The following is a 57,671-nucleotide window of genomic DNA, read 5'->3' as shown; positions in this document are numbered from 1 at the left end:
CGTGGCCACCACGCGGTCGGCCAGGTCGTCCAGGCCGACGAGTTCGGTCTCGCCGCGGATGAAGCGCTGGTAGGCCTCGGCCGGCGTCATCACGGCGGTGGGCGGGGTCGGGCTGGTGAACGCCTCGTTGAGCAGCTGCACGACCTTGCTGTCGGCGAGGCTGTGGTGCATCTCCTCGCACAGCTGCGGCAACGTCAGCCGCCCGTACCGCTCGGGGTGCGCCTTCACCAGGTCCGGCAGCACCTCGCTCAACGGCGCGTGCTCGTCGTGCAGCTGCTTGAAGTCGGTGAGCGCGTCGAGCAACGTGCCCCACTTGCCCTTCGTGATGCCCATGGAGAACAGCACGAGGAACGTGTAGACGTCGGTCTTCTCCACCACGATCCGGCGGGTCTCCAGGTACGCGGTGACCACCCGGGCCGGGATGCCGAACGCCGACACGTCGCCCAGCGCGTCCACGCCGGGGCAGGTGATCGTCACCTTGACCGGGTCGAGCAGGCAGAAGCCGGGTTCGAGGTCGCGGAAGCCGTGCCACGCGGCGTCGGGCTCCAACGTCCAGCAGCCCGGTTCGGTGCGCAGCAGGTCCAGCGGCGCCTGGTGGAACGGCACCCGCTCGCCGGTCGCCGGGTCGGTGACGTCGGTCGGCTGCCAGACGCCGAAGAACCACGGCGGCCGGTCGCCCGCGTCCGCGAGCCGCCTGCCGAGCCGGATCATGGCCTGCCGGAACCGGACCGCCTCGGTGATCGCCTCCGTGGTCAGCCAATTCCCTGCCGGGCCGTCCATCATGCCCGCCGCGACGTCGCACGACGCGATCATCGGGTACAGCGGCGACGTGGTGCCGTGCATCATGTACGTCTCGTTGAACCGCGACCGGTCGAACGGCGCCTTGCCGCCGGACTTCACGTGCACCATCGCCGACTGGGACAGCGCGGCGAGCAGCTTGTGCGAGGAGTGCGTGGCGAACACGGTGGGGCGCTCGGCGTCCGGTGGCCCGCCGTCGCCGACGGCCATCCCGTAACGGCGCGCGTAGAGCGGGTTGAACCGGCCGTAGGCGAACCACGCCTCGTCGAAGTGCAGGGTCCTGGTCGACGCGCCGAGCAGCTCGCTCACCCGGACGGTGTCGTAGCAGAGGCCGTCGTAGGTGGAGTTCGTGATGACCGCGTACGCCGCGTCGGGGCTGACCGCGCCCTCCGCGATCGGCGTGCGTTCGACCTGGGCGCGCACCGCTTCGGCGGTCAGCCGTGCCGGCGGGATGGGTCCGGTGATCCCGTAGCCGTTGCGGGTGGGCACGAGGTAGACCGGACGCGCGCCGGTGAGCGTGATGCCGTGGTTGATCGCCTTGTGGCAGTTGCGGTCCAGCAGGGTGATCTCGTCGTTGGCCACCGCGCTGTGGATGATCATCCGGTTCGACGTGGACGTGCCGTGCAGCACGAAGTAGGTCTCATCGGCGCCGAAGATGCGGGCGGCGTTGCGCTCGGCGTCGCCGACCGGGCCGGTGTGCTCGAACAGCGAGCCGAGTTCGGCGACGGACACCGAGATGTCGGTGCGGAACAGCCGTTCGCCGAAGTAGTCGAAGAACGCCCGCCCGACCGGCGACTTGAGGAACGCGATGCCGCCCGCGTGCGCCGGCGTGTGCCACGAGTACGGGTGCGTGTCGTCGAACCGGCACAGCTCGCGGAAGAACGGCGGCAGGATGTGGTCGAGGTACGTGCGCGCGGCGAAGTCGATCCGGCCCGCGATGAAGTCCGGGGTGTCCTCCAGCAGCCAGATCCAGCCGTTGATCACCTCGGAGACCCACAGCGGCGTCTCGTCGCTGTAGTCGCCGGTGGTCAGCAGGAACACCGGCAGCCGCGAGGAGAACCGGTCCAGCAGCATCCGCAGCACGCCGCCCTCGACGGCCGCTCCGGCGTCGGCGGGCCGGACGGCGCCGCCGGCGAGTTCCCAGCTCACGACGGCGGCGGCGAGGTCGGCCTGCGCGGTGATCGCCGAGGCGGCGTCGGTGGCGGAGTGCACGACCATCACGTCGTGCCCGCACTCGCGCAGGTGCGCGCAGACCTGCTCGACCTTCGCCGCCGGCACGGTGTTGTCGGCCGCCGCCTTCTCCGCGGCGATGAGGATGGTGGACCGGGTCACTCGATCATCAGCTCCCTACTCGCCGGGCTACGTACCGAGGCTAGGAGCGGTGTGGACGTGCGGCGGCTTCATCACCGGAACGTGGTGCAGCCTCACCCGACCGTGGGGGAAGCGCTTCGCTCAGTCGAGCGGGTAGTCCATCTCGACCCCGGCCAACGTCACACCATCGGGGAGCGGAATCCGAGTGCGGTTCACCTCGCGGAACCCGAACGACCGGTACAGCGGCACGCCGGGCAGCGTGGCCATCAGCACCAGCGACCGGAAGCCCGCGGCACGGGCGTCCCGCGCGCACGCGGCGAGCGTGGCCCGGCCCAGGCCCCGGCGGGTCCAGTCGGAGCGGACGAACATGGCCCGCACCCTGGCCGGCTCCGCGGCCGGGTCGAGCAGGCGGCCGTCACCCGGCCGGTCGCCCGACCCGGTGTAGAGCTTGTCCCGCCTGCTCCACCCGCCGCAGGCCACGACCTCCCCGGCCGCCTCGTGGACGTAGTAGGTGCCGTCGTCGATCAGCGCCACGTCGGGTTCGGTGAGGTAGCGCGCCGCACTGGCGGTCTCGTGCTCGTCGTGGAAGTGCGGGAACAGCTCCAGCACCGACCGGCGCATGAGCGCGGCGATCCGCGGCACGTCCGACCGCACCGCCGCACGCTGCACAGGCGGATCCTCCACGCGTCCCTCCCACCGTCGGCGAACGATCATCCCACCCGTCGACGGTCGGAGGTCCAGGGGCGTCAGCCGCCGATCCCGACCAGCGCCACCATGACCGGCAGGCCGAGCAGGATCAGCACGGCGCCGAGCACGTCGAACGAGATCCCGGACCTGATCATCTTGGTGATCGGCACCACGCCCGAGCCGTAGACGACCGCGTTCTGCGGTGTCGACACCGGCAGCATGAACCCGAACGACGCGGCGAACGTCGCGGCCAGCGCGGGGACGAACGGGTCCGCGCCGGCGGCGACCGCGATCGGGATGACGATCGGCACGACCACGGCCGCCGACGCGGTGTTGCTGGTCGTCTCCGACACCACGATCGCGAGCACCACGGCGAAGATCGTGATGGGCACGACGCTGCTCAGGCCGAGCGCGTCGGACGCGGTCTCGCCGAGGGTCTTGGCCAGGCCGGTGCTCGCCAGCAGCGAGCCGAAGACGATCCCGGTGCCGAACAGCAGGATCGTGCCCCAGTCGATCTCGGCGGCGTCGCGCCAGCGGAGCGTGAACTCGCGCTGCCGCCAGTCCGTCGGCAGCAGGTACAGCAGGGACGCGCCGAGCACGGCGACGATGCCCTCGTCGAGCCGGTCGCTGATCGCCGCGTAGACGTCCGAGTCGTTGCCCGCCACCAGCGCGACGACGCCGGGCACGATCCACAGCGTCACCGTGACGCCGAACGCGATCAGGGTGTTCTTCTCCGCGCGCGACAGCGGGCCCATGGCGGCCCGCTCGCCCGCCACGTAGTCGGCGACGCCCTCGATGCGCCGGATCTCGGGCCGGTTGAGCAGCAGCAGGACGACCGCCAGCGCGACGAACATGAGCGCGCAGATCGGCAGCGCGGTGGCCGTCCACTGGGCGAACGAGATCCGCTCGCCGGTGGCCTCCTCGATCAGGCCGCGCCCGATCAGGTTCGGCGGCGTGCCGACCGGGGTGAGCAGGCCGCCCACGCTCGCGCCGTAGGCCAGCATGAGCATGATCGCCGCGCCGACCCGCAGCCGCAGCGGGTCGAAGTCGGCCGCGACCAGGCCCCTGTCCTGCAACAGCTTCGCGATGACGCCGAGGATGCCCAGCGCCGTCGGCAGCAGCATCGCCACGGTGGCCGTGTTGGACACGAACGCCGACAGCACGCACGTGATCCCGCCGAACGCGACGATCACGCCCGTGGTCGACCCGCCGACCCGGGGCAGGGCGAGGATCCGGAACGCGAACCGGCGCGCCAGGCCGTGCTTGAGCATCGCCTGGGCCAGGATGAACGCGCCGATGAACGTGAAGATCGTCGACGAGCCGAACGGGCGCAGCGCGGTGTCGGGCGGCACGACGTTCAGGATCACGATGAACGCGACCCCGATCAGGCCGCCGATCGGGATCGGCACGGCCTCGGTGACCCACAGCACGATCACGCCGAGGAGGACGCCGCCGAGCGTCTGCTGGTTGCCCGGGATGTCCAGCGGCAGGGCCAGGAACACGACCGCTACGAGCGGCGCGAGCCACAGCCCGACCGTGCGGCGACCGCGTTCGAACCTCTCCTCGGCGGGCGAGAGCCGCTGCTCCGCCAGGCCGCGGTAGGTCGAGTGGCCGAGCAGTGCCTTGTCGACGTCGGTCCGGTTCGTGGGCTTCCCGTCAGCCATCGTCAGCCTCCCGTCGTCCGCACCCCAGCGTGGCACCGCCCCACCGCTGCCGGCCAGCCATCAGGGCACATTCGGGCGCGGCGCCACCGGAGTGGACGATCGCACCGCCGACCGACCGTCCTCAGTGGATGGTCAGGCGCGGGCGTCGCGCGGCGACGAGGGTCGTGCCGGAGCCGCCCGCTCGCCGCGGAACAGGCCGTCGACCCACCGGGCCACGGCGCTCGGCGGCGGCACGACGTCCGGGCCGAAGTGCGCCTGGACGAGGACGTCCTCACCGCTGTGCGTCTCCACCGCGGCCACCCACCCGCGCTCCTCGTCCCACAGCAGCGCCACGTCGCGGTCGGGGAACCCGGGCAGCCGGCCGTCCAGCGCCAGGTAGGCGACGGCGGGCCGTTCGGCCTGCACGTACGAGCAGTCGCCGGTGAGCCCCAGTTCCTCGGTGACCCGCCGGACGTAGCCGCGCAGGCCCCACGTCAACGCGTCGTCGAACTCCGGTTCCATCGCGCATCGCCGCCTTCTCCCGACCAGTCCGGGGATGTCGACGCGCCGCCTGCTTGACGCCCTCGCCAAGTACCCCGACCCGGTGACGGGCGAACCCGCGACCACCACTGTTCCGATTCAGGTGACGCGGGCGGGCCCGGTTGACCATGGCGTTCGCGGTCGAGCACAGTGGTGGCGTGCAAAGGGCGTTGGGCATCCTGACCGTGGTCGCGTACGTGACGCTGCCGCTCGGGTCGGAGAGCTTCGAGCAGCTGCTCGTGCCGACGCTGCTCGTCGGGCTGGTCTACGGCGCGCTCGCGATCTTCGGCTTCCCGTTCGCGCAACGGCGGGGCAGGGCGTTCGCCGCGGTGTACGTCCTCGTCCAGCTGCCGTTGGGTTTCGTGCTGTTCGCGCTGTCCGGCGCGGCGGTCGGGTCGGTGCTGCTGCTGGTGGTGCTGGTCGCGCAGAGCGTGTTGCTGCTGCCGCTGCCGGCCGCCGCCGCGGTGGCCGCGGTCATCCCGTTGATCCACGTGGAGATGGAGTGGCCCGACGGGCTGCGCGAAGGGCTGGGCACGTTGGCCGTCACCGCGTTCACGGTCGTGATCACCGAGTTGCTGGTGCGGGAGCAACGCGCCCGCGCGGAACTCGCGGTGGCCAACGACCGGCTGCGCGGGTACGCGGCCCAGGCCGAGCAGCTCGCGACCACGCAGGAGCGCAACCGGGTCGCCCGCGACATCCACGACGGGCTCGGCCACCACCTGACCGTCGTGCAGATGCTGCTCCAGGCCGCCCGCGCGGTGATCGGCACCGCCGAGCCCGAGCGGCTGGACGCGATGCTGGCCAAGGCGCAGGACCAGTCGAAGCAGGCGCTGGCCGAGGTGCGCCGCTCGGTCGCCGCGCTGCGCGAGCCCCGCTCCGGGCCGCTGGTGGACGCGTTGCGCGCGTTGGCGTCCGAGGTCACCGAGGCGGGTGTGCCGACCGGGTTCGAGGTGCGCGGCGCGGCCCGCGCCACCCGCGCGGAGGTCGAGGAGTCGTTGTTCCGGGCCGCCCAGGAAGGGTTGACCAACGTCCGCAAGCACGCCGACGCGACCGGGGCGACCCTCGTGCTGGACTACGAGAGCGTCGATCTGGTCCGGTTGGAAGTGCGTGACGACGGCCGCGGCATGCCCGCCGACCCCGACCCCGACTCGGGAGACGGGTTCGGGCTGGTCGGGCTCAACGAGCGGGTGGCCGGGCTCGGTGGCCGGGTCTCGGTCGACTCGGCCGCCGGACGTGGCGTGACGCTGACCGTCGAGGTGCCGGCATGACCGCGCCGGACTCACCCGTCCGCGTCCTGATCGTGGACGACCAGGCCCTGTTCCGGGAGGCGCTGGCGACGTTGCTGGAGGTCCAGCCGGAGATCGAGGTGGTCGGCGAGGCCGGTGACGGCGAGCAGGCCGTGCGGCGGTGCGCCGAGCTGCGGCCCGACGTGGTCCTGATGGACCTGCGGATGCCGGTGCTCGACGGCATCGCGGCCACGAACCGGCTGCGGGTCGAGCAGCCCGGGGTCCGGGTGCTGGCGCTGACCACGTTCGACGACGACGCGGACGTGTTCGCGGCGTTGCGCGCGGGCGCGGTGGGCTACCTGCTCAAGGACGTCTCGTCGAGCCGGCTGGTGGAGGCGCTGGTCGCGGCACGGCGCGGCGAATCGGTGCTGCAGCCGTCCGTGGCGGCGAAGCTCGTGGCGAGGGTGGCGCGCTTGCCGCACGACGACCCGCCGCCCGGTCGGCTGCCCGTGCCGTTGTCGGAACGGGAGCTGGACGTCGTGCGGCTGCTCGCCGAGGGGCGCAGCAACCGCGAGATCGCCGGCACCCTGTTCCTGGCCGAGGGCACCGTGAAGAACCTCGTCACCAGCGTGCTGTCCAAGCTCCAGGTGCGCGACCGCACGCAGGCCGCGCTGCGGGCCAGGGAACTCGGGCTCTGCTGAGGTCATGTGACCTCACGCATGACCTTCGGCACCTGACCGCGCTCCTCCGGCCACGCAGGATCTCTGTTGCGCACCAACGAATCGCAACGGAGGAGCTGTCATGAGTTCGGAGCAGACGATCACCACCACCGGCCGCAGGCGGTGGTGGCGCTTCGCCCGGCACGCGCTGGAGATGGCCGTCGCCATGGTGGTGGGCATGGTGGTCCTGGAACCGGTCTGGTCGTTCGCGTGGCCCGGTCTGGCCGACAACGTCACCGCGCACGTGCTGGTGATGGCGACGAACATGTCGCTGGGCATGGCGCTGTGGATGCGGATCCGGCGGCACGGGTGGGCGGGCATCGCCGAGATGTCCCTGGCGATGTACGTGCCGTACGTCGTGCTGCTGCCGTTCCACTGGGCCGACGCCCTGTCCGGGTCGGCGCTGATGACCGCCGGGCACGTGCTGATGGTCCCGGCGATGCTGGCCGCGATGCTGCGCCGCCGCCACGAGTACGGGTGCTGACCATGCGCGCCGTCGCCCGGATCGCGGTCGTCCTGCTCGCCGCCCTCGCCCTGCCCGCCGCCTTCGGCGCGCCGACCGTCCGCGCCGCGTTCGACCACCTGAACGCGCCGCGGGCGGACGGCGCCGCCCCATCGCCCGCACGGGTGGCGCACGACCCGGCCAAGCCGACCGCCGTCGTCGTGGTCGGCGACCGCGGCGCGGTCGTGTCCGACACCCTCGCCCCCTACGAGATCCTGGCCACGACCGGCGCGTTCAACGTCTACGCGGTCGCGCCGTCCGGCCGGCCCGCGCCGCTCACCGGCGGCCTCGACCTGGTGCCCGACCTGACGTTCGCCGGGTTGGCCGACCTGCTCGGGACCGCGGCCGCGGACGTGGTGGTCGTGCCCGCCATGCCCGACCTCGGCGAGAGCACGTCGAAGCCGGTCACGGACTGGCTGAACGGGCAGGCCGCCGGGGGTGCGCTCCTGCTCGGCGTGTGCAACGGGTCCGGGGTGCTCGCCTCGGCCGGTCTGCTCGACGGCCGTGACGCGACCGCGCACTGGTTGCGGCTCGACGCGTTCGACGACGACTACCCGGCCGTCGACTGGGTCCGCGGCACGCGGTACGTGGACGACGGCGACGTGATCACCACGGCGGGCATCCTGTCCGGTGTCGACGGCACGCTGCGGGTGGTCGAGCGGCTGGTCGGACCGGACGCCGCGGCCCGGGCGGCGGAGGCGACCGGCTGGCGGCACTACCACCGGGGCGCCGCGGCCTCGATGGCGCAGGCGGAGGTGCGGCCGGCCGACGCCGTCGTGGGGTTCAACACCGCGTTCGGCTGGGACCGCGACCGGACCGGCGTGCTGCTCACCGACGGCGTCGGCGAGATCGAGCTGGCGTCGGCCTTCGACACCTACGGCCAGTCGCTGGCCGTCCGCACGGTGGCCGTCGCGCCCGGCGTGGAGCCGGTGCGGTCGCGGCACGGGCTGACGTTCGCGCCGAGGGCCGAGCCGACCGCCGCCGACCTGGACCGCCTGGTCGTGCCGGGTGCGCAGGCCGCGCGGGACCGCACGGGCGACGCGTACGGCGCGGTCCACCTCCACCAGGACGACGGTTTCCCCTTCGACGGGGTGCTGCTCGACCTCGCGAGAACCACGGACGTGGCCACGGCTACGTGGACGGCGAGAGTGCTGGAGTACCCGACCGACCACCTCGCGCTCAGCGGGCCGGCGTGGCCGTTGACGTGGACGCTGCGGCCGTTCGGGCTGGCCTTCCTCGGCGGCCTCGCGGCGCTCGGCCTGCTCCGGCTCGCACGCCGAGCGGTCAGGTCGACACCAGCCGCACCGCCGCGACCGCCTCGTCCACGGACGCGTGCAGCGGCAGCGCCGCTTCCACCTGGCTGATCTGCAACGGCCGCAGCACGGCGCGGGTGTTCGCCACGACAGCGAACGGGATGCGCAGCCTGCCCGCCCGGTGGTGGCAGTTGACCAGCATCGCGATCCCGACCGAGCCCATGAACTCGACCTCGCTCAGGTCGAGCACCACCCCGGGCGGCCGTGCCTCGAACACCGCGTCGAGCTCCGACACGACCGGCCGGTGCGTGGCGGCGTCGAGGGCGCCGGACACGCTCACCAGCAGGATGCCGCGGTCGAGTTCGGTGGTGGTCAGGTGGTGGGCGGGCTCGGTCATGGCGGGCGCTCCTCGCGATCGGAGACCACCGAGACTGCTACCCCCGGGCGCGGGCCGCAAAAGCTGGCCGGTGCGGGCTCAGCCGGCCAAGGCGAGCAGGGCCTGGTTGCGCTCGGGGTCGCGCAGCATCCGGATGGACTCCTTCTCCAACTGCCGGACGCGCTCCCGGGTGAGGCCGAGCTCCTCGGACAGCTCCTGGAGGCTGCGGGCACGCCCGTCGGCTAGCCCGTAGCGCTCGGTGAGAATCCGGGCCTGACGCTCGGGCAGCGTGCCCACCAGGGCGCGCAGCTCCTCGGAGACCTCCTGCTGCTCGACCGCCTCGTGGGCGTCCACGGCCTCGGCGTCCTCGATCAGGTCGGCCACGGACGCGCCGCCGTCGTCGCCGATCGGGGTCTCCAGGCTGAGGGCGGTGCGGCTGGCGGCCTGCAGCTCGACGACCCTGGCCACCGGCATCTTCGCCGCCTCCGCGATCTCGTCCGCGGTGGGCTCGCGCTCGGTCTCCAGCCTCAGCCGCTGCTCGGCCTTGCGCAGCTTGCCCACCTCCTCGTGGACGTGCATCGGCAGCCGGATCGTCCTGGTCTGCTCGGCCAGGCCGCGTTCGATGGCCTGGCGGACCCACCAGACCGCGTACGTGGAGAACTTGAAGCCCTTGGCGTAGTCCCACTTCTCGACCGCGCGGATCAGACCCAGGTTGCCCTCCTGCACCACGTCGAGCATCGGCAGGCCGCGGAACGAGTGCTTCTTGGCCACCGACACCACCAGGCGCAGGTTCGCCCGGATCATGTGGTCCTTGGCCCGCCTGCCCTGCTCGGCCACGGTGCGCAGCGCACGGTGACGCTCCGCGTCCAGCGGTGGGCCGTCGCCCTCGTCGCACCTGCGCAGCAGTTCCGCCGCGTACACGCCGGCTTCGATGCGCTTGGCCAGCACGACCTCTTCGTCGGCGGTGAGCAGGGGCGTGGACGTGAGCTCGCGCAGGTAGCGGCCGACCAGGTCGGCCTCACGCGCGCCCTCGCGCACGGTCGTGGCCGGGCGGGGCTCGCGGGTGGAGCGGGGCTCGCGGGTCGGGCGGGTCTGGCGGGGCATGTCCACCGTCAACGACATGGTCGTCTCCTTACCGGATCGCACCCGCGCACGCGTGGACGTGCGGGGCTTTCCTGGGGATTTCGGGGGCCGTCCGCCGATCTCACGGCTTCGGACGACTTCGCCCCGCGCACCTCGGGCAGGGCCGACACCCGGTTCAACGGAACTTCTTCGGCTCGTATTCCACGCGGGAAGGCGGTGTGGGCGTGGCCGTGACGGGGCACACCCGGAGTGCCCGTGGTGCGTTCGACCGACGAGGGTTCAGCGGAGGTGGCCAGTGGCCGAGGACACGACCGGCGACGACCTGGCGGCCAGGCTGAACGAGGTCGCCCGCGCGCTGCACCGGCAGGACAGCGCGCAGGACACGCTGGACGAGATCGTGCGCGGCGCCGTGGACACCATCCCCGGCGCCTGGCACGCCGGGATCATGACGATCGTGCGCAAGCGCGACATCCGGACCGTCGCGACGACCGACGACGTGCCGCGCGACGTGGACCAGGCCCAGTACGACACCGGCCAGGGACCGTGCCTGACCGCGCTCTACCAGCAGAAGATCGTCAGCGCGCCCGACCTGGCCGAGGAGACGCGGTGGCCGCTGTTCGCCAAGCGGGCGCTGGCGCTGGACGTGGCCAGCATGCTGTCGTTCCGGCTCTACGTGGAGGGCGACGACCTCGGCGCGCTCAACCTGTACTCACCGGACGCGGGCGCGTTCGACGAGGAGTCCGAGCACGTGGGCCTGCTGTTCGCCGGCCACGCCGCCGTGGCGCTGGCCACCTCCCAGGAGCGCGAGCACATGGCCGACGCCGTGCAGACGCGTGACCTGATCGGGCAGGCCAAGGGCATCCTGATGGAACGCCACCGGCTCACTGCCGACCAGGCGTTCGCCGTGCTCGTGCGCGCCAGCCAGCAGACCAACGTGAAGCTGCGCGCCCTCGCCGAGCGACTCACCCGGACGGGTGAGCTGCCGTCCCGTTGACCCGGCCGGGACCTCGGTTCGGTCTCCGACGGACTCGCGCGATCATGGTGGCTCCCGCGCTACCGATCGGAGTCCCGTGGTCGACCTTCCGGTGCACCCGTCAGCCGACGACCTGCTCGCGGACCCGGGCGGGCCCAAGCACGGGATAGCTGCCGAACTGGTGGCGCGCGTGGGGCTCGCCGACTTCGACGTGGTGGAGCGACAGGTGCTGCTGACCGCGTCGTCGTGGGAGGCCGAACGGCTCGGTGACGTGGTCGTGCGCCCGGAGCACGTGGTGCTGGGCTGGGTGCGTGCGGTCGAGGAGCGTGGCGACCGGCCTCCAGGCGTGCCGGCGCTGGACGTCGTGCGCGAGCGGTTGCAGGCGTTGATGGCGGATCGCGCGCACGCCGAGTACGAGGCGCTGAAGCCGATCCCGCGCCCGGACGCCGTGCGGCGACCCCGGGCGGTCCTGATCGCGGGCGTGCCGGGAACGGGCAAGAGCACGTTGGCCGAAGCCCTGGCGTGGCGGCTCACCGCGCCGGTGTTCTCGATGGACTGGCAACTGGGCGCGCTGCTGCCGTTCGGCGGGCTGCGGACGGACAACACGACGCACCTGGCGGAGCTGAACCTGACCGCGTCGGTGGCACGGCAGCTCCAACTGGGGCTGGACGTGATCGTGGACGCGACCGGGCACCGCCGGGAGACGCGGCGGCGGTGGCGGTCGGTCACCGAACGCCTCGGCGGCGTGTTCGTCGGCGTGGAGTGCGTGTGCTCGGACGAGGCGGTGCAGCGTCGCCGGGTCGAGAGCCGGGCCCGCGGCATCCCCGGCTGGCCGGCGACGGTGACGTGGGACCACGTGCTGCGGACGAAGGGGCTGTGGGAGAGCTGGGACGAACCGCACCTCGTGGTGGACTCGGCGACCGAACCGCCCGAGGCCGGCCTGCGCCGCGTGGTGGATTACTGCGCGTCGGCGGAAGAGAGGCCGCAGTAGAGCACGAACGCGGTAGTTCGGTGTGCGGCCACGTCACTACGTTCGGTGAAGTGACGTCGACCGCGCGGGAGGCCACTCGTGGAGCTGGACATCACCGACCGGCGATGGCAGGACGTGCGTGACGCCCTCACCGGCGCCTCGGAGCGGTTCACCCGGATGCTCCTGGACTGCCGGACGCCGGACCGCCGCACGATCGGCGACTGGTCGGTGGCCGACACCGCAGCGCACGTCTCCGTCGTGGCCCGGCTCAACGCCGGCCTGATCAGCGGCGACCTGTCCCCGCTCGACGCGCCCCACCTGGACCAGGGCTGGCAGGAGGCGGGTTTCGGCGGGTTCGCGCGGCTCAACGACCTGACCCTGGACCACTTCCCCGAGCGTGCGCTGGACGTGGTGTCGAACACCCTGCTCGAAGAGGTCGACCTGCTGCTGACCAGGGCCAAGGACGTCGACCCGCGCGAGCTGCGACCCTGGCTCGGCAGCGCACAGCTCCCCGCGGCCGCGCACGTGGCGCACCAGCTCAACGAGATCCTGATCCACGGCCTGGACATCGCCCGGGTGCTGGGCGTGCCCTGGCACATCTCCGCGCACGAGGCCGCGCTCACGTTCGACTTGTTCCTCATGCCCATGCTCGGCGGCCGGTCGGGGCGGCTGCTGGCGGGCGCGGGCACCCCGGGTCGCGTCACCCTCGAGTTCCGCTCGAAGCACACCGTCCCCGTGGTCTTGACCAGCGAGAACGGCCGATTACAGGTGGAGCCCGCGGACGGCCGGAAGATCGACGCCCGGGTCACGTTCGACCCGGCCGCGATGATGCTCACGGTCTTCCGCCGCATCCGCCTCGCGCGCGCCGTCGCGACCGGGAAGGTCTTCGCCTTCGGCCGTCGGCCCTGGGCCGCCGTCGGCTACCTGCGCGGGATGCGCTCACCGTGAGCGTCCGGGTACTCGGCGTGGACCTCGCCGCCGAACAGGCGCCAGTAGAAGGCGTTCAGCCGCGCGGCGGCGGGCGCGTGCCGTGCCAGGACACCGGCCACGGCGGACGGCACGTCGTCCGGGATCTCGCCGGCGGCGCACCGGCGGACGAAGTCGTTGCGGGCCGTGGGGACGCCACCGGGCGGCACCGTCACCCCGCACACGTCGGTCACCAGCCAGTTGACCAGTCGCATGGCGGCGTAGCCGGCGTCGTGCGTGGCGTTGCGCCGGACGAAGTCCCGTTCGGCGGCCGACAGCTCGAAGGCCGGCGACGTGACCAGCCCGAAGTCGGTCAGGTAGATCCGCTCGCCGTCGGTGCGCATGTTGCCGAGGTGCCCGTCCATGTGCAGCAGGTCCCGGTCGCGCAGGAACGCCACGGTCTCCGCGAACTGCCGCTCGACCGCCTCGGCCTTGCTCGCGGGATCCTCGCCCAGCCAGCCTTCCACCGGGCGCGGCACGTACTCGGAGAACAGCACGAGGCTGTGCGACGCGGCGGCCAGCGCGTCGAGGCGGACCCGCACGGCCGGGCTGCCGCCCATCAGGGCCACGACCTCGTCCACCGCGGCGTGCTCGGCGGCCACGGGCGCGCGGCCGGGCAGCACGCGCCAGTGGTGGAGCAGCGGGAACGCCGCCGTCTCCCCCGCCAGGACCGCGTCGGTGACGATCCGGTTCGCGGCCAGCTCGCGCCACGCGTTGAACGACGGGCCGCCGATGCCGTACTGGCAGCACACCGGCAGGTCGAACAGGTTCGCGGTGGAGTGCGGCCGGGCGAGTTCCCGGTCGGTCAGCGGGACGCGCTTGACGAACACCGGCGTCCCGTCGACGTCGACCACGGCCGATCCGCCGCCGACGCCCACGCTGCCGTTCGCGTCCACGAGGCGTTCGAGTTCACGATCGTCGCGTGAGGAGAGGAGCACCGAGAGCCGCTCGTGACGGGCACGCCGGGAGGTGATCACGTCCCGATCATCCCGCAACGGGCGTTCCGCCATCCCGGCCGGCGGAAATCCCGGTCGATACCGGCCGCCGAGTGGCTACTGTGCACGTGACGTTGAGGGGGGCGACAAATGGGCGTATCCGTCACCGCACGCCGGACCGCCCGGCCGCGCCGGTGGTAGGCGTCGGTCGGCCGGTGGTCGTGCCAGCGCAGTGGCCGCAGGACGCCGTGGTGCGGACGGCGCGGTTGCGCGTGGAGCCCGTGCGGGTCGCGCACGTCGAGGAGATGGCGGTGGTGTTGGGTGATCCCGCGCTCTACGCGATCACCGGCGGCGCGCCGCCCACTGCCGTCGAGCTCGCGTCCCGGTACCGGCGTTGGGAGCGGCCCACGTCCGACGACGGCCTTGAGGGCTGGCTGAACTGGGTCGTGGTGCGGGACGCGGACGGCGCCGCCGTCGGCACCGTGCAGGCGACGACCACGGCCGGGGCGAACGGGCTGACCGCCGAGGTGGGCTGGGTGATCGGGGTGCCGTTCCAGGGTCACGGCTACGCCACCGAGGCCGCCGAGGCCGTGGTGTGGTGGCTGGTCGACCGCGGTGCGGGGGCCGTGCACGCGCACATCGCGCCCGACCACCCGGCCAGCGAGGCGGTCGCGCGGCGCATCGGGATGCGGGCCACCGGCGAGTTCCGCGACGACGGCGAACAGCGGTGGCGGTGGCGACCGGCCCAGGCCCGGACCGCGACGTGACGCCGACCGTCCGGTCTCGATCGCCGCACGACCGTGGTGGTCGAGTTGACCTCGCCCCCGACGCGGGTTATCCACGGTTGTGAGCGATGACCAGACCGGGCCGGCACCCCACGACGACCACGTCACCGCGCCCCGACCCGCCGAGTGGCCGCCGGTCGCGCCACCACCCGCACCACAACCGAGCACGCCGGCACTACCCACGCCACAACCGAGCGCGCCACCACCCGCACAGCAGCCGCCCGCACCACAACCGAGTGCGCCACCACTCGTGCAGCAGCCGACCGCACCACCACCACCCGTGCAGCGGCAGACCGCCCAGCAACCCTTCGCGCAGCAGCCGACCGGGCAGCAGCCGGCCGCGTTCCCGCCTGGCGAGCCACACCCCTCCGCGCCCTTCCCGGCGCGTGAACGGCGGGCGGGGCTGTCGTTGCTGGGGGTGTTCCTCGCCGGCCAGTTGACGATGCTCCTCGTGTCGGTGGTCGTGCTGCTGGCGCACGACTCGGGCGACGTGACGCTGCTGGAGGACGGTCGGCTGCTGGCGTTGCTCGTCCTGCCCACGTCGCTGGGCGCGGTGGTGGCGGTGATCGGCACGGCCTGGCTGGGCGGTGGCCCGAGGCTCGGGCGGGCGGCGCGCGAGCTGGCGGTCCGCTGGAACGTCAAGGAGATCGCCATCGGCTTGGCGCTCGGCCTCGGCGGCCTGGCGCTGACGCTGCCCGCGGCGGCGGTGTGGGCCGCGTGGGTCGGTGAGGAGCAGGCCGGGTCGGCGGTCGGTGACGCGTTCGCCGGGCGCGAGATGGCGCCGGCGGCGGCCGTGCTCGTGTTCCTGGCGGTGTGGCTGGTCGCGCCGCTGGCCGAGGAGGTGCTGTTCCGGGGCGTGCTGTGGCGCGCGTTCGAGCACCTGGGCTGGAACCGCTGGGTCGTGTTCGCGGCGACCAGCCTGGTGTTCTCGATCGCGCACCTGGAACTGCTGCGCACGCCCCTGCTGCTGGTGCTGTCGATCCCGATCGGCCTGGCCCGCGTGCTCACCGGGAACCTGCTCGCCAGTGTCGTCGCCCACCAGGTCAACAACCTCCTGCCGGCCATCGCCCTGCTCCTGGCCACCACGGGCAACCTGCCGTGACCGAGCACTGACCGTTCGCCCGTCCGGGGGACACGCCGACACGACTGCATGATCCTTCGCGATACCTGGAGTACACGCCACCACTCCGGGCGGAGGTCCAGGTGCACACGTCAGGGGGCGACGCCGAGACGCGGCCGGGCGGCCTGCGCAACCGCTGGCTGGCGCCGGTCTACGCGCTGGTGATCGCGTTCCTCGCGGTCCTGCTGCTCGGGGCCGTGGCGCGCGAGCCCGACGTGCCGCCACCGTCGACCGTCGCCGTCCAGTTCGTGCCGAACCCGCCGGTAGGCACCCGGGTCAAGGTGCTCGCCGCGAACGCGTCGGACCACACCGTGAACGGCCAGGGCAGGGTGGACGTCGGCACGTCGGGCAAGCCGTTCACGGTCTGCGTGCAGCTGCCGGCCAAGTGGTCGGCCCCCGCACCCGCGGCCGGGTTCGGCGACTACGCGTGCTGGCCTCCGGTCGACCCGGACGCGGTCGACCCCGGTGGGCGGGTCGAGCTGGTCGTGACCCCGGCAGGCACCGGATGACCACGCGGAACGCGATCGTCCTGGCCCTCACTGCGGTGTGCGCCGCGGTGGGTGGGCTGATCGGCCTCCAGACCTGGGACCTGGACTTCTGGCGGTCGGTGACCGTGGTGGTGGTCGGCGCGCTCCTGGGTGTGCTGCTCGCGTTCGGCGTGCTGACCACCGACCGGCGTCCGGTCACGCGGACCCACCACCCGACGCCCGCCGTGGCGGAACGCGAGCCGGTGTTCGCACAGGCGGCCTCGTCGTCGGAACCCGAGACGAAGCCGGCCAACCGGACGTGGTGGGCCGAGGCGCCCGCGCCACCGGCGACGACCACCGCGACCAAGCCGCAAGAACCGCTGCGGCAAGGCTACGACGTGGACCGCGCGGTGGTGGCGCAGTGCCCGCGCTGCGGTGACTTCCGGCTCGACCTGAAGCAGGACGGCGAGTCCTGCGCCTTCCACTGCCGCAACCCGAACTGCGGCCACCGGTGGGAGTGGCGCGCGGGCACGCCGTGGCCGACCACCGTCGTCCGCCGCAACCTGACCGGATGACGTGACGACCGACGAAGAGGGGGTGCGCTGTGGAGAACTACCGGCAGTCCGTGTCGCGGGCCGACCCGGGGTGCGTGGTCATCCTGCTGGACCGCTCGGACTCGATGAAGCTCGCCTGGGGCCGCACCGGCGCGTCCCTGGCGGACGGCGCGGCGTTGGCGGTGAACAACATCCTGCTGGACATGTGCATCAAGGCGACCACCGAGGTCAACGCGCCGGTGCGGCACTACTTCGACGTGGGGATCTTCAGCTACGGGGCACGCGTCGGCGAAGCCGGTGAGGGCGTCGAGTCGGCGTTCGGCGGCGCGCTGGCCGGCCGCGGTCTCGTGCCGCTGCCGGAGTTGGCCGAGCACCCCATGGCGGTGCGGGAGGAGCCGTCCATCGACCTGATGCCGGTGAGCGCGCGGATGCCGGTCTGGGTCGACCCGGTGCACGGCCACCGCACGCCGATGTGCCAGGCGATCGCGGTCGCCGGCGCGCACGTGTTCGACTGGGCCGCCGCGCACCCCGACTCGTTCCCGCCCATCGTCGTCAACATCACCGACGGCATGGTGACCGACAGCCCGTACGACGGCGCGACCCTCCAGGACTGGGCGCGGCGGCTGACGTCGATCGAGACCAACGACGGCGCGACGTTGTTCTTCAACGTGTTCCTCTCCCCCTTCGAGGTCACCGAGATCGTGTTCCCGTCCGACCCGGGCGGCCTGCCACCGCCCGGCCCGGACCTGTTCGCGCTGAGCAGTCCCCTGCCGCGGCCGATGGTCGACAACGCCAGGGTCGACGGCTACGACGTCCGGCCGGGCGCGCGCGGGCTGGCGTTCAACGTGGGCCGCTCGACCCTGCTCCGGGTGCTGCAGATCGGCACCAGAGTCCCGGATCGCGTGAGGTAGGGGGCACGCCGTGAGCCACACCCGGCAGGTCCTCTTCTACGCGCCGAAGCACGGCAACACCGAGGCCGAGTGGGAGGACGGCGCGGCGGCGGCGCCCGCGGACGGCGCGGGGCGCGGCCCCCGGTTCGCCGTCGCGGACGGCGCCACGCAGGGCTTCGGCTCGGCCCGCTGGGCGCAGCAACTCGTCGCCGGCTTCGTCGGTGACCAGGGCACGGCGCCGGAGCTGACGGCGGACGCCCTGCACCGCTGGGCGGCGGACATGCAGGACCGGTGGCGCGACGACCCACGTCTGGCCGGCGCGACGGACCTGCAACGGCTCAAGCAGGCGACGGTCGGCTCGTTCGCCACGTTCCTCGGCTGCGAGCTGCGCGACCTCACCGGTCCGCGACCCCGCTGGACGGCGGTCGCGCTGGGCGACGCGGTGCTGTTCCACGTCCGCGGGCACCGGGTGGTGGCGCAGTTCCCGCCGATCCCGGCGGACGAGTTCGGGTCCAACCCGGACGGTCTGCCGACCGGCGCCGCCGGGCTGGCCGAGATGATCGGCCGGGCGTCGTTCGCCGAGGGCGACCTCGCGGACGGCGACCTGCTGTACCTGGCCACGGACGCGTTCGCGCAGTGGGTGGCCGCGGCCGACCTGCGCGACCGGCGGGCGTTGTGGACGACGTTGGCGGGGCTGGACCACCCCGAGGCGTTCCGCGCGCTCGTGGCCGACCGGCGCGCGGCGCGCGAGATGGTCAACGACGACGTCACCCTCCTGCGGGTGCGGCTCGATCGGAGGCCGGCCGAGCACCTGGTGGTGTGCCTGTGATCCGGTACCCGACGCCCGAGGAGTACATGAAGGCGGTGCAGCGCGCGGACTGCTTCGTCGCCGACGAGCTGCGCGGGCTGGAACTCGTCGTGCACCCGGTGTACGGGATACCGATGCCGGCGGCGGGCACGAGCGCCGTCGTGTTCAAGGCGATGGCGCGCGGCGAGGCACAGGCGTTGCGGTTCTTCACCAGGGACGACGTGTCCAGCAGCGAGCGTTACGGCGCCCTGCACGCGCACTTCACGTCGAGCGGGCTGGAGAGCGTGGTCGCACTCCCCCGGTGGGTGGACAACGGGATCCTGGTCAACGGCCGCACGTGGCCCGCGGTGCGGATGCAGTGGGCGGAGGGCCACACGCTCAACCGCCACGTGGACGAGCTGGTGGAGCGGGCGGACACCGGGTCGTTGGCCGCGTTGGCGGGCACGTGGCGCGACCTGGTGACGCGGATCCAGCGGGCCGGGTTCGCGCACGGCGACCTGCAGCACGGCAACGTCCTCGTCGGCCGCGACGGCGGCCTGCGGCTGGTGGACTTCGACTGCTCGTGGATCGCCCGGTTCTCCGGCACGCTCGCGCCGAGCGAGACCGGGCACCGCAACTACCAGCCCGAGCACCGGCCGTGGGGTCGGTGGATGGACACGTTCTCCGGGCTGGTGATCTACCTGTCGCTGCTGGCGTTGGCGAAGGACCCGAGCGGCTGGCGCACGTGCTACACCGGCGAGAACCTGCTGCTGCGGCGCGAGGACTTCCAGCCGCCGTTCACCACGGCCGCGTGGGCGCACCTGGCCGCGATCGGCGACCCTCAGGTGGACGAGGCGGCGCAGCGGCTCAAGGAGTGCTGCACGCCCGGGTGGGTCGCGGCCTCCGGCTTGGCCGACCTGCTCGCGCCCCGGGCCAAGCCGTGGTGGGAACGCACGCCCACGGCGGTGGCGGCGCAGCCCGTGCAGGTCGCCGTGCAGGCTCCGCGTCCGGCGCCGTACTTCACGCCGGTGCCCCCGCCGCAGCCGCGTGGTGGCGAGTGGTGGACCCCGGCCCACCAGACGATGCGCAACGTGCCCCCGCCGCCGGACAAGCGGCCGACGTTGGCGAGCGTGTTCGTGGTCGCCGCGACGGTCGGCATCATCCTCGGGCTGGTCGCCGGGTACGACGCGGGCGCGGGACCGGGTGCGTTCTTCGGTGTGGTGGGGACCTTGTTCGCGATCACGATCGGGCTGATCCGGCGGAACCGGTCGGGCTAGGCCGAGGTCGGGTCGGCTCAGCCGGCCAACAGGCAGAGGACCACGCCGAGCAGGCCCGCGGACGCGATGACCACGGACGCGCGGGCACGTGGCTCGTGCTTCCTCAGTGCCACCACGCTCAGGACCAGACCGATGAGGACCACCACCCCGACCAGGAAGTCGACCGGGGTGCCGCCGCTCAACGCCACCAGCGCGAACGGGATGCCGGTCGCGCCGAGGACCGCGCCGGTGAACGCGAGGGAGCCGTCGTTCGACGGCGGGGACGCGGGTGGTTCCGGCGCGGGCTGTTGCTGGGTGGGCCGCTGTTGGGTGGGCTGCTGTTGTTCTTGTGGCGCAGGCTGTCGGGGCACGCGCTGTCGTGGCCAGGACTGGTTCGCGTCGGCCGGGTTCCGGCCGGGTGGGCGTGCGGCGAACGGTTGGGGTGCGGGCTGCGGTGGCGGGGACTGCTGAGGCGTGGCGGTGCGCGGGGCGGGCGGCAGTGACGTGGTCCGTTCCCCTGTGGACGGTTTCCCGCCCTCCCACCAGAGCGGGGTCGCCGACTGGGCGGGCTTCGGCAGGTCCGGCTTCGACTGGGCGGGCTTCGGCAGGTCGGCGGCCGGCAGGTCGGCGGCCGGCCGGCCCTCGGCCTCCACCACGCTCCGCAGCCACGCCGGCGTCGCCCCGGAGCCCGTGTCCCCGGCGCCTTCGGCGGTCGACGTGTCCGGTGCGTCCGCCTGCTCCGGAACCGGCGGCGGGCCGATCACCACCGGGTTCTGCTGCCAGTAGTCGGCGGCCGAGAGCCAGGTGACGCCCTCCGGAAGCCCTTCGCCCTCGCCCGGCTCCACGGTCTCCAGGATCTCGTCGATCTCCCGCGAGTTCATGTTGGTGATCTCGCCGCGCTCGCGGAACTCGCGCAGCAGCTTCACGATGTCGGCGCGGGCGATCTCGTCCCGCTCCGTCCGCAGGTGCCGCCGCAACTGGCCGATGATGATCTCCTGGCGCTCCGGCGAGATCGGCTGCGGCCCGAGGAGCTCGGCGATGCGGTAGAGGTACTCGAACGGCACCTTCGGCGGCGGTGGCATCGGGTTCGGCAGCACGCGCGGCCGGCCGGTCAGCTCGGTGAGCGCGCCCGCCAACGACACGATCGCGTCCGCGCTGCGCTCCCGGTAGTCGACCAGCTGCCGTTCCATGATCGGGATGCGGAGGTTGTCCAGCGGCCCGACCTGCACCGGGAGCACGGGCACGCCGAGCTGCTGCGCGTAGTCGAACTCCGCGTGGCAGGGCACCGACTTCCAGGACGCCTGCGACAGCGCGAACACGAAGACCCGGGCGGCCTGGATGGTGCGGATGATCTCGCGCCACCACAGCTCGCCGCCGTGGATCTCGTGGTCGAGCCAGACCTCCTGCCCCATCCGGCCGAGGTCGTCCCGGAGGGCGCGCACCAGGCTCTCGTCGGCACGCGTGTAGCTGACGAAGATGGTCATGGTCACGCCCTCCGGTCCGGGGCACGTCGCTCCAGCACTCATCTGTTTGGTCGCGCGGAACCACCCTTTCGTTGCGCTCGGTGGGGGTCATTCACCTATCTGACCCGTTGGAGGGACCTCTCCCGGCGCTCGGCCACGCTCGACCCGGACTCCCGGCGTGCCATCCGGCGCAGCACGACCGGCGCGAGGACCAGGCCGAGCACCGCCCACGCGGTGAGCACGCCGACCGTTTCGAGGTGTCGCCAGGACTCGCCGATCTCCACGGCCACGGCGGCGTCCGGCAGCAACGCCGACCGCATGCCGAGCCCCAGCCAGTAGACCGGGAACACCTGCGCGACCCACTGCACCCACTCCGGCAGGGCCGTGACCGGGTAGAAGACGCCCGAGATCCCGATCATGGCGAGGATCGGCAGCATGAGCAGGCCCTGGCCGCGCGCGGTGGCGAACACCGAGCCGAGCACCGCGCCGATGGGCAGGGCGGCCAGCATGCCGAGCGCCAGCACCCAGGCCAGCGTCAGCCACGCGTCGAGGCTGCCGGTGACCAGGCCGGAGACCAGGAACACGCCGGGGATCAAGAAGATCGACAGGTCGATGACGAGCCCACCGGCCACGGACACGAGCTTGCCGACCAGGTAGCCGAGCATCCCGTTCGGCGTGGCCTTGGCCCGCAGCAGCGTGCCGTCCTCGCGGTCGGCGGTGAGCAGCTGGCTCATGGTGACCATGGCCATGGCGGCGTTCATGCCGAGGATGCTGGGCAGCGCGAGGGCGCCGACGGAGAACCCCGTCTGCCCGAACGACACGTCACGCAGGAAGAACGTGACGACGAGCATCAGCACGGGCCAGAACGCGTGGTTCCACAGATCCGCGCCGTTGGTCAGCGACTGCCGCAGCTCGATCAGGCCGCGCCGCCCGCCCGCGCGCAACGCGGTCGTGGTCGGGTTCACCGGGTCGCTCCTTCCGCCTCGACCCGGCGCACCAGCGACAGGTAGGTGTCCTCGAGCGAGGCCTGGCGGACCTCCAGGTCGGTGATCGCGTCGCCGTGGCGGCGGAACAGGTCGTGCACGAACTTCGTGGACTCGCGGACGTGCCGCACGTGCCGCTGCCCGGCGTGGGTCCAGCGGACCTCGTCCTCGCCCGCGATGCGCCGCGCCAGCTCGTCGGCCGTGCCGTCGGCGACGATCCGGCCGCCGTCGAGGATGACGATGCGGTCGGCGAGCTTCTCGGCTTCGTCCAGGTCGTGCGTGGTGAGCAGGATGGTCGTCGAGTCCTGGGCCGCGAGCCGGCGCACCAGCTCGTGGAACTCGCGCCGGGCGACCGGGTCGAACCCGGTGGTCGGCTCGTCCAGGAACAGCAGCTCGGGGCGGCCGACGATGCCGACGGCGACGTCCAGCCTGCGCCGCTGCCCGCCGGACAGCGTCCGGATCTTCGCGTCCGCCCGCGCGGTCAGGCCGACCGCCGCGACCAGCTCGTCCGGGTCCCACGGTCGGGAGACCTGGTCGGTGGCGTAGCAGGAGTAGTAGACGCCGAGGTGCCGCAGCAGCTCGCGGACCCGCCACTTGCCGTGGTCGCGCCAGGACTGCAGGACGACGCCGACGTGGGCGCGCCACCGCTCGTCGGCGTGGGCCGGGTCGACGCCGAGCACCGACACCCGGCCCGCCGAGCGCAGTCGGAAACCCTCCAGGATCTCGATCGTCGTCGTCTTGCCCGCGCCGTTCGGGCCGAGCAGGGCCAGCACCTCGCCCTGGTGGGCCTGGAACGTGATGCCGTGCAGGACGTCGGTCGTGCCGTAGCGCATGCGCAGGTCTTCGACGTCGAGCACGACTTGCTCGCTCGCCATTCCTCCCCCTGTCTTTTGCCGGTCGATCTTCACGAGGGAGCGAAAGCTACGTTGCGTTTCATCGCGCGACAACGCTGGAAAGTGCCGGGTCAGACATTTGAGCTGGTGTGTAGCTTCAAATCGTTGCAATAGGGCTGATGGTGAACGCAATGATTCAGCCGCGCTCGTTGCAATGCGCTGTCCGTGAACGCACACTGGCGTCACCAAGAAGAGGGGGCAGGCGATGCCGGGTGGCAGGCTGACCGACGAGGACCGCCGTGACATCGCGTCCGGCCTGACGCGCGGTCTGGGGTACGCGGAGATTGCGCGGCGGCTGGGCAGGCCCACGTCCACCATCACGCGTGAGGTGAGCCGCAACGGCGGCGCCCGCGACTACCGGGCCGACCGCGCCCACCAGGCCACGCGCCGACGGGCCCGCCGACGCAGGTCGGCCACGCACCACGAGCCGCCCGCGGCCGTCGGCGCGGAAGGCCGTGACCCGGCCGCGGTGCTGGCGTTCGCGGAGGAGTTCGCCGGGCTGATGGTGCGGATGGGGCTGCCGCGCATGGCGGCCCGCGTGCTGGCGAGCCTGGTCACGACCGACGCCGGCGCGCTGACCGCGGCCGAGTTGACCGGCAGGCTGCGGGTCAGCCCGGCGTCGGTGTCCAAGGCGGTCGGCTACCTCGAAGGGCTGGAACTCCTGCGCCGCGACCGCGACGCCCGGCGGCGGGAGACGTACTCCATCGACGACGACATGTGGTTGCGGACGTGGCTGACGAGCGCGCGGACCAACGCGATGCTCGCCGACACGGCCGAGCGCGGCGTCGGGATCCTCGACCCCGGCACGCCCGCCGGCGCCCGGATGGACCGGATGCGCCGGTTCTTCGCGCAGCTCGCCGAGGACATGGCCGGCGGCCCGAGCACCGACGTCGTGACCGTGCTGGGCGCGCTCGTCCGCACCGTCACCCCGGAGGGCGCGGCCCGGCTCGCCGCCGAGCTGGGCTGGCCGCCGGACCGCGTCGCCGAGGCGCTGCGCGACGCCGGGCAGGTGACGCGGTAGCGCGTGGATCACGGTCGTTACGATGACCGCATGGCGCTGATCCACAAAGCCACGCTGAGCCCCACCAAGCTCGAACTGCTGGCCGACTGGCTGCCCGGCCAGGACTGGCACACCGGGCCGACCGGCGAGCCGCGACGCGTGGCGGGCTACCGCTTCGACGACCCGGCCGGCGCGGTCGGGATCGAGACCCTGCTGGTGCGGGTCGGCGACGGGCCCGTGCACCAGGTGCCCCTGACCTACCGCGACGCGCCGCTCGACGGCGCCGACGCGTGGCTGATCGGCACCACCGAGCACTCGGTGCTGGGCAAGCGCTGGGTCTACGACGCGTTCGGCGACCCGGTGTACGCGGCGGCGCTCGCGGACGCGATCCTCACCGGGCGCGGCCAGGCCGAGGAGTTCGTGGAGGTCGACGACCGGCTCGAACCCCGTGCGCCCAGCATGGGCGTCGCCGTGACCGCGAACGGGCTCGCGGAGGCGCCCGCCGCCGGCGCGGTCGTGCGCGTGACCGGCGGCGAGCCGACGCTGATCGTGACGGAGACCGTCGAGTTGGCCGTCCGCCGGCGCCTCGACACCGGCGGCGTCCTCACCGGCGCCGTCCTCACCGGCACGTGGGCCGGTCAGGAGACGCCGGTGCCGCTGGCCTCCGCGACGCCGCGCTGAGCCTGGTTCAGTCCTTCCAGGGCATCTCGTCGCGCAGTCCCTCGTGGATCGCGTAGGCGTTCTTCACCGCCGCCTTGAGCGCGCCTTCCACCCACCGCCGGTGCCGCCGGTCGCACGCGTCGTTGGCGAACCACACCCGGTTCACCGGCCGGATCACGTCCTCGTAGAACGTCTCGCTCATCTCGAACGCCCGGAACAGGGGGCCGATGCCGCACGCGAACCAGTCGAGCGCCCAGTCCTTGTAGACGCCGAACTCGAACGTGTCGCGCGCCTCCGGGTGGATCTTGACCAGGTCCTCCAGCGCCTGCATCACGCTCTCCTCGCCGGCCAGCGGCGTGTACGGCATGCTGTCCTGCTCCCAGCAGTACGACGCGATCATCACGCCCTTGCGGAACCGGGTGTCCTGACCGGCGGGCGGGTAGACGATGTTGCGGATCGCCAGGTCGGTCACGGTGAGGCCGTGCGTGATGCCGTACGCCGTCTCCCACCACCTCTCGCTGAACTGCATGAACAGCTTGTGCGCCCGGCCGTAGTAGGTGTTGCGGATGGCGTACCACTTGTCCGGGTCGAGCCCTTGGATCTCCATGTGCCGCAGGCTGGCGAACGGCACCGTCACGATGCACTCGTCCGCCTCGATCGTCTGCGTGCGGCGGCCGGCGCGGTAGTGCACGCGCACCCCGCTGTCGTCCTGGTCGACGCCGTGCACCAGGGCGCCGAGCCGGATGTCGTCCATCAGCAGCGTCTCGAACGCGCGGGGCAGCGAGTCCGCGCCGTCCACGATGTAGACGAGGTGGCCGAACACGTCCTCGTAGAAGTGCGAGAACCACTCGACGAGGGAGAAGTGGTAGCGCCCTTCGAGGTTGAACAGCGGGCCGAGCATGGCCAGCGCGCCGTCGCTGAGGCCGCGTTCCTTGAGGTAGCCGAGGAGCGTGTACCGGTCGTAGTCGGTCAGCAGGCGGTGCCACGCCTTGGCTTCGTCCTCCTGCTCCATGATGTCGATCAGCGGCTGCACGGTGTGCCGCAGCAGGTCGTGCGGCGCGCGGTCCGCCTCACCGCGCTGCAGGTCGAACGAGAACTGGTCGGCGCTGAAGTCCCGGCGCCGGACGCCCTTTCCCTGGAGGAACACGAACGTGTCCTCGTCGTACATGGGGAACGGTCTGGTGGCGAGCTTGAACTTCTCCTCGATCAACCACGACACGAGCGGGTGCTGCTGCGGGAATCGCATCGCGCCGAACTCGCCGTACATGTCCCCGGCGAAACCGCGGTGGGTGAGGATGCGCCCGCCCAACCGGTTCTGGCCTTCGAGGATCGTCACCTCGTGGCCGGCTTCCTTCAACAGCATGGCCGCGGTGAGCCCGGCCATTCCGGCGCCGACGACGACGATCCGCCGACGTGGCGCGGAGCTTTCCGGCAATCCTTGCTTGAGCAGGTCGACAACGTCCAACGGCATGGAGACCACCTTCACACCCGGTCGTACCCGCGGTCGTGCCGCGGACTGGTTGGCAGCGGAGGTGGCCATCCTCGGTAGTAGTCCCGACCGTACTCGGGCCGAAACCCGTGGCCAACGCCCTGATGGGGTGAGGCGGATCGTCGCCGAATGCGCTGAATCCGGGTGCGTGGAAACGCCGATCTGCGGAAGCGCGGGGTCGCCGGGCCTCGCATTGCGGCCGAACGGGGTGGTCCGCCCACCCGGTCGGGTGGCTACTCCGACGAAGTGCGGGTCCGTGCTCCGACCCGCTGGGCCAACACCTGACCCGGCCAGGTCCCGACGGTGAACGGCTCGGTCGGCTCGAACCCGTTGCGGCGGTAGTAGGCGACCAGCTCGCCGTCGGAACCGGCGTAGCAGTCGACGCGGAGCAGCTCGACGCCGGCGCGTCGGGTTTCGTCGACGGCGTGCGCCAGCAGCGCGCTGCCGACACCGAGGCCGGCGTGCGACCGCGCCGTCACCAGGAGGGTCACGTACACCTCCGGCTCGGCCGCCGGTTCGACGTACCGGGGTGGCTTGGGCGCGAGCGTCATCGCGCCCGCGGGCGTGCCGTCGACCTCGGCGATCCACGCCGTGCCCTCGCGGATCTTCTCGGCGATGCCCTCGACCCGGCCGGGTTGCCCGGAGAACGGCTCGCTCCCCCACTGCCCCGTGCGACCGGAGGCGTCCAACCACGCCACCGCGCCGTCCAGCATCGCCATGATCGCGGGCAGGTCGTCCAAGTCTCCTTTTCGGATCTCCACACGTCCACGGTAACCGGACCGCGTGCGGCCTCCGTGCCGGTCGAGGCGTCAGGCCACCCGGAGGGGCAGGTGGTCGAGGCCGCGCTGGGTCGCCGTCGGCCTTCGCACGGGCTCGCCCGCCGCGTCGAGGCGACCGATCCCGGCGAGGGCGCGGAACGGGGTGAGCAGCACCTGCCTGCCCAACGGCGCGCCGAAGCACGCGTGCGCGCCGCGGCCGAGGCCGAGGTGCGGGTTGGGCGAGCGGGTGAAGTCCGCCTCGTCCGGCGAGGGGAACACCGCCGGGTCGCGGTTCGCGGCCGCCAGCACGACGACCACGACATCACCGCGCCGCACCCGCCTGCCGCCCAGGTCCACGTCGGACTTGCAGTGCCTGCTCACCGCCTGCACCGGACCGGCCAGGCGGATCAGCTCGTCCACCGCCCGACCGCCCAGGGAGGACAGTTCGGCGCCGGTCCACGACCGGCGCGACGTCAACAGGTGCAGGGCGTTGGCGATCAGGTCGCCGGTCGTGGAGTAGCCCGCGTCGAACACCGCGCGCAGCGAGTTGACGAGCACCCGGTCGTCGCCGGGCCGCACGACGTCGAGCACGCCTCCGGGCTCCGCGCCCTCCCGCCAGCCCTCGATGAGCGCGTTGAGGGTGTCGCGCGCGGCGAGGGCGGGCTCCAGCCGGGTCGGGTCGAGACCGGAGTCCATGCCGAGCACCATCGTGCGCGAGGTCTCCCGGTAGTGCCGGTGGTCGGCCGGGAACCCGACGCCGTAGAGGTCCGCGACCGCCCGCAGCGCCAAGGGTTCGGCCACGTCGCGCACGAAGTCCACCACGCCGTCCAGGTCTTTGACGAGGTCGTCGGCCATCCGCCGCACGGACTCTCCGACCAACGCCTCCCGCGAGCGCAGCAGACCCACGAACCGGTGGCGCACGGGCGTGGACTCGGGCGGGTCGAGCACGTGGAGGTTGCGCATCGACTCGGGCACCGGCCTGCCGAGCGCGGCGGGGTCCGAACCGAACGCGTCGGTGTCCTTGAGCACGCGCGTGCAGTCGTCGTGCCGGGTGAGCACCCAGGCGTCGAGCCCGTCGTGCCGGTGCACGGGGTCCTCGGCGCGCAGCCGCGCGTAGACCGCGTGCGGATCGGCGAGCATCGTGGGCGACAACGGGTCGAAGATGCTGGGCACAGGCGCTCCCCGGGCCGTGGGTGGGGTGCGCCCGGGCGCACCCCACCGGAATGGTCATCGACTGGTGGAGCTAGTGGAGGTAGTACATGGTGCGCACCTCCCTTCCGATCAGGGCCGCACGTCGTCGTCCTCGACGGCGAAGCGCCCCACGGCCCACGCCATCGCCCTCATCGACTCGCCCAGCGCTCCGACGTGGACGCTCGACAGGTCGTCGCAGGGCTGGTGGTAGCACGGGTCGTAGGTCATCCCCGCCGTGCCGCCGAACACGGCGGCCTCCTCCGGGGTCTTGATGCCGCGCACCCCGCCGAACGCGCCGCCGACCGGCACGCCCACCGCGGCGAACGCCTCCTGGTCGGAGCGGATCCCGCTGAGGTCCGCGGTGCGGAACGGCACGTCCCGCGCGCGATATCCTTGGGACAGCACGGCTTCCACCACGCCGGACCCGGGCGGGCCGGCGGGCGAGCCGGTGTCCGGGTGGTCGCTGTCGTCGCCGTCGACGACGAAGTGGACGTAGTTGGGCGATGCGATCAGCTCCCAGTTCAGGTACAGGCTGATCGCGGCCAGCTCCCGCGGTGTGCGGGTGCCCACGTAGTGGATCGAGCCGACGTTGATCCACTCCTCGGCGCCCCAGAACGCGAAGCGCACCTTGTTGACCACCCGCGCCTGGTGCGGCGCGAGGCGGACGGCGGTCTCCAGCAGGGCCGCGACGCTGGTGCCGTTGTCGTTGACGCCCGGTCCGTCGACCGCGCTGTCGAGGTGCGCGCCGGCCATGACGACGCTGTCCGCACGCCCGCCGGAGGTCTCGGCGAACACGTTCACCGTGACGTCGTCGTAGGAGTGACCGCGCAGGTCGAGCGACGCCGTGCCGGGCGTCAGCGACCGGGCGGAGCGCTCGCTGATGAACGCGACCGGCAGCGGGGCGCCCGGCACGCGGCGGCGGAGCACGGCGTCCACCGCGGGCGACACGTCGTAGAACAGCACCGCCCGCACGCCCGCGTCCCGCGCGGCCACCGCCTTGTCGACGGTCGGACAACCGCCGGTGGGCGCGACCGCGATCACGGTGCCCGCCGGGTAGTGCGCGGCCTGGCAACCGTCACCGGTCGCCGCCGCCAACGCGCCCTCGACCTGTCCCGACGGGGTGAACTGGCCCATCAGCGCGCGAACCCGTGCGCCGCCGGGCGCGGTGAAGACCTCGACGTCGGCCGCGAACCCCGTGTACGGCACGGGCTGGGTCGTCACGCGGTACCCGGCGCGGCGCAGGACGTGCTCGACGTGCTCCCGCGATCGCTCGAACCCCGGTGTGCCCGCGGCGCGGTTGCCGCCGTGCCGCTCGGCGGCGGCGTCGAACTCGGCGAGCGTGGCCAGCGCGGACGACGTGCTCACCGAGTCGGACAGCGCCCGCGCCAACCGGTCGTCCCGCGATTCGGCCGCAGCGGGCGCGCCTCCGAGAAAAATGAACACGACCGCAAACGCGACAATGCGCATGCCACCACCCCTGAAACAATCACCGGCGCACCCCGAATAGGCGCGAGCACGACTCGGAACCCGCTCCGAGCGGCGGCTCGACCTGCGGCGTCGCCATCTCCCCTGGGTTCGGAGGCTAGCGCCGACCCGATGGCCGCGCAACAGTCCGAGCTGCGCGGTTCACGAGATCGGCGCAATCACCGCACATTCCTGGCGGTCCGGAATTCGACCGCGCGGCACTCGATATCCACTGGTCAAGCGACAGGTCCGGAGAATGCTTCGCACGACGCCACGAATGACCGGGTGGCACCCACCGCTATTTCAAGAGCGTCAGCAAAACGGCATCCGCAGACTCCGGCGCGCGTGACGCTGCATGGTCAAGCAACGACAGACCGTGCCGCTTGCGCACATCCGGAGAGAGTTCTAGAGTTCTAGAAGTGTCAGTTCACGAGGTGGTCAGGATGGGCGTCCCCGACGCGGCCGGACGGTTCGGGAGGTTCGGCGGGCGCTACCTGCCGGAGGCGCTCATGCCCGCCGCGAAAGCGGTGGAGGCGGAGTTCCGGGAGGCGTGGGCGGACGCCGCGTTCACGGCGGAGTACCGGCGGTTGCTCGCCACGTACGTGGGTCGACCGACGCCGTTGACGGAGTGCTCGCGGTTGTCCGAGGCGGTGGGCGTGCGGGTCCTGCTGAAGCGGGAAGACCTGGCGCACACCGGGTCGCACAAGATCAACAACGTGCTCGGGCAGGCGTTGCTGGCCCGGCGGATGGGCAAGCGGAAGCTCATCGCGGAGACCGGGGCCGGGCAGCACGGCGTGGCGACGGCCACCGCGGCCGCGTTGCTGGGACTGGACTGCACCGTCTACATGGGACACACGGACGTCCGGCGGCAGGCGGTGAACGTGTTCCGGATGGAGTTGCTCGGCGCCGAGGTCGTGCCGGTGACGTCGGCGAACGGTGTCGGCACGTTGAAGGAGGCGACCAACGGGGCGTTGCGCGCGTGGGTGAACGAGACCGAGGACGCGCACTACTGCGTCGGCTCCACCATGGGCCCGCACCCGTATCCCTGGATGGTGCGGGAGTTCCAGCGCGTCATCGGCGACGAGGCACGCGCCCAGTGCGCCGAACTGCTGCCCACGGCGTTGCCGGACGTGGTGGTGGCGTGCGTGGGCGGCGGGTCGAACGCGGCGGGCACGTTCGCCGGGTTCGTGGACACGCCGGTCCGGTTGGTGGGCGTGGAGGCGGCGGGCGGCAGCGCGGTCGGGAAGGGGAAGCTCGGCGTGCTGCACGGGTTCATGTCGCACTTCCTGCAGGACGACGACAGCCAGGTGCTCGAAGCGGAGTCGATCTCGGCCGGGCTGGACTACCCGGGTGTCGGGCCGGAGCACGTGCACCTCGCGGAGAGCGGGCGGGCGCACTACACGAGCGTGACCGACGAGCAGGCGCTGCGGGCGTTGAAGCTGGTCACCAGGACCGAGGGCATCCTCCCCGCGCTGGAGTCGGCGCACGCCCTGGCGTGGGTGGTCGACGCCGCCGCGACCGGTGAGCTGGCGGCCGGGTCGACGGTGCTGGTCACGTTGTCCGGCCGTGGCGACAAGGACATCCAGCAGATCAAGGAGCACCTGGGATGAACGTGGTGGAACGGCGTTTGCGGGACGCTCCCGGGCGGCTGCTGATCCCGTACGTGATGGCCGGTGTCGTGCCGGACTGGCTCGACCTGGTGCGGGGTGCGGCGGAGGCGGGGGCGGACGCGATCGAGATCGGCCTCCCGTTCTCCGACCCGATGCTGGACGGGCCCACGGTGCAGCGGGCCGCCGCGCTGTCCGCCGGCCGCGGTGGCCGGCCGAGGGCGTTGCTGGACGAGTTGGCCGGGCTCGACGTCGACGTGCCGCTGGTCGTCATGACCTACGCGAACGTCGCGATGACGTTGACTCCCGAACGCGGTGTGGGCGGGTTCCTCGACCACCTGGCGTCGGTGGGCGTGCGGGGCGTGATCGTGCCGGACCTGCCGCTGGAGGAGTCGGCGGAGTACCGGGCGCGTGCGGCGGAGGTCGGGGTCGCGGCGGTGCTGCTGGCCGCGCCCTCGTGCGACGACGACCGGTGCCGTGAGATCGCGCGGGCGTCGGCCGGGTTCGTGTACTGCATGAGCTCGATGCGGATCACCGGCGAACGCGCCGACCTCGCCACGACGGCGCGGGAGACGGCGCGGCGGGTGAAGGGGATGACCGGACTGCCCGTGGTGACCGGCTTCGGCATCTCGACCGTCGAGCACGCGGTGGAGGCCTGTGCGGACGCCGACGGTGTGGTGATCGGCTCGGTGCTGATGCGGATGCTGGTCGACGGCGCGCCGGTCGCCGACGTCGTCGCCGAGGTGGCCGAGTTCCGCCGGGCGCTATCCTCCGTCGGAGGGTGAGAGTCGGGAGTTCGCACCGGTGGACGACGGGCGGCGCACGGGCCGCGAGTACGGCACGCGCGTGCCCAAGTACCTGGCGATCTACCGGGTGCTGGCCGACCGGATCGCCGACGGCCGGTACCCGGCGGACGCGCCGCTGCCCGCGCAACGGGAGTTGGGCGAGGAGTTCGACGTCTCGTTGATGACGGTGCGGCAGGCCATCCAGGCGTTGGAGGCGGACGGGCTGCTGGAGACGCGGCACGGTGTCGGCACGTTCGTGCGGCGGCCCGCGTTCGCCTACGGCCTCACCGGGTTGCGGAGCCTGTCGCAGGACCTGGTGGAGCAGGGCATCGAGCTGGAGACCGAGGTGCTGGACGCGCGGCTCGTCGTGCCGCCGGCGGACGTGGGCGCGCGGTTGGGTGTCGCGGAGGGTGGTCGGGTGCTGGCGGTCCAGCGGCTGCGCAGCACCCGACCCTCGTCCGTGCCCCTGCTGTTGCAGACGTCCTACCTGCCCGAAGGGCTCGTCGACGGGGACACCCTGCGGCACCAGTCGCTGTACCGGCTCCTCGAGGAGTCGGGCCGGCCGGTGCGGCAGGCCAGCGAGACGATCCAGGCGGTGGCGTTGACGGCCGAGCAGGCGCGGGTGCTCCGGCGGGAGCCCGGTTCGCCGGCCCTCTTGAGCAGCCGGCTCAGCCGGGGCGAGGACGGCACGCCGCTGGTGGACGACCGCGCGCTGCTCGTCGGCGACACGGTGATCACCGCGGAACGCGCGGTGTCCGGGACGAACCTCGCCTACGGACACCGATGACGCCGATCGCCGCCGCGGCCAGCACGGCGCTGACCCACGGCGCGGCCCGGTAGTCGACCGCGGCCCGGGTGGCGACGGCCGCCGTGAGCGGACCCAGGAACGCGCCGACGTTCAGCGCGACGGTGGCGAACGCGCCGCTCAGCGAGGGCGCGTCGGCCGCGACCCGCAGGACGCGGCCCACCAGTGCCGATCCGACGCCGAACGACAACGCGCCCTGCACCACCGCCAAGGCGAACAGCGGCGCCGCGTGGGCGCCGGCCACGGCCAGTGCCGCCCACCCGACCGGCAGGACGCACACCGCCGGCCGGAGCTTCGCGTCACCCACCCGGCCGGCGACCGTCACCCCGATGAACGCGCCGACGCCGAACGCCGCCAGCAGCACGGGCACCCCGCCGGCGGGCAGGTCGGCGACCTCGGTCGCGATGACGGCGAGGTAGGCGAACGTCGCGAACGTGGCCCCGTTGACCAGGACCGCGAGAACCAACGCCCGCTGCGCGCGTCGTGACCTCAACGCCCGGGCCTCCCGCCTGATCGACACGTCACGTCGACCGGCCGCGTCCGCGGGCGCGGACCGGAACACGAACGCCAACGCGGGCAAGCACAGGGCGGCCACGGCCCAGAACGCCGAACGCCACCCGGCCCAGTCGCCCAGCAGCGCGCCGGCGGGGACGCCCGCGACGCACGACAGCGTGATGCCCGACAACAGCACCGCGGTCGCCCGGCCTTGCTTCGCCGGGTGTGCGAGCGCGGTCGCGACGGACATCGCGACGGCCAGGAAACCGGCGTTGACGATCGCGGCGACGATCCGGGTTGCGAACAGGAGCACGAAGTCCGCCGTGATCGCGCCGAGCACGTGCACGACGACGAACGCGGCCAGGAAGCCCGCCAGCGCGCGACGGCGTGGCCACCGCGCGCTCAGCACCGCCATCACCGGCGCGCCGATGATCATCCCGATGGCGTAGGCGGAGGTGAGGCTCGCCGCCGCGCCCACCGGCACGGACAGGTCGTCGGCGATGCCCGGGACGAGGCCGGACAGCATGAATTCCGAGGTGCCTTGCGCGAACACGGCAAGGCCGAGGACGTAGATGAACACAGGCAAAGGGATCGACTCCGAGGTCGGCGTGCGCGGTCAGGTGCGTGCGCGTGCCGACCGCCGACGGGCGATCGCGTTCAGGACCGGTGGCTCACCGGTCGGACAGGTCGCCGCCGGCGATCGGCGGCTCCGCTCTGTCCGACTCGGGGCTCGTCACGCCGAAAACCTTAGTGACGGCCCACTCGGCCATCAACGTCATTTTCGACGCGCGGTCAGCCGGTCCTCGGCGTAGGCGACGGCGTCCGCCAGCGAGAACAGCCTGGTGACGGCCGCGCCCACCCGGCCGACTTCGACCGGACGTGCGTCGGCGAACGCCTCGCCCAGCTCCGCGAAGTCGTCATCGTGGAGGGCGATGTCGCGGACGGTCGTCCACGCGCGGCCCCTCGGGGTTGTGATCGCGAACGAGTTGTCGGTCATCGGCGGCGCCGGGAGCCGGTACTCGGCCAGGTGGAACGCGGTGCAGGAGTCGAAGCCGACGCCCAGCAGCAGGACCCTCGCGTCCAGCTCCGCCAACCGGGCCAGCGGGCTGCGTTCCCCGAGTTGGCTGTCCAGGGCGTGCTCGGCCACGACCTCGGCCGCGCGAGCGCCGATGGCGGCGAACGACGTCTGCGGGTGGGCGCTGCGCACCGCTCCCGGCCAGGTCCGCACGGCCTCCGGGATCACGCCGACGCCCGTCGCGGGTGTCGTGCGCGGGTCGTAGGGCGGCATCGAGGCGCGGATCTCGGCCCACCACGACTCGGGCACGGGCGGGTTCCGCCAGCCCGCCGGGTCGGAGTTGTCGGCGGACTGCGCGGGCACCACCAACGTCCCGGCCTCGCCGAGCACGTCGAGCAGGGCCGTCACGACGGTGGTGGCCGCGCCGCAGACCCAGCCGAGCGAACTCAGCGAGGAGTGCACGAGCACGGTGTCGCCCCGGCGCAGACCGGCCGCGCCGAGTTGGGTGGCGATCGACTCCCGCGTGCACAGCGGACCGGCGGGCGGTGGGGACATCGCCGCAGGATAAGGATGATCGTCCGGTCACGTCACCTCAGTTCGCACCCACCTCGGTCAGCCAGGCGTGCCGTGCGGCGGCCCGGGTGAACTCGCGGACGTGCAGGCCGGCGCGCAGCCACGCGAGCGGGAAGTCGTCGCCCTCGTCGCGGACCACCCGGCCGAACGCGTCACGGCCGCGGTCGCGCGAGGCGTCGGCCAGGCCCGCCAGCAGGTCGGCGGTGGTGGTCAGGCCGTCCCGGGTCAAGGCGGCCACCTCGCGCTGGGCCGAGGCGACGGCCGCCACGGCACGCCCGCCGAGCGCGATCCGGTGCACCACGTTCTCCAGCGGGCGCGCGGGGCGGGGGACGCGGTCGGCCGGTTCCGGTCGGGCCGGCAGTTCGCGGGTGCCGTCCCCGGCGACGTGGGAGCGCTGGAGCCGGTCCAGGCCGAGGTCGACGTGGTGGCTCAGGTCGGCGGGCAGGTCGAGGTCGCCGGCGACGGCCAGCGCGACCGCCGTGCCGGGCCGGTCGGGCAGCAGCCGTGCCACGGCGCGGATCCGGAGGCCGGGCGCGTTCGCGAGCACCCGCAGGTTCTCCCGCGCCCGGTCGCCGTCGCCGACGAGGTCCACGTGGGTCCCGTCGGTGGCCAGCCGCAGCGCGTCGCCCGCCGCGCCGAGCACGGTTCCCGTCACGAACAGCAGGTCCGCGCCGGCCGGGCGCTGCGACTCGGGTTCGGCGTGGGCGTGGAAGGCGCGGGTCACCTGGTCCGGCAACGGTTGCGCCCACAGGCCGGCCAGCGGTGGTTCGTCCCACGACGCGGGGGACGCGGCCACCGCGCGGACGGCCTTGCCCGCGCCGAGCCGGCGGTCGGGCGACGCCGTGCCACCGGACAGGAGCAGGCCCGCACGGCCCAGTTCGCGCTGGCTGAGACCCGACTCACCGATCGCCACCGGCCCGCTCGCGGCGGCGGCGACCCCTTCCACACCGCCCGGCATGATCGCGGGCACGGTCCACAGCACGCCGCCGTCGTCCACCAGGTACGTGACGACACCGGCGTAGCCGGAGGCCGCGACGACCGCCGCGGTGCACAGGCCGTACAGGCGCAGGGAGCCGATCGGGCGGTACTCGCGTCGGGCGGTGCCGCGCAGCTCGGCCGGCGGGCCGGTGCCCGTGCGCAGGTCGTGGCAGAGCAGCATCAGCTCGACCAGTTCGGCGGTCAGCGCCTCGCGGTCGAACGACGAGTCGCCGGCCCGTGCGGCGGCCAGCGTGGCGGCGATGCGCAGGCCGTTCGCGGCGGCCCGGTGCAGGCCCGTGACGCGTGCGGTGTGCACGGCGCGCAGCAGTTCGGCCCGCACCACGGCGCCGCTGCCCGTGGCGCCCGCTCGGAGCACCGTCGCGCACGCGTCCCACAGCGCGACCGCCGCCGCACGTTCGGCGTCGGACGTCGGCTCGACCGCGTCGGCAACGGGTTCATCAGGGACGGCGACCGGCTCCGGCGTGCCTTCCGCGACGTCGGCCGCGGCGACGGCGATGCCCCGGTGCAGGCACTTCGGCGCGATCAGGCAGCTGCACACCAGGTCGTCGGCCGTCGTGAGGACGCCTTCGCGCAACGTCCAGGTGAGCGCGGTGTCGGCGTCGAGCTCGGCACGGGCCGTGTCGGCGGCCACGGTCACGGTCCACTCGGCGACGCGCCCGATCGACGCGTCGACCCGCTTGCGCAGGCGGGGCGGCAGGGCGTCGAGCACGTCGGCCACCACCGCCGGGAACACCGGGGGCACGCTCATCCGCGCACCTTCTCCCCCACCCAGCGGGCCAGTTCACGCGGGCTGAGGGCCGCGACCGGCATGCCCGCCGCGACCAGCGCGCCCGCTACCGACGTGGAGTAGCGGGCGACGCCGCGGTCGTCGAGGCTCGCGCAGCCGAGCACCGTCACCCCGGAGGTGACCAGTTCCCGCACCTGCGCGACGAGCGGCCCGACCGGACCGCCCTCCTCGAAATCGCTGACCAGTACCACCATCGTCCTCTCCGGCACGGTCACCAGGGAACGGGCGTGACGCAACGCGCCCGCGATGTGCGTGCCGCCGCCCACCCGCACCTCCAGCAGCAGCGACAACGGGTCCGCCACCCGGTCGGTCAGGTCGACCACCTCGGTGGAGAACGCCAGGAAGTGCGTCGACAGCGCGGACACGCCCGCGAACACCGACGCGGTCAGCGCCGACCACACCGTGGACGCCTCCATCGAGCCGGACACGTCCACCACCAGCACCAGCCGCCAGTCGTTCGCCTTGCGCCCGCGGGTGCGGAACACCGGGCGTTCCGGCACGACCACCACGCGGCCGTCGGCGTCACGGCGCGCGGTGGCGAGGTTGGCCCGCAGGGTGCGCGGCAGGTCCAGCCGGCCGCCGGGCCGCCGCGTCGGCGTCGGCAGCTGGATCCCGGTCAGCGCCGGCTTCACCCGGTTGGCCAGCTGGTCGGTCAGCTCGCGCACGAGCCGTGCCACCAACGGCCGCAGCCGCGCCAGCGCCGACTCCGACAACCCGCCTGCCAGCGACAGCACGTTGCGCAGCAGGTCCACCGACGGCCGGACGGAGGCGGGGTCGATCTCCAACGCCGCCTCCAACCGCCCGCCTTCCGCCGCCGCGGCCAGGACTTCTTCGCGGACGTGCTCGCCGAACAGGTCCCGCAACTCCTCCGACCACTCGCGCACGTCGGGGAACGGACTGGAGCGGTCGGCCCCGAGATCACCCCGCGCCGCGCCCTCACCCCGGTCTCTCCCGTACAGCTCGTCGAGCGCGGCGGCGTACCGCACCGCACCGGCCGGACGGTCACCGTTCGCCCCGAGCACCAACCGCCACCGGATCCCGGCGGACAACTCACCGGCGTCGGACGGCCCGGCAACCCCGACCGACGTGCCGCCCGCGCCACTCGACAACCCGGCCGCGCCGACCACTCCAACGGATGTGCCGCCCCCGCCCACCGCCCCGGCCGTTCCCGCCGACGATCCGCTCACCGCCCCGGCCTCTCTGACCGCCGAAGTGTCGCCCGGGTGTTCCCGCTCGGGCAGCAGGGCGTGCGCCCGCAACGCGTCCACCGCCGCGTGCTCCGCGGCCAACCACACCGCCAGCAGCTCCGGATCCGGCGCGCCGAGCGCGTCGACCCGTTCACCCGTGCGTTCCTCCACCACCGCCAGCACCCGGGCCCGAGCCGCCGGCCCGACCGTCGTGAACGCGCCCCGCAACGCGGGCAGCCGGTCGAGGAAGTCCCGGTCCCCCATGCCTTCCACCCGGTCCAGCAACGGCGCCAGCGCCTCCGGCGTCTCCAGCAACGGCCCGGCCGCCGCCAGCACACCGGTGAGCCCCAGCCGCAGCACACCTCTCCGCTCGGGCGTGCTCGCACCGTCCACCCAGGACGCCACCCGCTCGCCCAACGCCGGAGCGGGCGCCAAACCCGACAGCACCCGCGCGGCGCCGGCCGCACCGGCGATCAACGGCGCCCCCGAGTCGGCCAACGTCCGCAGGGACGCGGCGAGCCGCAGCCCGTGCACCCCCGGCCGCTGCCCCAGCTCCACCAGCGCCCGCGCGTCGGCGACGTCCTCGGACCCGGCGAGCCCGTCCAGCTGGGCCACCGCCGCCGTCTCCAGTTCCCGCGCCAACAACGGGTGCGCGTCCAGCACGTCGCCGGGCGTCCCGGGCACGTGACCGGCACGCAACCGGTCGAGCAGGTCCAGCCCCGCCAACAACTCCCGCAGCGTCCCCGACGACGGCAGCACGGTCGCCGCGTCCGCCAACGCCGTGTCCACCATCCCCGGCAGCCCGCACCGCGCCGCGTCCACGAGATCACCCAGAACAGCGCCGGGCGTGTGGCCGCCGTGCTGCTCGCGTTCCGCGCGACGGGCCCGCAGCCGCCCGGACGCGGCCAGCTCCAACGTCGCGCCCCACAGCCCGGCCACCGGCAACGTCGCCGCGGTCGTCGGGGTCCACGCCACCGTCCACCGGGTGGTGAGCGCGTCACCGCCGCCGACGCCCGTCGTCGCGGTCTCCTCGCCGTAGGTCACGCCGAGCACGGTCAGCCGCCGCAACGCCACTTCGCGCCGCGCGTCCAACTCCGACCGCAACGGGTCCAGCCGCAACGACACCGGCTCGCGCGAGTCCGGACCGGGCAGCCGCAGCGACGCGACCAGCTCCTCCACCGCCGGCGCCAGCCCGGACCGGGGCGTGCCGGGCGCGAGCACGCCGGTGCGGTGCCCGACCAGCACGTCACCGGCGGCCCGTGCCACGACCCGGCCGCGGCCCAGCGGCTCGGCGTGGGTCAGCACGGTCTGCACCGCCTCCACCAGCTCGCCGCGTCCGGGCGCGGGCAGGCCGCGCAGCCGGGCCAGGTCGATCGCCAGCCGCAACGCCTCCCGCGCCTCGCCTGGACCGGCCGGGTGGCCGAGTTCCCGCACCCGCGCGCAGATCCGCACGATGAACGACGCGGCGGCGGCCTCCACCGCGTCCGGGTCGCCCGCCGCCTCCAGCACGGCCTGCTGCCACTCGGGATCGCGGATGCCCGCCGGGTAGCCGGAACGCTCGTCCAGCAACGCGAACCCGTACGGCACCAACGAGGTGACGATGTCGGCGGTGCCCGGCGTCGAGGAGTCCACCGGCCCGTCCAGCAGCGCCGCCGCGTGGAACGACCCGACCACCGCCGCGCAACGCCGGCCGTCCACTGCCCGCACGGCCCGTCGCATCCACGCCTCCCGGCGCAGGTCGTACGGGTCGACGCCGACGCCCGACGCGTCCTGCCGCAACGCCCAGCCGACCATCAGCGCGGCCCGCCGCACCGCCTCCGGCGTCTGGCCGGGCGCGGCGGCCTCGACCAGCCGGTCCCACAGGTCGTCGCCGTCACGGCCGGTCGTCGCGCCGCGCAGCGCGTCCGTCAACGGCGACGCGCCCCGCTCCTGACGCCGGTGCCCGTCACCGCGCGACGCGAGCGGCAGGTCGCACGGCCGGACCTCGACGCCGTGGCGGCCCGCCCAGCGGACCGCGGCCAGCTCGGGCGAGAAGTCCGCGAACGGGTAGAACGCCAGGTCGCCGTCCCGCGAGGCGCCGGACAGCGCGACCGGCGCGACGAGGTCCGGATCGGCCAGGAACGGCAGCCACTCCCCCAGCTCCTCCGGCAGCTCGACCAGCAGCACCTCGGGCGCGAACGCGTCCAGCAGGGCGGGCACCACCGCGGCCAGCGCCGGCGAGTGGTGCCGCACCCCGATCAGGTAGGGGTGCCGGTGGTCGGCGAGCTCATGCATCGAGGACGTCACGGAGCTCCCACAGCCTTCGCCACGTGCGCGCGCCGGACTCGGCCCGCCGCCGCACCGCGCCGTCCCAGTAGCCGAGCAGCCGGGCCGCGTCGCCCGGGTCGTCCTTGCGGACCACGCCGAGCAGGTGGCCGGGCAGCAACGACAGCGGGTCGCGGTCGCCGGGGAAGTACGCGTCGGCCAGACCGAGCGAGGTGGCGACCGACACGGCCTCCGCCGTGCTCATCACCGTGGACGGCCGCTCGACCGCCCAGCCCTCCTCCGACACGCCGTTGCGCAGGTCGCGGAACGCGGTGACGAGCACCTCCAGCACCACGTCGTCCACGGCGAACGGCGCGCTCACCCGTTCCAGCGCGGCACTGGCCTGCCGCCGCACCAACGCCGTCTCCGCGGCCAGGTCGCCGATGGGCCCGACGTTCTCGAAGTTGAACCGCCGCTTCAACGCCGCCGACATCTCCGACACGCCCCGGTCGCGCAGGTTCGCGGTGGCGATCACGGTGAAGCCGGGCGCGGCGTGCACGGTCGCGCCGTCCGTGCCGGACAGCTCGGGCACCGCGATGCGCCGGTCCGACAGGATCGACACCAGCGCGTCCTGCACCTCCGGCAGGCACCGGGTGACCTCTTCGACCCGCACCACGCCGCCGCCGCGCATCGCGGTGAACACCGGTGACGGCACCAGCGCCCGCGGGCTCGGCCCTTCGGCGAGCAGCAGCGCATAGTTCCAGCCGTAGCGCAACTGGTCCTCGGTCGTGCCCGCGGTGCCCTGCACGACCAGCTGGCTGCTGCCGGACACGGCGGCGGCCAGCAGTTCGGACAGCATCGACTTGGCCGTGCCCGGCTCGCCGACCAGCAGCAGGCCGCGTTCGCCCGCCAACGTCACCACGGCCCGCTCGACGAGTGCCCGTTCGCCGACGAACTTGGCGCCGATCACCATCCGGGACGGCACACCGTCCACCGACACGCCCTTGGGCAGCGCCAACGGGTCGCCGCTGCCCATCACGAACGTGACGACCGCGCGCGGGGTGAGCCGCCACCCCGGCGGGCGGGGGCCGCTGTCGTAGGCCGCGAGGAACGCCAACTCCTCGTGGAAGGCGTCCTCGGCGGGTTCGACCTGCCTGGGTGCGGTCACCTGCGTCCTCCGGTCCTGAGCTCTTCGTAAGCGGGTGCGTCGCCGTCGAGCACCCGTTGCCAGGCGCGGGCGAACAGGTCGGCGACCGGTTCCAGCGGCACGAGGGCGTCGGGCCGGCCGGGGCCGTACTCGAACATCGGCGCCTTCCACATCTCCAGCGGCAGGTGCGGTGCGGACAGGGCCAGCCACCCGCCGGGCAGGAACAGCGACCGCCCGGCCCTGGCCCGTTTCGCGGTGAGCACCAGGTCGGTCCCGGCGAGCGCGGCGCGGGCCTGCCGCAGCCGGGCGGGCTTCCACCCGGTCCACCTGGCCACGTTCGCGTCCGTCGGGTCGGGCAGGGCGAGCAGTTGCAGGTACAGCGCCGCCGCGTCCTCGGTCAGCCCGAACCGCGTGGCGACCTCCGCGACCAACGCGGGCACGGACACCATCGGGTCCTGGTGGTAGGCGGCCGGGTCGACGCCCTCGGGCACCGGGACCGCGCACAGGGCGGTGAGGCGGTCGTCGGCCAGCCGGTCGAGCATCCGCGGCACGTCCCGCGCGCCGGCCACCTCCGCCACGGCGACCAGCAGGTCGTGGTCGGCGGGTCCGACGAGGCCGGGCCTGACCACCAGCCCGCAGTAGCCGTCGCCCGCGCGGGCCAGCTCCAGCCAGTCCTGGTACCGGTGGAGGCCTTCGCCGGGCGGGTCGACGCCGAGCAGCGCGCACACCCGTTCCAGCGAGACCCACCGGCCGAGGTCGACGAGGAAGCCCGGGTGCGCGACCCGCTGCCTGGCCAGCGCCAACGCCTCCGGCAGCCGCGCGCGCAGCGGCGAGCCGACCGGGAGCCGGTGCGCCAGCCACAGCAACACCCGCGGCACCGCCCACAGCGCCGCGCGGTCGAACCCTTCCGGCCGGCGGGCCTCCAGGCCGGAGCCGGTGAACGTCAACTCGGCGTCCACGACGAGCCACGGCGTGCTGTCCGGGTTGACCACGCCGGTCACGTACTCGCCGGCGTGCTGCAGGTTCAGCAGCTTCACCGCGTCCACCAGCACGTCGTCCGGCACCGGCGACCGCCGCCCGTACTCGGCGGTCCACACCTCGGCGACCGCGGCCACGTCCGGGCCGCTCGTCCACAGGTCGGCCGGGTCGGCGGGCACGGCGGCGGCGACCAGCTTGAGCCGGAACCAGTCGGCCAGCCCGCGGAACCGCTCCTTGGCGGCCTTGGCGCCGCCCGTGGACAGGCCGAGCAGGTGCCGGTCGGCGGTGGAGAGGAAGTTCGCGTCCCACCGGTTCACGCCGGGCAGACCGGCCAGCAGCAACGTCGCCTCGGCCGTGCCCAGGCCGGTCAGCTCGACCAACGCGGGCACCGCCTCGGGGAACCACGGCGCGGGGCCGCGCTCGGCGAGCACGTCGAGGAACCGGGCCACCCGCTCGGGCCCGAACGTCGTGCGCACCTCCGCGTCCGACTCGACCTGCCAGTCCTTCGGCAGGTCGAACGCGCCGGGCGTGCGGCTGAACTGCACGCCGTCGAACCGGCTGCCCGGGCCGTTGCGCCACTGGGCCTCGAACAGGGCGATGAACCCGTCGCCCACCGGCACGACCCGGTCCTTCGGGCTGGACTGGCCCTTGTGCACCACCACGCCGACGGTCCGCCAGTGCCCGGCGCCGTCGGCCAGGCCGCCGTCGGCGACGGACCGCAGCACCAGGGCCAGCGCGGCCCGCTCGTCGTCCGGGGTGAGCGGTGACGCGGCGCGGTGGGCCAACGCGGCCAGGTGCGGCAGCACGTCGAACCAGCGGGGCGCGTTCGACAGCGGCAGGTCGCGTCCCTCCGGTCGCGCGGCCGCCTCGGCGAGCGCGGCGATCAACGCGGGCAACCCGGTCGGCACCGGGCCGCGCGAGTGGTAGCTCCGGTAGCCGCCGAACCAGTTGAGCGCGACGTTGACCTCGTCCTCGGTGACGTCGGGTCCGGTGGGCGCGAGGACCGGGTCGACCGCACGGGCCGCCGCGGCGATCTCGCCGTAACCCCGGTAGGAGCGCTCCACCTCGACGGCACGGCGGACCAGGTCGACCACGCCGGAGATCAGCGCGGGGTGGGTGAGGCCGGGCAGCTCGGCGGCGACGACACCGGCGAGCCCACCGCGCTCGCCCTTGAGCAGCGCCGCCAGCCGCTCGCGGCGCGTGCGCTTGTCCGGCCCTTCCTCGCGTGCGACGGCGAGCACCCGGTCGACGGCTTCCCGCGTCACGCCGCGCAGCGCGGCGGAACCGGCATCGTCGCGCGGCCGCAGGAGGTGCCACCAGTCCGGCGGCGGCACGAACGGCGTGCCCGTCGCGTAGTCCGGGTGCTGCACGGCGGTCGCCACCGTCGCCAGCTTGACGCCCTCCGCGTCGAGCAGCGTCACCGACTGGTAGTCGGACACCAACGTCACGTCCGCGCCACCGGGCAGCCGCAGCACGCCGGTCGGCAGACCGGCGCCCTCGGCCAGCCGGATCCGACGGCCGTCCACGCCCTCGCCGACGTGCGAACCGTCCGCCTCACGGCGCACCCGCCACCCGTGCAGGCCGTCGACCGCGCCGAGCGGGCTGTCCCGCGTCTCGGGGACGGCGGGCCTCAGGTCGCACTCGTCGAGGGCGAGCGACGCGCCGTCGGCGGCGAAGTCCTCGATGAACCGGGGCAGGCTCGCCCGACCACGTTGGCCGGTGGCCGGGTCGACCTCGAACCAGCGCCACACCCGGTCGTCCTGGTACGCGCCGGTCCACACCGTGGTGCCGTCGCCGTACGCCACCGCCAACGTCGGCATGACCGTGTCGCCGGGGTGCACGGCCCGCCCGCCGGCGAACCGACCGCCGCCGGGCAGCGCGATGGACGGCTTGGACACGTCCTCCCGGTGGTAGCCGCGGCTGTCGTCGCCGATCTTGAGGATGCGGTCCGGCGCGTCGCTCCAGTACGCCAGCTCGCCGTCCGGGCCGCGCCAGCGCACGAACAGCACACCGTCGACCCACGACCCGGTCGGCGCGAACCCCCAGCGGGACCGGGCGTCGGCCGGGATCCGGGAGAGGTGCTCGGCGAGCACGCCGTCCGGACCGACCACCACGAACGTCTCGCCGCGGCGCAGCACGAGCGCCGGCCACCCCTCGCCGCACACCACCAGGCCGCTGTCCGTGGCCGTGCCGGCGTCGGCCAGGCGTGCGACGGCCTCTTCCAGGGCAGGCCACGCCAGCTCGTCCAGCAGACCCGCGCGCAACGTCCGGTGCAGGGCGGCGGCGACGTCGGTGCGGGCGAGCGACTCGGCCGCCTCGGGCACGTCCACGTACGCCTCGGGCAGCCGCACGACGGCCAGCTTGCCGAGGTGGTCGCCGAGTTCGGGCAGGCCGGTGTCTCCGACGCGCTCGACCTTCGCCCTGATCCACCCGCCCAGCGCGGTGCGCAGACCCGGCACGGCCATCGCGGACGACAGCACGTCCAAGGCGACGGTCGTCTGCCGGATGCGCGAGCGGGCGTAGTCGACGAGCCCCTCGCCGAGCGCGCCGCCGAACCGCTCCGACGCGGCCAGCGCGGCGAGGTCGCGACGGCCGGGCTCGTCGTCGGCCAGCCACCCGGCGACGTCGAGGTGCAGGGCCCGCTCGCCGGCTGCGATCGGGACGTCGTGCGACACCAGCAGGTCCAGCACGTCCAGGTCGCCGTCGCGGTAGAAGCGCAGCGCGCGGACCGGCACGCCGTCGGCCGCGAGCCGGCCCGCCATCGCCTCGACCAGCTCCAGCAGCTTCACCGACCGCTTGGCGCCGCGCCACCCCGACGCGCGAATACCCAGGAGCGACGACAACCACTCGGCCGGGTTCGCCTCCGCCTCGTCGGGTCCGATCAGCGCACGGGTCGCGCCGCACGAGGTCAGGATGTCCAGCCACGCGTCGGGCACGGCCGCGGAGTCGGGCACGAACGACAGCAGCCGGCCGCGCACCGCCGCGTCGCCGGACGCCAACGCCACCAGCGAGCCGCGGTAGGACTTCCAGAACGCACCGCCCGCGCGGCTGATCGCGGAACTGTCCAGGACCGCGCGCAGCAGCCGTTGGTCCTCGGCGGTGAGGTCGCGCTTGGCGGCCTTCGCCAGCCGCCGCAGGTCCTCCGGCATGCCCGTGTACGGCGGCAGGCCGCCGCGCGTGCGCTCCACGCACAGCGTGAAGAACAGCTCGTAGGCCTCGTCGGGGTCGTGCTTGCGCGCCAGTCCCTTGGCGTGCGCGGACAGCGCCTTGGCGGTCAACGCGCCGGCGAACGCGAACTCCAGGAACACCTCGCGCGTGCGATCCGGGTCGACCGCCAGGTCGTGCACCTCCTCCGCCTCGCGGGCCTTGCCGAACATGCTCGCCGCGTAGGAGGTGTTGCCGTGCTGGAGGAAGATCCGCCCGGCCTGCTCGTAGAACGTGGGCAGGAAGTGCGGCGCGGACCGGCCGAGCATGTCGCCGAGCCGGGTGAAGCCGTCCTTCGCGGAGCCCGCCTTGGACTTGGCCGTGCGGGCCAGCCGTTCGACGTCCTTGACGAGGTTGAGCGCGTGGTGGGCGTTGGCCGGGTCGTGCACCAGCGCCCACGCGGGGAAGCCGAGCGCGCTGCGCTTGCCGGTGCCGACGTCGGCGATCCGGGCGGGCGCGTCGAACCCGAGGTACTCGCAGGTCAGGTCTTCGGCGCGGCCGAGGACGGCGGGCACCAGGCGTACCACGACGCGGCCGTCCAGTCCCGCGTGGGCGTAGTGGCGGGCGGTGATGGTGTCGCGGTCCTCGCCGACGTCGTCGGTGCCGGGCAGCACGGCGCCGGCGGCGAGCAGGGCCTTCGGGCTCAGGGCGTTCACGGGGCCACCACTTCCTCGACGACGCGACCGGCGTGGATCGCCGCCGCCATGCGCATCCCCTCGGACCACGCGACCGGTCCGACGTCGGAGAGCGGCAGCGCGGTTCCGTCCTCCAGGGCCCACGACAGCTCGCCGGTCCACGCCTCGTTCTCGGGGTAGTCCGAGCCGAGCCAGTAGCGGGCCTCCACGACCCGGCCGTCCTCGAACGCGGAGTAGACCGCGTCGCCGCCGCGCACCGGGTAGCCGAGCGTGCGGCACCGGCTCAGCGCGTGGTTGAGCTGCTCGAACTTGCCGCCGGCGTAGTCGTCGACGGAGGTCCGGCCCGCCAACCCGGCCGGTCGGGGGTGCGTCTGCCGGAACAGCTGCTGCACCTGCTGCTCGACGCCGAGTTCCGCGCCGAACTCGCGCAGCTCCTCCAGGTCCTCCAGCAGCACCGGGTGCGGGATGCCCACCACCTCGGGCTTCAGCCGGCGCGTGTCACCGTCGAGGGTGACCACGCCCAGCCCGCGCTCGGGGTCGGCGTCGCGCAGGAACCCGGTCTCCGCGCCACTGCCGTCATCGGCCGTGACGACCAGGTCGCGCAACGCGTCGGCCCACGCGGCATCGGCCCAGACCTCGGCGATCAGCGTCGCGGGCACCGGCAGCGAGCGCACCATCCAGGCGTCCACGGCGGCCAGGCACTCGGCGCGGTGCCGGGTCAGCCACTCGGCGAGCTGGCGCAACTGGACGACCGCGGGGTCGTCCTTGAGCGACGCGGGCACCGAGGAGAGGAGCTTGCCCTTGCCGTTGCGGCACTGGACGCGTCCGTTCTCCCCCAGCCGGACCTGGTACCCGGACGCGTGCCCAGTCTCGGATTGGGCATCGAGCCAGCCCACGGTTCCTCCTGCGAGTCGTTCACGACGGTGTGGCGGGGAGGTTAGCGAGGGGGTCCGACAAAATGATCAGGTCGGTCGGTTCGTCGCCTCGCCGTGACCCGAGGCGCGTTGCACGAACGGGCGTCCTTACCTCAAGCCTTGCCCAAATCAGGTGCGATTGTGACCGGCGTCTCCCTAACCTCATCCCCATGAGACTGCTGCTGTGGACCGCGCTCACGTGCGCGCTGGCGGTCGAGGGGGCCATGGTCCTTCCGCTGTTGGCGGGTTTGGCGATCGTCGGGTGCGCCGAAGTCCGGCGCCGATCGCCCCAGCCGCGCACGCGGGCACACCATGATCTGCTCGCCCGTTGACCGGAATTCGCCGCGACCGAGGGAGACGGACGATGGCGTGCGCAGCGTCGCGCACGTTCTCCGTCCGGTGTCGGGTCACGCCTTGTCGTAGACCGTGACGGGGATGCCGTGGTCGACGAGTTCGCTGACGACGAGCGGCTCGACGCGGTCCCAGCGACCGCCGGCCAGCCCGGTGCCGATGCGGGGCATGTGCACGCCGGCGGCGAGGCGGGTGGCGTGCGCGGCGAGGTCGCGCAGGCACAGGCGCACCGCGTCGTAGCGGATCGGGGGACCGGAGCTGCGGCTGGTTTTGGTGCCGTGCTGGCCGACCATGTTGGCCACCCAGAGCTCGGGCGCGACCTGGACGAGTTGGGTCGCGCCGAGGGCGAAGTCGTTGTGGGCCCGTTCGCGGTGCCAGCGGCGGTAGGCGGCCTCCGGCTCCGGCCAGCGCCGGGAGATCGCCAGCACGAAGCCCTTGCCCCACCCGCCACGGTTGTTGCACAGGTGCGCGATGATCTTGCGACCCTTGGCCTGGGGGCTGGTCGCGTCGCCGGCCAGGTAGCGGATGCCCGTCACGATCGGACGGTATCCGGGCACACCGACACCGCGTCGCCTGCCGCGCGCCGAGACCGTGCCATGCTGGCGGTGGCGACTCGTCCGGGGGTGTGCATGGCGTCGAAGCGCAGGGGTGGCGTGGCTCCCTACGTGGCACTGCTGGTGGCCGTGATCATTTTCGTGCCCGCGGTCCGGGAGGTCGTCGCCGACCTGGTCGGACCGGTGTTCGAGCTGCTCAAGGACGTCAACCCGTTCGGCGGGTGACCGGCGGTCGCCCGCTCCGGGAGGACACGGGCAACCCCTTGGGCGCGGGTTCGCCCGGGTCGATGCTGGGCGCATGGAGCGATCACCTGACGTGCGGATCAACAGCTTCGGGTTCCGGCACCGGCCCGGCGTGGCGGGCGACCTGGTGGTGGACCTGCGGGACCACTTCTCCGACCCCTTGGACGACCTGGCGCTGCGCGAGCTGACCGGCCACGACGACCGGGTGCGCGCCCACGTCCTCGGCACGCCCGGCATCACGGACCTGCTGGACGCGATGACGCCGCCGGTCCTGGTCCTGGCGCACGTGGCGCGCCGCCCCATCGAGGTGGGGTTCGGGTGCGGCGGCGGACGGCACCGCGCCCCGGTCGCGGCCCGCGAACTGGGCGCGCGGCTGCGCCGGGCCGGGCTGCGCGTCGTCGTGGACGACCTCGACCTGCACCGGCCGGTCCTGCCGTCACCGCGGCGGTGAACGCGATCACCGCCGAGATCTTCTCGACAGTTGACCGAAATAGTTGCGACCAATGGAGACGAACTATTTCGTGCGTGCTGTGACGCCCGTTACTTGACCTGCCGAGGTCAAGCGGTTTAACTGCGGTCGCGATTTCGCCTACCGGCCGGTAGGCGATCTTCGCGCTACCGATACGAGGCGGGCGCGCCCCATTTCCCGTTGTGCTCGACATTGTTGTCGTGATCGACATCGGGGTGCCGCCTGCCGTAAAACCGGGGAGTCCGGCATGTCCCTGCCCGAACGCCATGTCCGCGTCCGACACCGGCTTGCGCGCCGCGGCCGAGCCCGCATACTGCTACCGATCATGGCCGGTGTCGTCGCGGTGGCGCTGGTCGCGCCGACCGGTGCCACGAGTGCCACCGGCGCCGGCGAAGAACCCGTCGCGAGCGGAGGTGGCACCGTGCAGTCCTTCTGGTTGCACATGAACTCCACCCCCGTGTCCGACGAGGTGCTGGCCACCGAGGCGCGCCGACGCGCCTACGTCGTGCTGAACGCCTGGGAAGGCGCGTTGATCCCGAAGTTGAAGGCGGCGAACCCGGCCGTCCAGGTCTTCGTCTACAAGGACTTGTCGTCGACGCGTTCGTACGCGTGCCGTGACGGGGTGGACGACGCGCAGTTGCCGACGGGTGTCGGGTATTGCCAGGCGGAAAAGGACCACCCCGAGTGGTTCCTGCTCGACCCGGACGGCCGCAGGTTCGAGTACAGCGGCTATTCCGGCCACTGGCAGATGGATGTCGGCAACACCGCCTACCAGGACGCGTGGGCCGCGAACGTGATCGAGAGCAGCACCGCGTCCGGATTCGACGGCGTGTTCATGGACAACGCGCTGTTCCCGTGCGACGCCTATCACGAGGGCGTGTGCCCGGCGAAGTACCCGACCGACGCGGCGATCCAGGACGCGTACAGGTCGATGCTGGCCAACACCCGTGACGACTTCGTCTCCGCCGGGTTGAAGACGGTCGCGAACCTGTCCAACGCCCGGCTGCACGCGGGCGCCTGGGACGCCTACACCGAGCACCTCGACGGCGGCTTCGACGAGTGGTGGCTGACGTTCGACGACACCAACCTGCTCTCGGAGTACCCGGAGGGCTGGAGCAGGCAGGTCGCCCAGATCGCCTCGAACGAAGCCCGCGGCAAGATCACCTGGGTGCAGCCGCACCACACCGAGGGCGCGGACCGGCCCTACCGGTACGCGCTGGCCAGCTACCTGCTGGCGGCCGGCGAGCGGGCCGCGATCTCCAGCATCGACCAGACCGACGGCTACGGCGACGCCTCGCCGTGGCGCGCCGAGTACGACTGGGACCTGGGCACCCCGTCCGGGCCGTACAAGTCCGTCGGCACGAACCTGTTCGTCCGCGAGTTCTCGTGCGGCACCGCCGTGGTCAACGCCAACCGCACCGACAGCAGGTCCGTGACCGTGCCGCTGGACGGCGGGCACGTCAACGAGCGCGGCACGTCGGTCAGCGAGGTCTCACTGGCCGGCACCTCCGGCGCCGTCCTGCGCAAGCCCTGCTGACGGCGGCGCCAACGGCAGGTGGACCCGGAAGCGGGTGTCACCGGGCTCGGACACCACCCGGATGTCGCCGTGGTGGCGGTCGACCACGATCCGCCACGAGATGTCCAGGCCGAGCCCGGTGCCCTCGCCGACCGCCTTCGTGGTGAAGAACGGCTCGAAGATGCGCCTCTTCACCTCGTCCGGGATGCCCGCGCCGGTGTCGCCGACCTCCACCACCACGTCCTCGCCCGCCCGGTACGTGCGCACGGTCAGCGTGCCGTCGCCGTCCATGGCGGCCACCGCGTTGTCGACCAGGTTCGTCCACACCTGGTTCAGCTCGGCCGGGTAGGCGGGCAGCGGCGGCAGGCCGCGGTCGTAGTTCTTGACCACGCGCACGCCGTCGCCGAGCTTGCCGCCGAGCATCACGAGCGTGGAGTCGAGCAGTTCGTGCACGTCGACCACCTGGAACGGCGCCCGGTCGACCTGCGAGTACTGCTTGGCGGCGCCCACCAGAGTGGACACCCTGGTGGTGGCGTCCTCGATCTCGTTCATCAACGTCTCGGTCTCGACCGTGTAGGCCAGCCAGCGCACGGCGGCCTCGGTGGCGGTCTGCGGGCACAGCGCCGCCGCCCGGTCGAGCCACTCGACGTCCAGCCCGCCCGCGACCAGCACCGGCGCCAGGTCCCAGCCGCCGGACACGCCGTGCGCGTCCAGCCAGTCGGCGACCTCGTCCTCCAGGTCGGCGGTCTCCATCGGGCCGAGCTTCGGCGCCTTCGCCACCTGCTCGACCGCGCTCTCCTGCAGCTCGACCAGCACCGGCAGGGTGGCCGGGTCGATCGAGCCGCTCGCCAGCAGCGCCAGCTTGTGCCGCATCCCGGCGACCCGCTCGCGCAACGCGCCGGTGGCCCGCACCGCGGCGGCGGCCGGGTTGTTCAGCTCGTGCGTCAGCCCGGCCGACAGCGAGCCGAGCGCGAGCAGCCGTTCCCGCTGGCTGACGATCCGCTCGGTGTTGCGCATGCCGAAGAACAGGCCCTCCAGCAGGTGCATGGCCATCGGGAACCACGAGCGGAACATCGCGCCGAAGTCGTGCGCGGGCAGCTGGTAGAGCCGCACGTCGGTCACCGCGTCGGCGGTCATCTGGTAGACCGTCCTGGCCTCGACGTCGGAGCCGAGGTACGCCTGGGTGGCCCCGAAGTACGCGCCGCGGTGGTCGGTGCGGTTGGTCTCCACGCGCTGACCGCCGATGACGCGGCTGAGCGCCACCGTGCCGTCGAGCAGCACGAAGAAGCAGGTCGCCGGCTGTCCCTCGCGCAGCACCTGGGAGCCCGCCGCGTGCGTCTCCACCTGGCCGTGGGCGACGAGCCACGCCAACTGCTCCTCCGACAGGTGCTCGAACAGGAACAGGCCGCGCAGGTCGTCGACCGTCAGGTTCTCCGTCACGACCTCACGACCTCTCCAGGTAGCGGTGGACCAGCGACACGGCCATCGCGCCGTCGCCGACCGCCGACGCGACCCGCTTCACCGAGTCCGCGCGCACGTCGCCGGCGACGAACACGCCCGGCAGGCTGGTTTCGAGGTGGTAGGGCGGCCGGTCGAGGTCCCAGCCGTCGGGCAGGCGGCCGTCGGTGACCAGGTCCGGTCCGGCGAGCACGAACCCGCGCTCGTCCCGGGCCAGTGTGCCCGCGAGCCAGTCGGTGTGCGGCGCGGCGCCGATGAACGCGAACAGCCAGGACGCCGGCACGGTCGTCGTCTCGCCGGTCTTGTTGTGCCGCAACGTGAGCGTCTCCAGGTGCTCCTCCCCGGTGCCGCCGACGACCTCGGTGCACGTGCGCACCTCGATGTTGTCCACCCGGGCGAGTTGTTCGACCAGGTAGTGCGACATGGATCGGGCCAACGAGTCGCCGCGCACGACCAGCACCACGCGGCGGGCGTGCGCGGCGAAGTAGAGCGCCGCCTGGCCCGCCGAGTTCGCGCCGCCGACGAGGTGGACGTCCTGGCCCGCGCAGCTCGGGCCCTCGGTGGTGGCCGCGCCGTAGAACACGCCGCGGCCGGTCAGCCCGCCGAGGCCGGGCGCGTCCAGCATCCGGTAGGACACGCCGGTCGCGAGGATGACGGTGTGCGCGGCCAGTTCGGTGCCGTCGCCCAGCCGCACCACGCGTGCCGCGCCGCGTGCCTCCAAACCGACCACGTCGCACGCGGTCAGCACCTCGACGTCGAACTTCAGCGCCTGCCGGCGGGCGCGGTCGGTCAGCTGCTCGCCGGACACGCCGTCGGGGAAGCCGAGGTAGTTCTCGATCCGGCTGCTGGTGCCCGCCTGGCCGCCGGTGGCGCGCCGCTCGACCAGCACCGTGCGCAGGCCTTCCGAGCCGCCGTAGACGGCCGCGCCCAGCCCGGCGGGACCGCCGCCGACCACGATCAGGTCGTAGAAGTCGGTGGACGGCCGCGTGGTCAGGCCGACCCGGGCGGCCAGCTCCGCGTCGGACGGCTCGATCAGCGTCTCGCCGTCCGCGGTGACGACCACGGGCAGCCGCGCGCCGTCCTCGCCGCACGCGGTGAGCAGCCGCCCGGCTTCGGCGTCGCCGTCGTCCAGGGCGTGCCAGCGGAACGGGACGGAGTTGCGGGCCAGGAAGTCGCGCACCTCGTAGGACCGCGACGACCAGCGGTGCCCGACGACCCGGACCTGCCGGGCGGGCCCGCGGTCGGCCGCCGACCAGGCGCGCAGCAGGTCGTCCAGCACCGGGTACAGCTTCTCCTCCGGCGGGTCCCACGGTTTGAGCAGGTAGTGGTCGAGGTCGACGACGTTGATCGCGCGGATCGCCGCGTCGGTGTCGGCGTAGGCGGTCAGCAGCACCCGCCGTGCCGCCGGGAACAGGTCCATCGCGGCTTCCAGGAACTCGATGCCGCTCATGCCGGGCATCCGGTAGTCCGCCAGCAGCACCGCCACCTCCTCGCCGCGCAGCTTGATCTCGCGCACCGCGTCGAGCGCCTGCGCGCCGGACTCGGCCCGCACGATCCGGTAGTGCTCGCCGTACTTGCGGCGCAGGTCGCGCGCCACGGACCGGGACACACCCGGGTCGTCGTCCACGGTCAGGATCGAGGGCCGCGCGACCTGAGGTGTCGTCATGTCCACATTGTCGTTCCCGCCCGGACGGCCGCCCCACCGCGGTTACCCTCTGCTGGTGTTCGGCGCCGTGCGGTTCGGGGTCCTGGGACCGTTGAGGGTCGAGCGTGACGGTGAGCCGCCGGCCCTGGGCGGGCGGCGGCAGCGTGACCTGTTGACGCTGCTGGTGTTGCGCGCCAACCGGTTCGTGAGCGCCGAGTGGCTGGTCGACGCGCTGTGGGACGGGCGGCCGCCGTCCGGCGCGCAGGTGACGCTGCGGTCCTACGTGGCCGTTCTGCGGCGTGCCCTCGAACCGGAACGGGGCCGGCGTGCGCCCGCCGAGCTGGTGCGCGGCCACACCGGTGGGTACGAGTTGAGCGTGCCACCGGACGCCGTGGACGCCGTCCGCTTCACCACGCTCGCCGGGCGAGGCGCGCGGGCGCTCGCCGAGGGCGGGTGGGAGGCGGCCGAACGCCACTACGCCGACGCGCTCGCCCTGTGGCGCGGCGAGGTGGCCGCCGCCGACCTCACCGCCGTCCGACCGGACGCGGCACGCCTCGCCGAGGCGCGGACCGCAGCGGGCGAGGGCCGCTTCACCGCCGCGGTGGCCGCCGGTCGGCACGACGCCGTGCTGCCGGACCTGCGCCAGTTCGTGGCCGCCCACCCGGAGCGGGAGAACGCCCGCGCGCAGCTGATGGTCGCGCTCTACCGGGCGGGCCGGCAGACCGACGCGCTGGCGGTGTACGACGAGGGCCGCCGGCTGCTGGCCGACGAGCACGGCGTCGAGCCGGGTGAAGTCCTGCGCGACCTGCACCGCCAGGTGCTGACCCACGCCGTGCCACCGGTCGGCGGGAACGCGGGCGCACCTGCGTCGCCCGCCGGCACACCCAACCACGGCCACACCCCGGCGTCGCCCGCCAGCGCGCCCACGCGCGGCCACACCCCGGAACGGCAGGCGCCGCACGCCAACCTGGTCGGTCGCACGGCCGAACTCACCCTCCTCACCGACCTCCTCGCGGCGTCGGGACGGGCGGGCGGCCGGTTCGCGGCGATCGTCGGCGAAGCGGGCATCGGCAAGACCACCCTGGCCGGCGCCGTCGCCCGCCGGGCCGCCGACGCCGGCATCCCGGTCGCGTGGGGGCGCTGCCCCGATCTCGGTCAGGCGCCGCCGTTCTGGCTGTGGACCCAGGTCGTGCGCGCCCTCGTGCCCCTGGCGGGCGACGCGGGCGCCGACCCGGCGCTGGCGGGTTTCCGCACCGGCCCGACCGCGGACGCCGACATCGACCCCGCGGCCCGCTTCCGCACCTACGACGCGGTCTCGGCCCTCGTGCACGCCGCGGCCCGCGCCACCGGCCTCGTCCTCGTGCTGGACGACCTGCACGCCGCCGACGCCGACTCCCTGCTCCTCCTGCGCTACCTGGCCACGACCGTGCACACCTCCCGTGCGCTGGTGATCGCCACGCTGCGCCCCTACGAGCACGACCCCGCCCTCGTCGCCACGCTCGCCGACCTGGCCCGCAGCCCCGGCACCCGACAGCTCCGGCCGACCGGCCTCGACGCCGACGCGGTGGCCGGTCTGGTCCGCGAGCACACCGGCGCGCCGGCGCCGGACGACCACGTGCTCGACCTGCTCACCCGCACCGGCGGCAACCCGTTCTTCCTCACCGAACTGCTGACGTCCGCCGAGGGGACCGGCGCGCCGCCGCCGAGCGTGCGCGACACCGTCCGCCTCCGGCTGCACGCCCTGGACGACGACACGCGTGACTGGCTCGACGTGCTGAGCGTCGCCGGCCGGGACCTGGACGTGGACCTGCTCGAAGCCGCCACGGCCGCCGAGGTCCGGCTCACCCCGCACGTCACCCACCTGGTCACGGAGCCCGCCGCCGGCGTGGTGCGCTTCCGGCACCCGCTGTTCGCCGAAGCCGCCTACGCCGACCTCACCCCGACCCGCCGCGCCGACCTGCACGCCCGACTCGCGGACGCGGGCGGCGACACCCTCACCCCGGCCGAGCTGGCACACCACTACGGCCGGGCCCGCGGTCGGGAGGACGACCACCTGCGCTGGACCCTCGAAGCCGCCGACGACGCCACCCGCCGTCTCGCCTACGAGGACGCGTTGGCGCACCTCGACCGGGCCGCCGCCCTGCTCACCGCGCCAGACCGGGAACTGGCCGTGCAACTGCACCGCACGTCGTTGCTCCAGATCACCGTCGGCATCGGCAGCGACGCCGTCGACCTGGCCGCCGCCCGCGCCCGCGCGCTGCTCACCCGCGTCGGTACCGGCACGGACGTGCGCCCCGCCCTGTGGACGCTCGGCGAGCTGGCCTGCAACCGCGCCGAGTTCGCCATCGCCGCGGACCTCGCCGGCCGACTCGCGGCGGGCGACGGCGTGATCGGCGCCGCGGGCCACTACCTGCTGGGCGCGGTCGGCTACTTCACCGGCCGCCTGGCCGAGGCCGACGACCACCTCACCGCCGCCATCGACCGGTTGCCCGAGCTGGACCCGCGCGAACTGCGGACCGGCCGCACCCCGACCCTCGCGACCTACGACTTCCGCGCCCTGGTGCGGTCCCTGCGCGGTGACGCGGCAGCGGCCCGGGCCGACATCGCCGCCGCGCACGCCCTCGCCGAACGCGCCGACGACCCGTACGGGCGGGCCAACGCCGCGTTGTTCGCCGCGTGGACCGCCATGCAGGAGCACGACGTCGTCACCGCGCTCGCCGCCGCACGCCGCTGCCGCGAGATCGGCGCGCGTCAGCACATGCCGCACTTCGTCACCACCGGCGACTTCTTCGCCGAGTGGGCGGCCGTGCGCGGCGGGGACGACAGCCGCGTCGCCGCCATGCGGGCGGCGAGGGAGGGCATCCACCGGCTCGGCCTGCGCTCGACCCGCACGATCACCATCGCGGCGATGGCGGACGCGCACCTGGCGATCGGGCGCCACGCCACGGCGGCGGCGTTGGCCGACGAAGGTCTCGCCCTCGCCGAAGAGGTCGGCGAACGGGTCGTCACCGCCGAGCTGCACCGCGTCCGCGGGCTGGCCACCGACAACCCGGCCGACCTGGACACCGGCGCGCGCCTGGCCGAGGCGCAGGGCGCCGACCTGGTGCGAGCCCGCTTCCCACGCTGATCCCACAGAACTCCAACAGCCCTCCGCTGGCATGTGACCCGGCACCAGGAGGAGGACGCATGGAGTTCGACGTCGTAGTGGTCGGTTGCGGGCCGGTGGGGGCGCTCACCGCCAACCTGCTCGGCGCCAGGGGCGTGCGCACCCTGGTCGTCGAACGCGACACCGCGCCGCACCGGCAGCCGCGCGCGTTCTCGTGCGACGACGAGGCGTTGCGGATCTACCAGCAGGCAGGTCTGCTGGCCGAGGTCGCCCGGGACATGCACCCGCCGGCGCGGGCCGAGTACGTCAACGCCAAGGGCCGGGTGTTCGCCACCATCGCCCTGGACGAGGTCGACTTCGGGCTGGGCAGCCGTCCCCTGCACTTCTTCGACCAGCCGCGCCTCGAAGCGGCCCTGCGTGCCGGGCTGGACCGGTTCCCGCACGTCACCCTGCGCACCGGCGTCGAGCTGACGCGGCTCGCGCAGGACGACGAGGCCGCCACCGTCGTCCTGCGCGACCTCGCCACCGACGAGGAAACCCCGGTGCGGGCGAAGTACGTGCTGGGGTGCGACGGCGCCCGCAGCACGACCCGGGTCGCGGCGGGCATCGCGCTCGGCGGCACGTCCTACGCCGAGCCGTGGCTGGCGGTCTCCGGCGACGTCGCGCCGGGTGCGGTGCGGGTGCCGCACACGACGTTCGTGTGCGACTGGCGGCGGCCCGCGTTCGTCTCACCCGGCGCGTTCGACACCTACCGGCTGGAGTTCATGCTGCGCCCGGACGAGGCCGCCGCGGACGTGACGAACCCGGAGGCGGTCGCCCGGCTCGTCGCGCCCTACGTCGACCCCGACCGCTTCACCGTCACGCGCGCCGTCGTCTACACGTTCCACCACCTGGTCGCCGAGCGCTGGCGCGACCGGCGGGTGTTCCTGCTCGGCGACGCCGCCCACCAGATGCCGCCGTTCCTGGGCCAGGGCCTGTGCAGCGGGCTGCGTGACGCGGCCAACCTCACCTGGAAGCTCGCCCTGGTGCTGGGATCGGACGCCCCTGTGTCGCTGTTGGACAGCTACGAGGCCGAACGCCGCCCGCACACCGAGGCGATGGCCCTCGCCAGCGTGCGGCTCGGCCGGGTGTTCCTGGTGCGGAACCGGTTCGCCGCTTTCACGCGGGACGTGGTGCTGCGCGCCGTGCAGACCGTGCCGCGGGTGCGCCGCC

Annotated in this window: 49 protein-coding genes (2 of these 49 cut by a window edge); 25 read left to right on the top strand and 24 right to left on the bottom strand. The window is 73.5% G+C overall.

The window, feature by feature from the left end; translation table 11 throughout:
• The 4 genes from ADK67_RS11560 to ADK67_RS11545 all read right to left on the bottom strand — a co-directional run.
• On the bottom strand, positions 1–2,130 hold the 5' portion of the coding sequence (locus tag ADK67_RS11560) for an Orn/Lys/Arg decarboxylase N-terminal domain-containing protein (protein WP_053716397.1). Its footprint begins 192 nt before the window's first position; only the first 2,130 of its 2,322 coding nucleotides appear in the window; its start codon is at positions 2,128–2,130; its stop codon lies off the left edge, out of view.
• 120 nt (positions 2,131–2,250) lie between these two features.
• Positions 2,251–2,793: a GNAT family N-acetyltransferase gene (locus ADK67_RS11555; RefSeq protein WP_231648131.1), complete on the bottom strand. Its 543-nt coding sequence runs from the start codon at positions 2,791–2,793 to the stop codon at positions 2,251–2,253.
• Between the two features lie 62 nt (positions 2,794–2,855).
• Complete coding sequence (locus ADK67_RS11550; RefSeq protein ID WP_053716395.1) at positions 2,856–4,460, bottom strand: SLC13 family permease; 1,605 nt, start codon at positions 4,458–4,460, stop codon at positions 2,856–2,858.
• A 132-nt stretch (positions 4,461–4,592) separates the two neighbouring features.
• Positions 4,593–4,961: a DUF6292 family protein gene (locus ADK67_RS11545; protein ID WP_053716394.1), complete on the bottom strand. Its 369-nt coding sequence runs from the start codon at positions 4,959–4,961 to the stop codon at positions 4,593–4,595.
• Between the two features lie 176 nt (positions 4,962–5,137).
• On the opposite strand from ADK67_RS11545, the gene ADK67_RS11540 reads away from it, so the two are divergent.
• The 4 genes from ADK67_RS11540 to ADK67_RS11525 all read left to right on the top strand — a co-directional run bounded on the left by ADK67_RS11540 (position 5,138) and on the right by ADK67_RS11525 (position 8,790).
• Entirely contained in the window at positions 5,138–6,247 is a 1,110-nt protein-coding gene (locus ADK67_RS11540) for a sensor histidine kinase (protein ID WP_053716425.1), read from the top strand.
• Positions 6,244–6,906: a response regulator gene (locus ADK67_RS11535; protein WP_053716393.1), complete on the top strand. Its 663-nt coding sequence runs from the start codon at positions 6,244–6,246 to the stop codon at positions 6,904–6,906. Before ADK67_RS11540 ends, ADK67_RS11535 begins: the two co-directional genes overlap by 4 nt.
• A 100-nt stretch (positions 6,907–7,006) precedes the next feature.
• The gene (locus ADK67_RS11530; RefSeq protein WP_053716392.1) at positions 7,007–7,408 is read left to right on the top strand and encodes a hypothetical protein; all 402 of its coding nucleotides are present in this window, start codon (positions 7,007–7,009) and stop codon (positions 7,406–7,408) included.
• Positions 7,409–7,410: 2 nt separating this feature from the next.
• On the top strand, positions 7,411–8,790 hold the full coding sequence (locus tag ADK67_RS11525; protein ID WP_082403396.1) for a DJ-1/PfpI family protein: 1,380 nt from the start codon (positions 7,411–7,413) through the stop codon (positions 8,788–8,790).
• Here the strand turns inward: ADK67_RS11525 and ADK67_RS11520 are convergent.
• Together ADK67_RS11520 and ADK67_RS11515 are read right to left on the bottom strand one after the other, a co-directional pair.
• A complete protein-coding gene (locus tag ADK67_RS11520; RefSeq protein WP_053716391.1) occupies positions 8,711–9,076 on the bottom strand; it encodes an STAS domain-containing protein in 366 nt (121 codons plus the stop codon). The two genes, ADK67_RS11525 and ADK67_RS11520, sit on opposite strands and share 80 nt — an antisense overlap.
• 78 nt (positions 9,077–9,154) lie before the next feature.
• A complete protein-coding gene (locus ADK67_RS11515; protein ID WP_053716390.1) occupies positions 9,155–10,177 on the bottom strand; it encodes a sigma-70 family RNA polymerase sigma factor in 1,023 nt (340 codons plus the stop codon).
• Between the two features lie 256 nt (positions 10,178–10,433).
• Here ADK67_RS11515 and ADK67_RS11510 point away from each other — a divergent pair, with 256 nt between their 5' ends.
• From ADK67_RS11510 to ADK67_RS11500, 3 genes are all read left to right on the top strand, one after another.
• On the top strand, positions 10,434–11,132 hold the full coding sequence (locus ADK67_RS11510) for a GAF and ANTAR domain-containing protein (protein WP_063797567.1): 699 nt from the start codon (positions 10,434–10,436) through the stop codon (positions 11,130–11,132).
• 76 nt (positions 11,133–11,208) lie between these two features.
• Positions 11,209–12,102: an AAA family ATPase gene (locus ADK67_RS11505; RefSeq protein ID WP_053716389.1), complete on the top strand. Its 894-nt coding sequence runs from the start codon at positions 11,209–11,211 to the stop codon at positions 12,100–12,102.
• A gap of 78 nt (positions 12,103–12,180) precedes the next feature.
• On the top strand, positions 12,181–13,029 hold the full coding sequence (locus ADK67_RS11500; protein WP_082403388.1) for a maleylpyruvate isomerase N-terminal domain-containing protein: 849 nt from the start codon (positions 12,181–12,183) through the stop codon (positions 13,027–13,029).
• Here the strand turns inward: ADK67_RS11500 and ADK67_RS11495 are convergent.
• Positions 13,002–14,024 carry a serine/threonine protein phosphatase gene (locus ADK67_RS11495; RefSeq protein WP_197289398.1) on the bottom strand — a complete coding sequence of 341 codons (1,023 nt, stop codon included), beginning with the start codon at positions 14,022–14,024 and terminating at the stop codon, positions 13,002–13,004. The genes ADK67_RS11500 and ADK67_RS11495 overlap by 28 nt on opposite strands.
• 173 nt (positions 14,025–14,197) lie before the next feature.
• On the opposite strand from ADK67_RS11495, the gene ADK67_RS11490 reads away from it, so the two are divergent.
• The 7 genes from ADK67_RS11490 (at position 14,198) to ADK67_RS11460 (ending at position 19,862) form a co-directional block, all read left to right on the top strand.
• Positions 14,198–14,749 carry a GNAT family N-acetyltransferase gene (locus ADK67_RS11490; RefSeq protein ID WP_063797566.1) on the top strand — a complete coding sequence of 184 codons (552 nt, stop codon included), beginning with the start codon at positions 14,198–14,200 and terminating at the stop codon, positions 14,747–14,749.
• Between the two features lie 268 nt (positions 14,750–15,017).
• Positions 15,018–15,869 (top strand): CPBP family intramembrane glutamic endopeptidase, encoded by an 852-nt coding sequence (locus tag ADK67_RS11485; RefSeq protein WP_231648130.1) that lies wholly within the window; start codon positions 15,018–15,020, stop codon positions 15,867–15,869.
• A 101-nt stretch (positions 15,870–15,970) separates the two neighbouring features.
• Positions 15,971–16,396, top strand: a complete 426-nt coding sequence (locus ADK67_RS11480) for a hypothetical protein (protein WP_053716387.1) — start codon at positions 15,971–15,973, stop codon at positions 16,394–16,396.
• Positions 16,393–16,929: a hypothetical protein gene (locus ADK67_RS11475; RefSeq protein ID WP_053716386.1), complete on the top strand. Its 537-nt coding sequence runs from the start codon at positions 16,393–16,395 to the stop codon at positions 16,927–16,929. Before ADK67_RS11480 ends, ADK67_RS11475 begins: the two co-directional genes overlap by 4 nt.
• Before the next feature lie 29 nt (positions 16,930–16,958).
• Positions 16,959–17,819: a hypothetical protein gene (locus tag ADK67_RS11470; protein ID WP_053716385.1), complete on the top strand. Its 861-nt coding sequence runs from the start codon at positions 16,959–16,961 to the stop codon at positions 17,817–17,819.
• Positions 17,820–17,829: 10 nt separating this feature from the next.
• Positions 17,830–18,627, top strand: coding sequence for a hypothetical protein (locus tag ADK67_RS11465; RefSeq protein WP_053716384.1), 798 nt, complete (start codon positions 17,830–17,832; stop codon positions 18,625–18,627).
• Positions 18,624–19,862 carry a hypothetical protein gene (locus tag ADK67_RS11460; RefSeq protein ID WP_053716383.1) on the top strand — a complete coding sequence of 413 codons (1,239 nt, stop codon included), beginning with the start codon at positions 18,624–18,626 and terminating at the stop codon, positions 19,860–19,862. Before ADK67_RS11465 ends, ADK67_RS11460 begins: the two co-directional genes overlap by 4 nt.
• A 17-nt stretch (positions 19,863–19,879) precedes the next feature.
• Here ADK67_RS11460 and ADK67_RS11455 read toward each other — a convergent pair whose 3' ends face one another.
• The 3 genes from ADK67_RS11455 to ADK67_RS11445 all read right to left on the bottom strand — a co-directional run bounded on the left by ADK67_RS11455 (position 19,880) and on the right by ADK67_RS11445 (position 23,162).
• Complete coding sequence (locus ADK67_RS11455) at positions 19,880–21,325, bottom strand: toll/interleukin-1 receptor domain-containing protein (RefSeq protein ID WP_197289397.1); 1,446 nt, start codon at positions 21,323–21,325, stop codon at positions 19,880–19,882.
• 95 nt (positions 21,326–21,420) lie between these two features.
• Positions 21,421–22,269 carry an ABC transporter permease gene (locus ADK67_RS11450; RefSeq protein WP_053716381.1) on the bottom strand — a complete coding sequence of 283 codons (849 nt, stop codon included), beginning with the start codon at positions 22,267–22,269 and terminating at the stop codon, positions 21,421–21,423.
• The gene (locus ADK67_RS11445; protein ID WP_053716380.1) at positions 22,266–23,162 is read right to left on the bottom strand and encodes an ABC transporter ATP-binding protein; all 897 of its coding nucleotides are present in this window, start codon (positions 23,160–23,162) and stop codon (positions 22,266–22,268) included. Before ADK67_RS11445 ends, ADK67_RS11450 begins: the two co-directional genes overlap by 4 nt.
• 223 nt (positions 23,163–23,385) lie before the next feature.
• On the opposite strand from ADK67_RS11445, the gene ADK67_RS11440 reads away from it, so the two are divergent.
• Both ADK67_RS11440 and ADK67_RS11435 read left to right on the top strand, forming a co-directional pair.
• Positions 23,386–24,201 carry a GbsR/MarR family transcriptional regulator gene (locus tag ADK67_RS11440; RefSeq protein ID WP_053716379.1) on the top strand — a complete coding sequence of 272 codons (816 nt, stop codon included), beginning with the start codon at positions 23,386–23,388 and terminating at the stop codon, positions 24,199–24,201.
• A 30-nt stretch (positions 24,202–24,231) separates the two neighbouring features.
• The gene (locus ADK67_RS11435; protein WP_053716378.1) at positions 24,232–24,861 is read left to right on the top strand and encodes a CG0192-related protein; all 630 of its coding nucleotides are present in this window, start codon (positions 24,232–24,234) and stop codon (positions 24,859–24,861) included.
• 7 nt (positions 24,862–24,868) lie between these two features.
• On the opposite strand, the gene ADK67_RS11430 is transcribed toward ADK67_RS11435, so the two are convergent.
• From ADK67_RS11430 to ADK67_RS11415, 4 genes are all read right to left on the bottom strand, one after another.
• The gene (locus ADK67_RS11430; RefSeq protein ID WP_197289396.1) at positions 24,869–26,311 is read right to left on the bottom strand and encodes a flavin monoamine oxidase family protein; all 1,443 of its coding nucleotides are present in this window, start codon (positions 26,309–26,311) and stop codon (positions 24,869–24,871) included.
• Between the two features lie 251 nt (positions 26,312–26,562).
• Entirely contained in the window at positions 26,563–27,090 is a 528-nt protein-coding gene (locus ADK67_RS11425; RefSeq protein WP_053716376.1) for a GNAT family N-acetyltransferase, read from the bottom strand.
• 48 nt (positions 27,091–27,138) lie between these two features.
• Positions 27,139–28,260 (bottom strand): cytochrome P450, encoded by a 1,122-nt coding sequence (locus ADK67_RS11420; RefSeq protein WP_053716375.1) that lies wholly within the window; start codon positions 28,258–28,260, stop codon positions 27,139–27,141.
• 108 nt (positions 28,261–28,368) lie between these two features.
• The gene (locus tag ADK67_RS11415; protein ID WP_053716374.1) at positions 28,369–29,745 is read right to left on the bottom strand and encodes a M28 family peptidase; all 1,377 of its coding nucleotides are present in this window, start codon (positions 29,743–29,745) and stop codon (positions 28,369–28,371) included.
• Positions 29,746–30,185: 440 nt separating this feature from the next.
• On the opposite strand from ADK67_RS11415, the gene trpB reads away from it, so the two are divergent.
• Genes trpB through ADK67_RS11400 form a run of 3 tightly spaced genes read left to right on the top strand, consistent with a single transcriptional unit; the run spans position 30,186 to position 32,921 of the window.
• On the top strand, positions 30,186–31,352 hold the full coding sequence (trpB, locus tag ADK67_RS11410) for a tryptophan synthase subunit beta (protein ID WP_053716373.1): 1,167 nt from the start codon (positions 30,186–30,188) through the stop codon (positions 31,350–31,352).
• Positions 31,349–32,134, top strand: coding sequence for a tryptophan synthase subunit alpha (trpA, locus tag ADK67_RS11405; protein ID WP_053716372.1), 786 nt, complete (start codon positions 31,349–31,351; stop codon positions 32,132–32,134). Before trpB ends, trpA begins: the two co-directional genes overlap by 4 nt.
• A 19-nt stretch (positions 32,135–32,153) precedes the next feature.
• Entirely contained in the window at positions 32,154–32,921 is a 768-nt protein-coding gene (locus ADK67_RS11400) for a GntR family transcriptional regulator (RefSeq protein ID WP_053716371.1), read from the top strand.
• On the opposite strand, the gene ADK67_RS11395 is transcribed toward ADK67_RS11400, so the two are convergent.
• The 7 genes from ADK67_RS11395 to ADK67_RS11365 all read right to left on the bottom strand — a co-directional run bounded on the left by ADK67_RS11395 (position 32,869) and on the right by ADK67_RS11365 (position 47,099).
• Positions 32,869–34,014: a Cmx/CmrA family chloramphenicol efflux MFS transporter gene (locus ADK67_RS11395; RefSeq protein ID WP_231648129.1), complete on the bottom strand. Its 1,146-nt coding sequence runs from the start codon at positions 34,012–34,014 to the stop codon at positions 32,869–32,871. The genes ADK67_RS11400 and ADK67_RS11395 overlap by 53 nt on opposite strands.
• Before the next feature lie 195 nt (positions 34,015–34,209).
• On the bottom strand, positions 34,210–35,004 hold the full coding sequence (locus tag ADK67_RS11390; RefSeq protein ID WP_053716369.1) for an aminoglycoside N(3)-acetyltransferase: 795 nt from the start codon (positions 35,002–35,004) through the stop codon (positions 34,210–34,212).
• A gap of 37 nt (positions 35,005–35,041) precedes the next feature.
• A complete protein-coding gene (locus tag ADK67_RS11385) occupies positions 35,042–36,769 on the bottom strand; it encodes a hypothetical protein (RefSeq protein WP_053716368.1) in 1,728 nt (575 codons plus the stop codon).
• Positions 36,766–40,281: a DUF5682 family protein gene (locus tag ADK67_RS11380; protein WP_231648128.1), complete on the bottom strand. Its 3,516-nt coding sequence runs from the start codon at positions 40,279–40,281 to the stop codon at positions 36,766–36,768. The genes ADK67_RS11385 and ADK67_RS11380 overlap by 4 nt, the downstream gene beginning before the upstream one ends.
• On the bottom strand, positions 40,262–41,407 hold the full coding sequence (locus tag ADK67_RS11375) for an ATP-binding protein (RefSeq protein WP_053716366.1): 1,146 nt from the start codon (positions 41,405–41,407) through the stop codon (positions 40,262–40,264). Before ADK67_RS11375 ends, ADK67_RS11380 begins: the two co-directional genes overlap by 20 nt.
• Positions 41,404–46,224, bottom strand: coding sequence for a hypothetical protein (locus ADK67_RS11370; RefSeq protein WP_053716365.1), 4,821 nt, complete (start codon positions 46,222–46,224; stop codon positions 41,404–41,406). The genes ADK67_RS11375 and ADK67_RS11370 overlap by 4 nt, the downstream gene beginning before the upstream one ends.
• Positions 46,221–47,099 carry a DUF4132 domain-containing protein gene (locus tag ADK67_RS11365; protein ID WP_053716364.1) on the bottom strand — a complete coding sequence of 293 codons (879 nt, stop codon included), beginning with the start codon at positions 47,097–47,099 and terminating at the stop codon, positions 46,221–46,223. Before ADK67_RS11365 ends, ADK67_RS11370 begins: the two co-directional genes overlap by 4 nt.
• A gap of 188 nt (positions 47,100–47,287) precedes the next feature.
• On the opposite strand from ADK67_RS11365, the gene ADK67_RS50705 reads away from it, so the two are divergent.
• Complete coding sequence (locus ADK67_RS50705; RefSeq protein ID WP_157620139.1) at positions 47,288–47,449, top strand: hypothetical protein; 162 nt, start codon at positions 47,288–47,290, stop codon at positions 47,447–47,449.
• Positions 47,450–47,524: 75 nt separating this feature from the next.
• Here the strand turns inward: ADK67_RS50705 and ADK67_RS11360 are convergent, their stop codons facing one another.
• Positions 47,525–48,004 carry a macro domain-containing protein gene (locus ADK67_RS11360; RefSeq protein ID WP_053716420.1) on the bottom strand — a complete coding sequence of 160 codons (480 nt, stop codon included), beginning with the start codon at positions 48,002–48,004 and terminating at the stop codon, positions 47,525–47,527.
• Between the two features lie 117 nt (positions 48,005–48,121).
• On the opposite strand from ADK67_RS11360, the gene ADK67_RS54570 reads away from it, so the two are divergent.
• The 3 genes from ADK67_RS54570 to ADK67_RS11350 all read left to right on the top strand — a co-directional run bounded on the left by ADK67_RS54570 (position 48,122) and on the right by ADK67_RS11350 (position 50,271).
• Entirely contained in the window at positions 48,122–48,247 is a 126-nt protein-coding gene (locus tag ADK67_RS54570) for a hypothetical protein (protein ID WP_269435989.1), read from the top strand.
• A gap of 73 nt (positions 48,248–48,320) precedes the next feature.
• Positions 48,321–48,716, top strand: a complete 396-nt coding sequence (locus ADK67_RS11355; protein WP_053716363.1) for a RapZ C-terminal domain-containing protein — start codon at positions 48,321–48,323, stop codon at positions 48,714–48,716.
• A 343-nt stretch (positions 48,717–49,059) separates the two neighbouring features.
• Positions 49,060–50,271, top strand: a complete 1,212-nt coding sequence (locus tag ADK67_RS11350) for a putative glycoside hydrolase family 15 protein (RefSeq protein WP_053716362.1) — start codon at positions 49,060–49,062, stop codon at positions 50,269–50,271.
• Here ADK67_RS11350 and ADK67_RS11345 read toward each other — a convergent pair.
• A complete protein-coding gene (locus tag ADK67_RS11345) occupies positions 50,227–51,690 on the bottom strand; it encodes an ATP-binding protein (RefSeq protein WP_231648127.1) in 1,464 nt (487 codons plus the stop codon). The genes ADK67_RS11350 and ADK67_RS11345 overlap by 45 nt on opposite strands.
• A gap of 4 nt (positions 51,691–51,694) precedes the next feature.
• Positions 51,695–53,374, bottom strand: coding sequence for an FAD-dependent oxidoreductase (locus ADK67_RS11340; protein ID WP_053716418.1), 1,680 nt, complete (start codon positions 53,372–53,374; stop codon positions 51,695–51,697).
• Between ADK67_RS11340 and ADK67_RS11335 the strand changes: the two genes are divergently transcribed.
• Positions 53,373–56,480 (top strand): AfsR/SARP family transcriptional regulator, encoded by a 3,108-nt coding sequence (locus ADK67_RS11335; protein ID WP_197289395.1) that lies wholly within the window; start codon positions 53,373–53,375, stop codon positions 56,478–56,480. The genes ADK67_RS11340 and ADK67_RS11335 overlap by 2 nt on opposite strands.
• Before the next feature lie 59 nt (positions 56,481–56,539).
• Positions 56,540–57,671 carry the 5' portion of a bifunctional 3-(3-hydroxy-phenyl)propionate/3-hydroxycinnamic acid hydroxylase gene (locus ADK67_RS11330; RefSeq protein ID WP_053716361.1) on the top strand. It continues 359 nt past the right edge of the window, so only the first 1,132 of its 1,491 coding nucleotides appear in the window; it begins with the start codon at positions 56,540–56,542; the stop codon falls past the right edge of the window.

Source organism: Saccharothrix sp. NRRL B-16348 (assembly GCF_001280085.1).
In the GTDB taxonomy this organism is placed as follows: domain Bacteria; phylum Actinomycetota; class Actinomycetes; order Mycobacteriales; family Pseudonocardiaceae; genus Actinosynnema.
This window is presented reverse-complemented; position numbering and strand designations above follow the sequence as displayed.

What these genes read in the sequence shown, in the direction of transcription:
- ADK67_RS11415 (WP_053716374.1), bottom strand. Translation starts at nt 29,745, where the DNA reads ATGCGCATTGTCGCGTTTGCGGTCGTGTTCATTTTTCTCGGAGGCGCG.
- trpB (WP_053716373.1), top strand. Translation starts at nt 30,186, where the DNA reads ATGGGCGTCCCCGACGCGGCCGGACGGTTCGGGAGGTTCGGCGGGCGC.
- ADK67_RS11350 (WP_053716362.1), top strand. Translation starts at nt 49,060, where the DNA reads ATGGCCGGTGTCGTCGCGGTGGCGCTGGTCGCGCCGACCGGTGCCACG.
- ADK67_RS11535 (WP_053716393.1), top strand. Translation starts at nt 6,244, where the DNA reads ATGACCGCGCCGGACTCACCCGTCCGCGTCCTGATCGTGGACGACCAG.
- ADK67_RS11440 (WP_053716379.1), top strand. Translation starts at nt 23,386, where the DNA reads ATGCCGGGTGGCAGGCTGACCGACGAGGACCGCCGTGACATCGCGTCC.
- ADK67_RS11475 (WP_053716386.1), top strand. Translation starts at nt 16,393, where the DNA reads ATGACCACGCGGAACGCGATCGTCCTGGCCCTCACTGCGGTGTGCGCC.
- ADK67_RS11515 (WP_053716390.1), bottom strand. Translation starts at nt 10,177, where the DNA reads ATGTCGTTGACGGTGGACATGCCCCGCCAGACCCGCCCGACCCGCGAG.
- ADK67_RS11530 (WP_053716392.1), top strand. Translation starts at nt 7,007, where the DNA reads ATGAGTTCGGAGCAGACGATCACCACCACCGGCCGCAGGCGGTGGTGG.
- ADK67_RS11545 (WP_053716394.1), bottom strand. Translation starts at nt 4,961, where the DNA reads ATGGAACCGGAGTTCGACGACGCGTTGACGTGGGGCCTGCGCGGCTAC.
- ADK67_RS11550 (WP_053716395.1), bottom strand. Translation starts at nt 4,460, where the DNA reads ATGGCTGACGGGAAGCCCACGAACCGGACCGACGTCGACAAGGCACTG.
- ADK67_RS11525 (WP_082403396.1), top strand. Translation starts at nt 7,411, where the DNA reads ATGCGCGCCGTCGCCCGGATCGCGGTCGTCCTGCTCGCCGCCCTCGCC.
- trpA (WP_053716372.1), top strand. Translation starts at nt 31,349, where the DNA reads ATGAACGTGGTGGAACGGCGTTTGCGGGACGCTCCCGGGCGGCTGCTG.
- ADK67_RS50705 (WP_157620139.1), top strand. Translation starts at nt 47,288, where the DNA reads ATGAGACTGCTGCTGTGGACCGCGCTCACGTGCGCGCTGGCGGTCGAG.
- ADK67_RS11335 (WP_197289395.1), top strand. Translation starts at nt 53,373, where the DNA reads ATGTCCACATTGTCGTTCCCGCCCGGACGGCCGCCCCACCGCGGTTAC.
- ADK67_RS11385 (WP_053716368.1), bottom strand. Translation starts at nt 36,769, where the DNA reads ATGAGCGTGCCCCCGGTGTTCCCGGCGGTGGTGGCCGACGTGCTCGAC.
- ADK67_RS11445 (WP_053716380.1), bottom strand. Translation starts at nt 23,162, where the DNA reads ATGGCGAGCGAGCAAGTCGTGCTCGACGTCGAAGACCTGCGCATGCGC.
- ADK67_RS11340 (WP_053716418.1), bottom strand. Translation starts at nt 53,374, where the DNA reads ATGACGACACCTCAGGTCGCGCGGCCCTCGATCCTGACCGTGGACGAC.
- ADK67_RS11455 (WP_197289397.1), bottom strand. Translation starts at nt 21,325, where the DNA reads ATGACCATCTTCGTCAGCTACACGCGTGCCGACGAGAGCCTGGTGCGC.
- ADK67_RS11520 (WP_053716391.1), bottom strand. Translation starts at nt 9,076, where the DNA reads ATGACCGAGCCCGCCCACCACCTGACCACCACCGAACTCGACCGCGGC.
- ADK67_RS11435 (WP_053716378.1), top strand. Translation starts at nt 24,232, where the DNA reads ATGGCGCTGATCCACAAAGCCACGCTGAGCCCCACCAAGCTCGAACTG.
- ADK67_RS11355 (WP_053716363.1), top strand. Translation starts at nt 48,321, where the DNA reads ATGGAGCGATCACCTGACGTGCGGATCAACAGCTTCGGGTTCCGGCAC.
- ADK67_RS11430 (WP_197289396.1), bottom strand. Translation starts at nt 26,311, where the DNA reads ATGCCGTTGGACGTTGTCGACCTGCTCAAGCAAGGATTGCCGGAAAGC.
- ADK67_RS11390 (WP_053716369.1), bottom strand. Translation starts at nt 35,004, where the DNA reads ATGTCCCCACCGCCCGCCGGTCCGCTGTGCACGCGGGAGTCGATCGCC.